This is a genomic window from Auraticoccus cholistanensis (assembly GCF_009742705.1).
GTDB classification, from domain to species: domain Bacteria; phylum Actinomycetota; class Actinomycetes; order Propionibacteriales; family Propionibacteriaceae; genus Auraticoccus; species Auraticoccus cholistanensis.
Window position 1 is genome coordinate 279290 of record NZ_WPCU01000005.1, and the last position, 56671, is coordinate 335960.

Consider the following 56671-nt stretch of genomic DNA (forward strand, 5'->3'; position numbering starts at 1 on the left):
CTGTGGTGGTGGTCGAAGGGTGTGTACGCGCTGCTGGGCCGCGAGCAGGATGCGCTCGCCCCCAGCACCGCGCTGCTGCTCCACCACGTCGACCCCGCGCACCGGGCGGAGGTGCGCGCGATGCTGCAGGAGGCCCCGGAGCGCGGCGTCGCCGCCCGGATCCAGGTCCAGACCGCCAGCCGGCGGCCGAGGACCGTGATCCTGACCCTCGGACCGGACGGCTGCCCCGAGACGGAGCGTCCCAGCTGGCTCAAGCGGTCGGTGGCCGGCTCGTTGCTCGACGTCACCGACTCCGAGCGCCACGCCAGCACCCGCGCGGTGCGTGCTGCGACCAACCACCGGGCCACCATCGAGCAGGCCAAGGGCATCGCGATGACGGTCTACGGCCTGAGCGAGGACGCCGCCTTCCTGCTGCTGAGCTACTTCTCCCAGAGCCGCAACCTGCGCCTGCACCAGGTGGCGCAGCAGCTCGTCGACCAGGCCGCCCGGCTGACCCCGGGGCGGGACTGCCGGCGGCTGGCCGAGGGGATCCTGGCCGGCGACCAGGATGCCGCAGCCCGGGTCCCCCGGAGCTGAGTCGGCCACCGGACGGGCGCGACCGGGCGTCCGCCGGTGGGGCTGATCAGCCGCCGAGCTCCTGCTCGGAGCGGAGGATGCAGAACTCGTTGCCCTCCGGGTCGGCCAGCACCACCCAGCCGGTTCCCGGGCCGTGGATGCCGCGGTGGTCGGCCACCTGGGTGGCGCCGAGGGCGAGCAGCCGGGTCAGCTCCTCGTCGCGGGTGCCGGTGCGTGGCCGCAGGTCCAGGTGCAGCCGGTTCTTCACCCGCTTGCCCTCCGGCACCTCGATGAACAGCAGCCGGTGGCCGCTGGCGGGGTCCTCGATCATGCACTCCTCGTGCCCCGGCTCGTTCGGGTCGTCGGGGAGGTCGCGGTACCCGAGCACCTCCCGCCACCAGGTGGAGAGGGTGTAGGCGTCGCGGCTGTCGATGCTGGTGTGGGAGACGAGGCAGACCATGGGCCCCACCCTCGTGGTGGGCCGCGGCGTCCGCAACGCCCTTTCACCGGTGGCCCCGGCGGTGGCGGCGTGCTCGCTCAGCGGTCCTCGTCGTCGACCCGGGCCGCCAGCCGGTCGCTGCGCTGCTGGGCGGCCTGGGCCGAGCGGAGACCGAGGGCGAAGGCGATCTGGGCCCAGGTCATCCCCCGTCCACGGGCGACGCCGATCAGCGACGCCTCCAGCCCGTCGAGCTGCGCGCGGGCCTCGGGGACCAGGGTCAGCGCCGCGGCCAGGTCGTCGGTGTCGACCGGCGGCTCGCCGCTGCGAGGAGGCGCGGAACCGGCGGCGAGGGCGGTCACCAGGTGCACCGCCTCCTGCGGGTCGACCTGCTCCGGGTGCCGGCTCCGTGCGCGGGCGTCGGGGGTCGCGGCGAACCGCTCGGTGATCCGGAAGAGGGCCGTGTGGGTGCGCCGTGACCGGTCGCGCCCTGGGTCGCTGGGGGAGAAGGGACTGGCCTGGCCGTCACTCATGAGCCCAGCGTTCCGCGTCAACGAGTCACTGTCAACACCATGTTGACGTAACGTCGGGCGAGCGGTCAGGCAGTGGTCGTCCGGCCTCAGGCCACCGGCGGCGCCGTCGGGGTGACGCCCAGGGACCGCAGCAGCTCCTGCACCCGTCGACCGATCTCGTCGCGGATGGGGCGCACGGCATCCACGCCCCGGCCGGCGGGGTCCTCGAGCGCCCAGTCCTCGTACCGCTTGCCCGGGAACCAGGGGCAGGCGTCGCCGCAGCCCATGGTGATGACGACGTCGGAGGCCACCACGGCCTCCTCGGTGAGCACCTTGGGCTGCTCGCCGCGCAGGTCGATGCCGAGCTCGGCCATCGCCTCCACGGCGGCCGGGTTGACGCGCTCGGCCGGCAGGGACCCGGCGGAGCGCACCTCGACCGTGCCGCCGGAGAGAGCGCGGACGAAGCCCGCGGCCATCTGCGACCGCCCGGCGTTGTGGACGCAGACGAACAGCACCGAGGGACGGACGGCGTCGGGGGAGGGGTTGGTGGTCGTCATCGACGGGCCTCTCGATCGGCAGGGGTGTGCTGGGGGCTGAGGCTGGGGCTGGTGGGGGAGGGGTCGACGCCGAACCAGCGGCGGGCCGTCCACAGCGAGACGTAGACCAGACCCACCAGCACCGGCACCTCGATCAGCGGGCCGACCACTCCGGCGAGCGCCTGCCCGGAGGTGGCGCCGAAGGTGCCGATGGCGACCGCGATCGCCAGCTCGAAGTTGTTGCCGGCGGCGGTGAAGGCCAGCGTGGTGGAGCGTGCGTAACCCAGGCCCTGGACCTTGCCCAGGGCGAGACCGAGGCCCCACATGACGGCGAAGTAGACCAGCAGCGGCACCGCGATGCGCGCGACGTCGAGCGGCCGGGACACCAGCTGGTCCCCCTGCAGGGCGAACAGCAGCGCGATGGTGAACAGCAGCCCGTACAGCGCCCAGGGTCCGATCCGGGGCACGAAGCGCTGCTCGTACCAGTCCCGGCCGCGGGTGCGTTCGCCGAGCAGCCGGGAGGCCAGGCCGGCGACCAGCGGGACGCCCAGGAAGACCAGCACGTTGACCGCGATCTGACCGACCGAGACGTCCAGGCCCTGGGTGTCCAGCCCCAGCCAGCCCGGCAGCACCGTCAGGTAGAACCAGCCGAGCACCGAGAAGGCCACCACCTGGAACACCGAGTTGACGGCCACCAGCACCGCGGCGGCCTCCCGGTCCCCGCAGGCGAGGTCGTTCCAGATGACGACCATGGCGATGCAGCGCGCCAGCCCGACCACCACGAGCCCGGTGCGGTACTCCGGCAGGTCGGCCAGGAACAGCCAGGCCAGGGCGAACATCAGCGCCGGGCCGAGCAGCCAGTTGAGCGCGAGCGAGCTGAGCAGCAGCCTCCGGTCGCCGGTGACGGCGGCGACCCGGTCGTAGCGGACCTTGGCCAGCACCGGGTACATCATGACCAGCAGCCCCAGCGCGATGGGCACCGAGACGCCGCCCACCTCAAGCGCTGTCAGCAGAGCCGACAACCCGGGCACGGACCGGCCCAGCAGCAGCCCGGCGACCATGGCCAGCCCGATCCACAGCGGCAGCCACCGGTCGAGCGTGGAGAGCCGGCGGGTGACGGCCGGGGACTCGGTGGTGCCCTGGGCCGTCACGCCGCTCCTCCACGTCGACGTGCCGGCCCGACGAGGACCGGCTGCGGTGCCCCGCAGCACCCGGCTGTCTCGTCCGGCTGGGCCGCGAGGTCGGTGGAGCACACCCCAGTGGCGGGCAGCTGCAGCTCCACGGCGTCGGCGCCCGCCCGGTCACCGGCCAGCGCGGCCGCGACGGAGCGCACCTGCTCGTAGCCGGTGGCCAGCAGGAACGTCGGGGCCCGGCCGTAGGACTTCGTGCCGACCAGGTAGAAGCCGTCGTCGGGGTGGGCGAGCAGCCGCTCGCCGTGGGCGGGGACCGTCCCGCAGGAGTGGACGTTCGGGTCGATCAGCTCTGCCAGCCCGCGAGGGCACTCCACCACCGGGTCCAGGTCGAGGCGGACCTCCCGCAGCATCTCCAGGTCGGGCCGGAACCCGGTGGCGTTGACGACGGTGTCGACCTCCAGCTCGAGCGGCTCGTCGCGGCTGGTGCCGGTCACGCGGACCCCGTCGGCCAGCGGCGTGAGCCGCTCGATGGCCACCCGCGTCATCAGCCGCACCACGCCGATGCCGACGGCCTCGCGCAGCCGCGTCCCGAGCAGACCTCGCGCGGGCAGCTGGTCGTCGCTGCCGCCGCCGTAGAGACGTCGCGCGGTGCCACCGCGGATGGCCCAGCTGATGCGGGTCCCGGGGGCCGTCCCGGCCAGCTCGACGAGGGCGAGCAGCGTGTTCGCCGCGGAGTGGCCCATCCCCACCACGAGGGTGTGCCGGCCGGCGAAGCGCGCGCGGTCCCGGCCGAGCACGTCCGGCAGGGAGCCGGTCAGCCGCTCGCAGGCGTCGTCCTCGCCGACGGCCGGGAGCCCGTCGGGTCCCAGGGGATTGGGTCGCGACCAGGTGCCGGAGGCGTCGAGGACCGCGCGGGCCAGCACGTGGTCCACCCGTCCGGAGGCGTCCACGACCCGCAGCCGGTAGGGACGCCGCTGGCGGCCGAGCGTGCGGGTCCTGTCCGCGCCGGCGCGGGTGACCGCCACGACCCGGGCTCCGGTGCGGATGCGTCCCGACAGCGGCTCGGTGGCCGCTAGCGGTTCAAGGTAGCGCTGCACCAGCTCGCGACCGGTGGGCAGCTCCTCGGGGGAGGGCGACGTCCAGCCCTCCGCCGCCAGCAGCCGCCGGGCGGCGGCGTCCACGTCGTAGCGCCAGGGGGAGAAGAGGCGGACATGGCCCCACTGCGAGACCGCAGCCCCCACCGACGCACCGGCCTCGAGCACCAGGGGCTCCAGGCCGCGCTCGAGCAGGTGGGCGGCCGCCGCCAGCCCCACCGGGCCGGCGCCGATCACGACCACCGGCAGATCCGCTCGCTGCGGTTCGGACATCGTGGCTCCCGTCGATCGACGAACTTCGATGCATAGACCATATCGACGAGCGTCGATGCATGGCAAGATGGAGCCATGACCGCCCCAGCCGCCGACGGCGCCCTCTCCAGGTCCTGCTGCGGCAGCGGGGGAGCGGACGGCGTCGACACCGGCACGGCCCAGGAGCTGGCTCGGCTGTTCCGGGCCCTGGCTGATCCCAGCAGGGTGCAGCTGCTGTCCATCGTGGCCGCTCAGCCGGACGGCGAGGCGTGCGTGTGCGACCTCACGGAGCCCGTGGGGCTGAGTCAGCCGACCGTCAGCCACCACCTCAAGATCCTCGTCGAGGCGGGGCTGCTGGAGCGCGAGAAGCGCGGGGTGTGGGCCTACTTCCGACTCGCCGCCGACGCGGGGGAGAGGCTGGGCCGGGCCCTCGACCGCGCGGTCGGCGACGGCGCCCGCAGCCCGGCAGGGTGAGCGGAGCTCGAGGCCTGGAACCGGTACCGGATCGTTGCCCTCGACCCCGCGCCCCGCACCCCCGTCAGGCGCTAGGTTCCCGGTGTGACCACCACCGTGCGCCGCCTGGCCGCCACCGCGCTCGCTCTCGGCCTGCTCGCGGCCCCGCTGACCAGTGGGCTCGACGCAGCCGACGCCGCCCCCAAGCCCAAGTCGTACAAGAACTGCACCGCGCTGCAGAAGGACTACCCGCACGGGGTGGCCAAGAAGGGCGCCCGTGACAAGGTCACCGGCAAGGCCAAGCCGGTGAAGAACTTCACCGTGTCGACGAAGGTGTACAAGCTCAACGACGGGCCGCGCAACGCCAGGACCGGCGAGTACGACCTCGACCGCGACAACGACGGCGTGGCCTGCGAGAAGCGCTGAGCTGGACCGGTGCGGCCGCCGGCTCCCTGGAGCCGGCGGCCGTGCCGTGCTGGTGAAGATCTGCCGGTCAGCGGCGGAACGTCATCGAGGTGTGCTGCAGCTCCTCGGCGGCGCACGTCACCTCTCCGCGTCGCCCGTCGGTGGTCTCGACGCTGATGTGGGCCTCGAACGGGGTCACGGTCTCGATGACCCGCGACCGGCCGTCGCGCTCGACCGTGGTCACGGGAGCGCCCGCCTGGGTCAGCTCCACCCGCAGGGTGAGGTCGGCCACCGTGTCACCGGTGAAGACCTCCAGCAGCGGGGTCACCAGCCGGCCCCGGGGGCCGCGCATCGCGACGTCGCCCTCGGCCTTGAGCGGGTTGGTGCCGTCGTCGACCACGACCTCCGCGTAGGGAGCCCAGCGGCTCTCGCCGCTCAGCAGCACCTGTGCGTGGGGGATACCCTCCACGGCGCAGATGGCGGAGTTGAAGTCCTTGCTGCGCACCACGTGCACCGGCGGGTTCGTCGTGTAGATGTCGAAGACGATCTTCGACCCGCTGCAGGAGAGCTCGTCGGGGACGGGGGAGTACCCCGGCACGCTCGCGGACACGTTGCTGAAGGTGAACTCGCTGGTGGTGATGGTCCCGGTGGTGCGGATGTTGCCGTCACGGTCGTCGACCTCCTCCACGACCGGCTCGCCCTCGACGACGTCCGCTGAGAAGGTGGCCGTGCCGACGAACTCGCCGGTCGAGGGGACGGTGGCGGTGACCTCGGCGGTGAAGTGGGGGCCGAAGTCCGCGGTGCCCTCCCAGCCCTCCAGCACGGTGCGGGACTGCTGGTCCTCGACGAAGAAGGAGGAGCCGGACTCGCCGGAGGCGCTGCCGCCGCTGGCCTGGAAGAAGACGCTCTCACCGGTGGTGGTCGAGAACGCGCAGGACAGCTCGTGCACGGTGTTCAGCGTGTGGGTGGGACGGCCGGTGGCCGAGGCCGGGACGGCGACGAGGTTGGCGGCGACGACGGCAGCGGCGACGCCACCGAGGATGCGGGCGGTTCTCATGGGACGACTTCCTGATTCGTGGTGGCTCCAGGCGTCGACTCGCCTGCGATCTCGATGGTGCCGGATGCCTGCCACCGTGCGCAGGAGTTTTCTCCTTCTTCCGGGTTCGCCGGCGGTGGATGGCGGACGCGGGGGAGGGTGGCCGGTCGGGCGGGCCGGTCGGCCGCGGTCAGCCCAGGACCAGGTGCTGGTGACCGTCGATCCGCTCGCGGACGACGTCGAGGTGGCCGGCGTGGGTGGCGGTCTCGACGAGCAGCCGCAGCACGCAGTCGCGTGTCTGCGGGAACGGCGGGAACGGGAAGACCTCCGCCGGCGGCCACCACCGGGGCGGTGCGTCGAGGTCGAGGCCCTCGAGGACGTCCTGGTTGCGCCGGCACCAGCGGCGGTACCGGGACACCGCCTCGGCGCCGGTCGTCACCGGCACCTTCCAGCCGTCCTGGACCAGGCTGATGGCTTCCTCGTCCGCAGCCACCACGGCGCCGATCCAGAAGATCTCGTCGTCGTAGGTCAGGTGGTTGAGGAGCTGGGCCGGCGACCAGCCGGACGGAGCGCCGGGCCTGGTCATCGCGTCCTCGCCGAGGCCGTCGACGGCCGCCAGCACGTGGCGGCGTTCGGTGTCGAGGTGCTCGAGGAGCACGGAGCGCTCACGGGTCATGCCAGCAACCTACGGCGCGATCTCGAGACCCGGGGGGAGGCCCGAGCCAGGCTCCCCGACGGAGTCGATCCACCCGTAATGTCATAATGTCACTTATCGGACTACTGTCCAGGAGGCTGGTGGTCGGCCGCATCCGCGTCCAGATCACCGCTCACACGACGCCGCGCGAACTACACCGTTGTCATGACTCGCAGCCGACCCCGTCGCCGTCACGATCCAGATGGCGTCCATATCCCGGGTCGCCGGTCCGCACCGGCGCGGCACCGGCCGCGCGGGCGGCGTCGCAGTTCTCGTAGTAGGTGTCGTCCGCCGCGTCGGGTGCTGAGCCGACCTCGTCGTCGGTGGTATCGGGAGCCGCCGCCCGGTACACCGTCTCGGTGACCGTCGGTGCCGGTTCGGGCTCGGCGGTGACCGTCTTCTCCGTCACCTGGTAGATCGTCTCCGCCGGCTCCGGCGGCGCCGTGACCGTCGCCGTCTCGGTCGCGGTGCTCGTCACCGTGGCCGTCGGTACGGCCGACGGGACCGGCGCAGTCGCCGTCGTCGACCCCGTGCCGCCCAGCACGAGCCCGACGACCAGACCGACCAGCGTGCCGCCTGCACCCACCGCGACACGCCCCAGGCGTCTGGTCGGCCCTGCAGCTGCTCGTGGGGTCGTCGGTGGCGCGGTCGGTCGCCCCTGCTCGTCCACCCACGGCGGCCAGCCCCGCGGCACCTCCCAGTGCGGCGGCACCTGCCACCCCGCGGGCGGTCGCCAGTCCGACGTCGGCAGCCTAGGCGTCCGCGACACGCTGCCACAGGGGCGGACGGCTTCCGTTGCCCGATTGTGACCGCTCACCAGGCGGATCGGTGGCGAGCCAGACGGGGTGATCGACGGGCAGGACCACCGTGCGAGCTCGGACACCTCTCCCCCGGCCCCGAGAACCACTTCGGGCCCGGTACCCCCGACCCTCGCGGGTGGGGGCACCGGGCCCGTGTGAAGTGATCGGGTCAGAGGCTCACAGGGAGCTGGTCTGTCCCTTGCCGAGGCTGATCCGACGACGGCGGGCCACCACGGTGAGCCCGGCGCCGACCATCAGCAGACCGGCCAGCAGCGTTCCCAGCACCGCGGGAGCACCGGTGTTCGGCAGGTTGCCGCCCACTCCGGTACCGCCGCCACCCAGGCCGGGAGCCGGCACGGGCGCGTCCTCGAGCGGGTGCTCGGTCTGGCAGCCGACGGCCTCGTCGCAGGTGCCACGGGGGTCGTCCGTGGTGACCGGGTTGACCAGGTTGTCGCTGCCGTCACCGGTCACCTCGACGGTGTAGGTGAAGGTCACGACCTGCCCGACCTCCAGGTCACCGGTCCAGGTCAGCTTCGAGTCGGCGTACCGAACGGCACCCGAGGAGGCCTCGACGTCGCCGTTGTAGATGGCGTCGTCGATCACGTCGGTGAGGTCGTCCACCACGGTCGCGTCCTCCAGCGGGGCCTTGCCCTGGTGGCTGACGGTCACGGTGTAGGTGATGACGTCACCCTCGGCGACCGTGGCACCCGAACCCGGGTCGGCGGTCTTGGAGTAGGTGAAGTGGCCCTTCAGGTGGGTCGTCTCGCAGCCCACCTCCTCGTCGCAGGTCCCGCGGGGGTCCTCGGAGGTGACGGGGTTGACCAGCTCGTCGCTGCCGTCCTCGACCACCACCACGGTGTAGGTGATGGTGACCACGTCGTCCACGGCCAGGTCACCGGTCCAGGACAGGGTCGATCCGTCGAGGACGGCCTCCCCTGCCGAGGCGCTGATGGTGGCCGGGTCCAGCGTGGCGTCGTCGAGGACGTCGCTCAGGTCGTCCACGACCGAGGCGCCGGGGATGGCCGCCTCGCCCTGCTGGCTGACGGTGATCGTGTAGTCGATCTCCTGCCCCGGAGCGACGGCGGTGCCGGGCTCGGGGTCGGACACCTTGGAGTAGGTGAACTTCCCGATCGGGTTCTCCGGCGGGTTGCAGTCACCCTCCTCGGCGCAGCCTTCGGAGAAGACGACGTTGTCGAGGATCCAGTTGCCGTCGGCCTCGATCTCGTCGTAGCTCTTCACCACGGCCTCGTAGGTGACGGTCGCGACCTCGCCCACCGGCACCGTGCCGGTCCAGACGAGAGCCTCGCCGTCGAGCTCGGCCGTGCCGGTGCTGGCCACGATCGAGTCCGCGTCGACGGTGGCGTCGTCGAGCACGTCGGAGAGGTCGTCGCTGAAGGTCGCCTCAGCGGCCACCGAACCCTCCTGCGTCACCTCGACGGTGTAGGTCACCACGTCGCCGGGGTTGACCGCCGCCCCCGAGGGGTCGGAGGTCTTGACCACCGAGTAGTTGGCCACCTCGACACCGGCCGGGTCGCTGTTGATCTGGACCGGGTCCTCGGCGTCCTCGGGCTGGTCCGCGGTCGCGCTGGCGGTGTTGACGAAGGAGGTCCCGAAGGAGTCCTCGATCGTGACCGTGTACTCGTGGTACTCGACGTCACCGGGAGCGAGCTCCTCGATGAGGAACGCGCCCTGGTCGAACTTGTCGTCGGTGACCTGCACGTTGGTCAGGGTGCCCTGACCGGTGTTGGTGACCCCGATCCGGTAGGTGACCTCGTCGCCGATGCGGAACACCGGGTAGTCCGAGGCGTCCTGGGCGTCGTGCCACTCGCCGTCGCGGTCCTGCACGTACTTCTTCAGCGACGCGGAGTACATGGTGCCCATGGTCAGCGGCTCCGAGGTCCGCATCACCAGACGGGTGTGCTCGGCCCGCGACTGCGCCCGGTTCACCCAGACGTCACCGGGAGCAGCACCCTCGGTGGCGATGTTCACGTCGAACGCGAACGCCTCACCGGGGTTCAGCTGCCCGCCGATCACGCGGATGGCGGTCGGGTTGGCCACCGGCGTGGTCGACCAGATGTCGGACGGGGCGTTGGGCGCACCGTTGATCTCGTCGGCCGGGTCGTCGGAGAGGGTCTCGCGGTCGGCGGTGGTGTAGTACACCGTCGCCCCCGCCGGAGCGTCCACCGAGGTCACCGAGTAGGTGCCCTGGAAGTCGGTCCCGCGACCGTCACCGTTGTAGGGGAGGATGTCGATCGTGTCGGTGTAGGCCTGCGGCAGCGGGTCCGAGGAACGCAGGTTGACCGTCCACGAACCGGTGCTGTTGCCCTCGCCGTCGGGGTTGTTCATGAACCACTGCGCGGTGCTCTTGCCCAGCAGCGTGTAGCCGCTGGAGGCGACCGTCACCTGGGCCGACGCCGGCCGGGAGCTCTGCCCGGCCAGGGACGAGGTGGCGGTGTTGGTCAGCGTCTGGCCCGGGGTCACCGAGTCAGAGGCCACCGCCTGGTACGTCAGCGTGTTCGGGGTGTTGGTCGGCACCTCGTTGAGGGTCCAGGTGAGCACCTGCTGGCCCTCGCCGTTGGTGGTGACCTCCGGCTCCGGCTCCGTCGACTCGGGGACGTAGGTCATCCCCACCGGCAGCGTGTCGACGATCTCGTAGCCGTCGACCGTGTCCGGGATGGCACCGGCGCCGTTGGCGGAGTAGGTCAGGGTGAAGGTCGCGGGCTCACCCGGACGCACCACCTGACGGTCACCGGCCTTGCTGATCGCCGGGGTGGCGTAGATGATCCGCAGGATGTCGCGGCGGCCGTTGGTGGCCGGGTAGCGGGTCCCGGGCGTCGGGGTGATCACGTTGGAGTCCCAGGGCTCTCCGGGGCCCTCCCAGACACCGTTCGCGAACACCGACCCGAACATCCACACGTCCTGCCCGATCTCCAGGTCGTCGTCCAGCTCCGTGTAGGCCAGCAGCTGGATGCCCTGCCAGCCCTCCTCGGCCAGCAGCGAGTGCGGGTAGAGGATGCGCACGGCCTGCACGGTCTCCAGGTCGGCCGGCTCCTCGTCCACCCAGTTGCCCGGGTCGTTGCCGCAGACGAAGGCGTTCGGGTCCGTCACGGTGCCGACGTAGTACTCGAGGGTCGGCGGGTTCTCCAGCTCGGCGGCGCCACCGGCGCCCTCCTGGTCGTAGCCGCGGATCATCGGCACGCGCTCACCCTCGGGCGAGGCGTAGCTGGAGTAGGCGGTGTCGAAGACCAGGCACTGCCCGTGGATCTGCTCGTCGGGGACGTCGCCGAGGCGGGACGCGGTGTTGTTGACGAACTGCGCGACCGTCTGCCCGGCCGACACCCGGTAGGTGTCGTCCCAGTTCGTGCCGCCGGCACCGGTGTGGCCCCGGTACCACGGGGCGGACCAACGACCCGGCAGCGTGTAGCTCTTGGTGGTGGTGTTGTTCTCGGTCAGGTCGGTCGAGAAGAGACCGGTGGTCGACTCGTAGGTCGGGGCGTTGGTCTGCAGCGCGATCGAACCGGCCCGGTTGGTGGTGATGGAGAACCACAGGCTGCCGCTGGCGATGTAGGACCAGTCGGTCGGCAGCGGGTTGCCCGCGGAGTCCTTGGTCGGGACGGTGGCCAGGTCGTAGTTGATGCCGTCCAGCGTCAGGTCGAACAGGCCGGGCTGTCCGGCCACGGGGGTCAGCGTGCAGCTGTCCACGAAGGAGGTCTGCTGGTCGGCCGGGTAGTTCGGCAGCTCCGACCACGGGTGGCCGTTGGCGATGTAGGCGTTGAACGGTCCGCAACCGACATCACCGTAGAGGCCGGTGCCGGGCTCGATGGTGCCGTTGTTGGTCTCCGTCAGCTGGAGCCGGTAGGTCACGCTGTCCGGACCCGGGTCCGACCCGGCGGCGAGCCGCAGGGACCAGTTCAAGTCGACGTCCAGCTGGGTGTAGTCGTCGTTCCAGTAGTAGCTGCCCGTGTTCTGGCCGAACTGGATGTCCATGCCGAACTCGTTGACGATGTTCAGCGGCGGCAGCGGCTGCTCCTGGCCGTTGATCTCGCCGACGGCGGTCAGCTGCTCGCCGGTCAGGCCGTCGACCACGACGGGGGTCTGGATGACCACCGCGCTGCCCTGCTCCACGGTGCCCAGGTTGCAGGTCAGGGTGCGGTTGTCCTCGGACAGGGTGGACTGCGGGTCCACCTCGTCGCCGGTCACGCAGACGTCCGGGAGCTCACGGAAGACACCGTTGTCCAGCGTCACCGAGAACAGCACGTTCTCGACCGGGTCGTTCGCCGGGGCCTCGGCGTCGTCGTTGACGTTGACGCGCCAGATGCCGGTGACCACGTCACCGCGTCCGACGGTGGTGGGGGTGCCCGCCTCCCACTCCCCCTCGATCTCGTAGACCGTCGCGGCGTGCGCGACGCCGGCACTGAACATCGACATGAACAGCGCCGTCACGACGGTCAGGACGACCGCGATCCGTGACGGGCGGCGGCGTGGACCGCCAGATCTTTCTCGTGCTTGCGCAGTCAGCTGCGTACTCACCCAGGCTCCTCAACAGATGTTCCGTGGTCACCACCCACCTGCTGAGGGTTGAGGTCAGCGAAATCAGTGGTAACACCCAACGCACGCCAACCCCCGAAAGACGTCCGCGCTATGTGTATCGGTGCCGAAGTGCGACACGCAAGGCGCAGGAACAGCGTTACCGAATCGTGATGTGACGTCGCGATGAACGCGCGGAAAATGCGTCCTTCGACGGGCCGAGGCCATTAGCACCTCCGGGGAAGAAAAGCCATGTCCGTCTCGCGGGATCGTCTCCGCCGCGCGGGTCAGCCCAGTTCTGCCCGCGGCTCGTGACGACGCCGGGCCACCATCAGCACGTGGGTCTCCGGCCACGCGAGCTGCTCCCCCGTCCCGGGGTCGTGCAGCGAGGCGACCGGGTCGAGGCGGTGCTCGACGATCCACTCGTTGCGCCAGGGCCGGCTGGCCGGGTCGACGTCGAAGCCCGCCGCGGTCACCAGCTCCACCCAGCCGTCCCAGTCGAGGTCGCAGAAGCGCTCGTGGCACTCGCTCAGCCAGTTGTCTGTGTAGTCCTTGGTGGTCAGGAACTCCATCGCCTCGGCCAGGCTGAGCTCCACGTCGGTGCGGCTGCCCGGGACCGGCGCCGGCTCGAAGCGGCCGCCGGACAGCCGCGGGAAGTCGAGGGCGAACTGGTCCAGCCGGGCCCGCGTCGACAGCCCCGCGACGTGGGTGGCCACGTCCGCCGCCGGCAGACCGTCCAGGTCGCGCGGCGCGTCGGGGTTGCTGCCGTCGTCGCAGCGCAGCCGCAGCACGACCCGGCGGGTCCCGTCGCGCGGGCCGAGGACGTCGGAGTTGATCCACACCCCGCCGGGACGGGTGTGGCGGGCCACCCGCTCGGTCAGCCGTCGCAGGTCGACCACCCCCTCGCCGTAGCTCGCGATCTCGTGGGTGACGGCCAGGGTGAGGGTGGTGTCGACCGAGGCGTCCTCGAACACCGGTGCGGTCAGCAGGTTGCGCTGCAGGAACCAGGTGTTGGGGTTGGCGAAGACGCCCTGGGCCTTGCGGTGCTCGGCCTCCGCCACCAGGTGGCGTGAGACCTCGACGCCGAACAGGTCGGACTCGTGCAGCACCGGCTCCCGCGCCGCCCGCTCCAGCAGGCCGCCGGCCGCGCAGCCGAGGTCGACCACGCGGCCGGGCCGCACGAAGTCGCGGACCTGCTCCCACTTGCGGTCCGAGGCGTCGTCGAAGGCCGCGGTGTAGGTCGCGTAGTCGCGGGTCTCGGTGAGCCCGCCCTCGTCCGAGACCACGGGGTCGGTGCAGATCCGCGCCACCTCGGCCGCCAGGTCGTAGCGCTCGTACACGTCGAGGCAGGCCGGGTGCACGAGCTCGCGCCAGCGGTCGTCGCCGGCGACCAGCAGCTCGAGCACGTCCCAGGGGCGTAGGTCGTCGAACCCGGCTGCCTGCAGCCGCGCGCGGGTGGCGGTGTCCGCCTCCACCTCCACCACCCGGTAGCCGAGGGCCTGGTACATGGCGGCCACCGCCGCGGTGGAGCAGGCCACGACGGTCTCGGTCGGCGACGGTCGTCTGCCGAGGGTGCCGGCCACCGTCTCCACCACCGTCGTGGCGAAGCGGTCGGTCGGAGTGGTGTCCACCACCGGCACCACCGAGAACGGCATCCCCTCCAGGGCGCCGACCCGCTCCACCATGGCCTCCCGGCGGTGCGCCGGCACGGGGTTGCGCCGGGTGCCCGAGTGGTTGGCCGAGGTCACCGCCCAGACCACCTCGGCGTCGGGCTCCAGCGCCACCGGCGTCCCGTCACCCGCGCACACCCGGCCGGCGAACAGCTCGGCGAGGTAGGCGATCTGGAAACGGGTCAGCAGGTGGTGGCGTCCGGGCAGCAGGACGGTGCGGTAGCGGGTCGCGTTCACGGGCGCACAGTCTGCCGGGGTCGGGGCCCACCGCTCGCCGCGCGACCGTGGCGGAGGGCGGCGACGGCGGGGTGCCCGGCTCGGCTGTGGCCCCTGTCACAGCCGGTGATCCGACCATTGACGCCCACGCCCGGCCGGGTCTAGCGTCGGCCGACGGCGCCCCACCCCCCCTGCCGCGTCGTGCTGGTCTTCCCCAGCACAGGACTCCTCCAACCGCGCGGCACTGATCCGACCACTGGTGCCGTCCGTGAGGAGTTGTCCGTGCGCAGGTGGTTTCTTGCCGCGACCGCCGTCGTGGCCCTGGCCGTCGCCGTCGCGGTGGCACTGCTCCCCCGGCCGGTGGCCAGCGTGGACGGGTACCACGTCAGCCGCGCCGAGGTGGCCTTCCACATGCAGCGCCTCGACGTCGCGGTGCAGGACGAGGCCCGCCGGACCGGCCGCGACGCCGGCGAGCTGCTCCGGGAGCGGGCGCTCGAGCAGGCCCTGGACGACAAGGTGCTGCTGCTGGTCGCCCAGGAGCAGGGCATCGTCGACGACGTCGACCTCGACGCGCTGATGGCCGCCCGCGAGGACACCAACAGCCGGCGGTCGGCCGCGCTCGCGCGCGGTGACGTCGTCTACGGCCTCACCAGCTTCGGACCGAGCGAGTTCTACGACCACCTGCTGGCCGCCGTCCGCACCGAGCTGGGGCAGCGGCTCAGCGAGGGACCCGCGGCACCCCTGCAGGTCGACGACGCCGCCGTCGAGGCCTACTACGACGCCCACGCCGAGGACTGGGCGACCAACGCCACCACCTACCAGGTGGTGACCCTCCGGGTACCCGTCGCAGCCGCCGAGCTGCCCGGGTGCGCCGACCTGCTGGCACCGACCACCCAGCTCGACGCCGAGACCCTGCAGCGGGCGCCGGGGTGCGCGGACGCCGACGTCCGGCGCAGCGAGGTGGACGGGGGCGTGCGCCACTCCCCCGGCTCGCCGCAGGGCCAGCTGCTGGCCACCGCCAGCACCCTCGAGGTCGGTCAGCTCGCCGCCCCGCACCGCAGCGGCGACATCGTCGAGCGTCACGGTCTGCTCGGCCTCAGCACCGACCGCGAGGCCGCCCTCGCGGAGTACCGGCCCCGGCTCCGTGAGGCGCTCACCGCCGAGCTCCTCGACCAGCACCTGGAGCGGCGCCGGGCCCGCGCCGACATCGACATCCACCCCGAACGCCTCGCCACCACCACCGACCTGGAGGACCGCTCCTCGTGATGAGATCCCACCCCCGCTCCCCCGCCCCGCACCGCTCCCGCGTGCTGGCCACCCTGGCCGCCCTGCTGATGGTGCTCGCCCTGCCCTGGGCCGCCGCCGACCCGGCCGCCGCGGTCGACCAGGCGCCGGCCGACGCGGTCGACCAGGCGCCGGCCGACGACGGCTGGTCGGGCAACGACGCCAACCCCTACGGCGGCACCGACTACTTCGTCGACGCCACGGACGGCGACGACGCCGCCGCCGGCACCTCGCCCGAGCAGGCCTGGCAGAACCTGACCCGGGTCAGCGAGGTCACCTTCGCCCCGGGCGACCGGGTGCTGCTCCAGGCCGGGGAGACCTGGCACGGCCAGCAGCTGTGGCCCAAGGGCTCCGGCGAGGAGGGCCGCCCCATCGTCATCGACGCCTACGGCGACGAGGACGCCGCCAAGCCCTACGTGGCGGTGGACGGCCAGGTGCCCAGCCCCTTCACCACCGGCACCACCAAGAACCCGCAGACGGTCGGCCTGACCGGCGCGGTCGTGCTGCGCAACCAGCAGCACTGGGAGATCCACGACCTGCAGATCTCCAACGACGACGACTTCAGCACCGACATCACCCGCGGCAACGTGGTGCGGGACGGCATCTCGATCACCATCAACGCCGACCTGTTCGCCGACGGCGAGGACAAGATCATGGACCACTTCCGGATCTCGGGGGTGGACGTGCACCACGTCGACGGGCCCAGCACCTGGCAGCAGATCCACTACGGCGGCGTGGTCTTCCAGGTCTTCGGCGCCGACCGCTACGCGAGCTACGAGGAGAGCGCGTACTACTTCTCCGACGTCCGCATCGAGGACAACACCTTCCGCGACGTCGAGCTGCACGCCATCCAGTTCGCCTTCAACTGGTTCTTCGACCGCGACGCCGCCTCCGGCCAGTACGACGAGACCGGCAAGTTCCACGAGGGCTGGGAGCAGCTGTGGGTGCGCGAGCGCGACCTGTACAGCCGCGACGTCTACATCGGCCACAACTACGCCGAGAACATCGGCCAGGGCGCCATCCAGCTGGCCAACACCAAGGACATGGTCGTCGAGTACAACGAGGTCAACGGCTACCTGCAGCGCTACGAGGGCGTCTCGTGCGCCCTCTACCTGTGGGCCGGTGCGGACTCGGTGATGCGCTACAACGAGGTCTACGGCGGACCCTACGACGAGTACGACGGAACTCCGTGGGACCTGGAGTACACGAACTTCAACGTCACCTACGAGTACAACTACTCCCACGACAACGCCGCCGGCTGGATGGCCTACATGGGCAACAGCTCGAACTCCGTGGCCCGCTACAACCTGAGCGTCAACGACAACGGCGTGCTGGTGAAGAACATGCTCTCGACGAACTACTCGCCGACCTACTTCACCAACAACGTCTTCGTCTACGACGGCGCGGCCATGGACCACGTCCACGACGAGACGTTCCTCGACACCGTCTACTTCCTCAACAACGTCTTCTACAACACCTCCGACACCCCGACCCCGTGGTCGCGTCACGAGGACGCGTTCCGGCTCGCCCGGTTCTCCCACAACGCCTTCTACGAGTCCGGCGGCGTGCCCGCGCCCGACCAGCCGGAGGACGACGCGGCGGTGACCGCCGACCCGCAGTTCGTCGGGGACCCCGCCGCCTACGACCGCGACGGCGGCGTGGAGGACGTCGTGGACTCGGCGGCCCCCTTCGCGCTGCGCCCCACCTCGCCGCTGGTCGACGCCGGCCGCTACAACCCCAACGTGGGCGACGCCGACTTCTTCGGCACCCACCTCTACTACGGCGACGGCATCGACATCGGGCTGCACGAGCTGCCGGTCGGTGAGCAGGTGGAGAACCCGGTCGACGAGGACCCGATCGAGGACGAGGACGGCGAGGACCGGCCCAACCTCGCCCTGGGCGCCACGGCGACGGCCAGCTCGACCCACCCGCACAACAACTTCGCGCTGTCGGCGGACAAGCTCGTCGACGGCGACCCCACCACCCGGTGGGCCGCCGCCGACGACGCCAGCTGGCCGATCAGCATCGACCTCGACCTCGGCGCCGAGACCGTCTTCGACGAGGTGCAGCTCGACGAGTACACCGACTCGGGGACCGATCCGCGCGTGCAGTCCTTCGAGCTGCAGCGTCGCGACGCCGCCACCGGCGACTGGGTGACCTTCGCCGAGGGCACCGACGGCATCGGCCACGACCACGTGGTCAGCGGCTTCGGCACCGTGCGCAGCTCGGCGCTGCGGGTGCTGCTCACCGGTCTGGTGGCGGGCCAGCAGTACAGCCCGACGCTGACCGAGATCGAGGTCTACGGCCCCGAGGCCGCCCCCACCGACCCGCAGGTCTTCCCCGGGGCCGCCACCTTCGACCTCGACCCCGACCGGGCCGACGACGACGCCAACCAGGTCGCCTTCACCGTCGACCCCGACGGCGACGAGGTCACCGGGCTGCGCTACATCGGTCCGGAGGGCAACGTGCTGGGGAGCCTCGACGCCGGCGACTACACCGTCGAGGAGGACCGCTACGTCATCGCCCGCAGCTTCCTGACCTCCCGCACGCCGGGTGACTCCGGGCTGCGGTTCGAGTTCGGCTCCGGCGCCCACCGCGACGTGTCGCTGGCGGTGGTGGACTCCCGGCCGCTCGCAGCGGCCGTCGAGCAGGCCCGTCGGTACGCCCCGACCACGACCGGGACCTACCGCCCGGTCGGCGACGCGCTGGAGCGCGCCGAGCAGGTGCTCGCGGCGCTCGACGGCGCGGGGGCGGTCTCCCACGCCGACCTGGTGGCCGCCACCGAGGAGCTGCAGCAGGCGGTCGCCGCCTACACCGGGGCGGTGGGCCCGCTGCTGGAGCCGGTGGCCGGGCCCGTGCTGCGCGGCCGGGCCGCCGTCGGCTCGGTGCTGACCGTCGTGCCCGCCCGCTGGCGGGAGCACGGCGTCGAGGTGCAGCACCAGTGGCTGCGCGACGGCGAGCCCGTCGCGGCGGCCACCGGCCGCCAGCACCGGGTCACCGAGGACGACGCCGGCACCGTGCTCTCGGTGCGGGTGGTGGCCGAGGCAGACGGGTTCGCGCCCACCGTGGTGGTCACCGACGGACGTCGGGTCGGCTGACGGACCACGCACGCGCAGGAGGAGCCCGGGCCCGGCACGGCCCGGGCTCTTCCCGTGCCCGCCCCGCGGGGCTAGGTTCGTCCCACGTCCCGCTCCCACCCACCCCTCCAGGAGACGTGATCGTCGTGACCCTGCCTCCCCTCCCCCGCCGCCGTCCCGGACGTGCCGTCGGACTCGCGGCCGCCCTCGCCGTGGCGCTCTCCGTCGGCGCCGCCGTCCCCGCACACGCCTCCCCCGCCGACCCGGCGCTCGCCGACGCCCTGACCGCCGTCCTGGACGACCCGCGCGTCGAGAACGGCACCACCGGGCTGCGCGTGGTCGACGAGGGCGACGGCACCGTGCTGTTCGACCGGCACGGCAGCACCCCGCTGATCCCCGCCTCCAACACCAAGCTGCTGACCGGGGCCGCCGCGCTGGACACCCTCGGCGGGAGCTACCGGTTCCACACCGACGTCCTGCTCGACGGCGAGGTGAGCGGCCGTGGCGTGCTGCGCGGCGACCTCGTCCTCAAGGGCTACGGCGACCCCACCGCGCTCGCCGAGGACTACGCCGACCTGGCCGAGCAGGTCCGGGCGGCGGGCATCCGCACGGTGACCGGCCGGGTGCTCGCCGACGACACCTACTTCGAGCAGCAGGCCTACCACCCCGGCTGGGACCCGGACGACGCGCCGTACTACTACGCCGCCCAGATCAGCGCGCTCACGCTGGCACCCGACACCGACTACGACTCCGGCACCGTCATCGTGGAGACGTCCCCCGGGACCGACCTCGGTGAGGAGGCCGCGGTGCAGGTCGTCCCCGCCAGCGCCGCGGAGTACGTCGAGGTCGTCAACCGCACCACCACCGTGGCGGCCGGTGAGGACAGCACCCTCGACATCACCCGGAACCCCGACACCAACCAGATCGTGCTGACCGGGCGCGTCCCGGCCGACGACGGCGTCGACGAGACCTGGGTGACCGTGGACCAGCCGGAGCTGCTGGCCGCCACCGTCTTCGCCGAGGCGCTCGCCGACGAGGGCGTGCGGGTGCGCCGGGAGGTCGCCGAGGGCACCGCCGGCGCGGGAGCTCGACGCGTCGCCCGCGACGAGTCCATGCCGCTGTCGGAGCTCATGACCCCCTTCATGAAGCTGTCCAACAACATGCACGCCGAGACGCTGGTCAAGACCATGGCGGCGCAGTCCGGCCAGCCGGGCAGCTGGACGGCCGGGGTCGCGCTGGTGGAGGACTTCGTGGCCGACGACGGCGTCGACGTCACCGGCCTGTCGCTGGCCGACGGCTCCGGGCTCGCGCGGGCGAACCGGATCAGCCCCACCACGCTCACCTCGGCGCTGCGGGCCTTCACCGACGAGCCGTGGTTCGAGGTGTACCGGACGTCGCTGCCCGTGGCGGGCGTCCCGGAGCGCTTCGTCGGCGGGACGCTGCGCTCGCGGATGCGGGACACGCCGGCCGCGGGGAACCTGCGCGGCAAGACGGGGTCGCTGACCGGCGTCACCGCGCTGTCGGGCTACGTCAGCGGCGCCGACGGCCGCGACTACGTCTTCGCCATGATCAGCAACTACCGCGGCAGCAGCCCGAGGGCGGTCGAGGACGAGGTCGGCGTCACGCTGGCCGGCTGGACGGCGCAGACGTCGTGACCGCCGGCCGGGGTGCGAAGGCCCGGAGGCGGGCCGCCCGCGGAAAGCGCGGCGATCTGTAGGCTGTCGGGCCATGGAAAGCATTCCGGCCTCGCAGGTGGGGGCATGACGACCGTGGTTGACAGGACCGAGGAGAAGGTGGAGTCGGTCTTCGACCACGTCACCGCACTCTTCCCCGACGAGGAGGTCCACCGGCTCGGCAAGCAGACCCTGATCGGTCTGTCCTGGGCCATCGAGGACGAGTTCTGCGCCCGCGCCGAGCGCCCGGTCCTGATCGGGTCCTTCCAGGAGACCCGGTTCTGGGAGCCCTCCCGCGCCCGCTGGGTCGAGCTGGCCCGGGTGGCGGAGAAGGCGCTGGTGATGGGCAGCTTCGGCGGTGTCGAGCCGACCCCCGAGGAGGTCGACGCCGGACTGGTCCGGGTGGACTTCCCCGCCGAATCGCCGATCGCGCGCGAGTGGCTCGTCGTGTGCGACTCCTTCGAGCTGCCGGCCGCCCTGCTGGCCCGTGAGCTGCCCGGGCAGACCACGGTCCCCGACCGCGACCGCCTCTTCGAGGCGCTGTGGACGATCGAGGCCGACGTGGTCCGCGAGACCGCCCGGCGCTGCACCCAGGTGGCGGCGACGATGGGTGTGGCCGAGGCCGCGCCGCTGCTGTACCACCTGGCCGAGCAGCCGCGCCCCAGCGTGGTCAGCCCCGAGGCGGCGTCCCGGCTGTTCAACCGCGTCGTGGTGCACCTCGACCTCGCCAGCCGTCCCGTCCCGGACGGGATCTGACTCGTCCACCGTCCACGGGGCCGGCAGCCCACCGGCCGGCCGGTCCCGTGGCAGGGTGGTGGTCGTGAGCACCGCACCCCTGGAGTACCGCACCGAGCTGGCGTGCCCGCCGGCGCGAGCCTTCGACACCTACACCGACCTGGGCTCGTGGTGGGACCCGATGTACACCGCGGACGCGCAGACCTTCACCGGTGTCCGGGTCGAGCGACGCCTGGGGGGCTCCATCGTCGAGGAGCACGCCGACGGGGCCGAGTACGTCTGGGGCACCATCACGCTGTGGCAGCCGGGCATGCTGCTCAGCCACTCCTTCCTGCTGGCCCACGAGACCGGGGTGGCCAGCCAGGTGCTGGTGCGCTTCGCCCCCGCCGCCGGCGGGACCGAGCTGCACCTGCAGCACGGCGGCTGGAACGAGGACAACCTCGCCGACCGCTCCCGGTTCACCGACTGGCCGGTGCTGCTCGAGGGGTTGCGTCGCCGGGTCGGCGCGATCGATTGAGCCGCGTCGGCGCGATCCACTGAGCCGCGTCGGCGCGATCGGCTGAGCCGGGTCGGCGCGATCCGCTGAGCCTCCTCAGCGGTGCAGCCAGCTGCCGGCGAGCTCCTCCGCGATCGGGACGTCGCCCGGCAGCCAGGCCACGTCCAGCACCCCCTCGGCTCCGAGCCAGCGCACGGCGTCGTGGTCGGGCCCAGGCTCGAGGGCCTCGTCGGTGACGGCCCACCAGATGCGCAGCACCGCCCCGTTCGGCAGCGGCCAGCCCTTCCCGGGAGGCCCGAGCTCGCCGCCCAGCCGGACGGCCCCCAGCCCCAGCTCCTCGGCCAGCTCGCGGAGCAGCGCGTCGGTGGGCTCCTCGCCGGGCTCCACCTTGCCGCCGGGGAACTCCCAGCCGCCGGCCAGGTCGCCGTTGCGCCGGCGGGCCGCCAGCACCCGGGTGGGACGGAGGAGGTCGTCCACGAAGGCCGCGCCGACCACCACCAGCGGTGGCGTGCCGGTGCGGGGGCCGTGCTCACTCACCGGCGCCCCCGACCGTCGCCGGAGCCGGCTCGGCGGTGCGGGCCCGCACCACCAGCCACACCACCGCGGCCAGCACGACCGCGGCCACGGTCAGCGCCAGCTCGAGCAGCCAGGTGGTCGCCAGGCCCGGCTCCAGGTGCGGCTGGAGCAGCAGCGGGACCGCGTTGAAGCCGGCGTGCAGCAGGACCGCCAGCACCAGCAGCGGCAGCCGACGGTCCCGGACCGCGCGGAACACCAGCACGCTGAGCACGACGTGCACCCCCATCGCCACCACCCGCTCCCAGAGCGCGGCCAGCTGACCGGCGGCGCCGAGCTGGGCCAGGGCGTCCCGCTGGGTCTGCAGGGCGCTCACCGCCTCGGGCGGCAGCGAGCCGGACGGCAGCTGGCCCGAGCCGAGCACCGCGTAGGTCAGCGCGGTCGTCCCGACCGTGACGCCGACGAGGACCACGGCCTCCAGACCGCCGTGACCGACGCCCGCCCCCACCGGGACGGCACGCCGGTCGGGCTCACCGGGTAGCAGGAAGCGGAACCCGAGCCAGCGGGCGCCCTCCTCGAAGACACCGGCGCTGAGGCACAGCAGGACCAGCCACAGCACGGGGTGGGCCAGCACCCACCCACCCGCACCGGCCTGCACGGCGCTCATCAGCGGCAGCCGGGTGAAGAGCTGGGCGACCGCGAAGGTCAGCACCCCCACCCAGATGGCGCGGGCCGGCACGCTGGTGCGCCGCACCAGCAGCACCGCGAGCAGCACCGGGCCGAGCACCACCGCGACGGTGACGACCACGGCGGAGACGTAGTAGGAGACGGGCAGCGGCTCCACGGGTCAGCCGGCCGGGACGTCGGTGGTGGCCCGGGCCGCCTTCGCCTGCGCCTTGACCATCTTCTTGTGCTCGCGCACCTTCTGCAGCGAGGCCTCGTCGACCACGTCGGCCACCGACCGGTAGCCGTCCTGGCCGTACTCGCCGGCCGCCTGCTGCCAGCCGTCGGCGGCGACCCCGAGCTGCTTGCCCAGCAGCGCCACGAAGATCGACGCCTTCTGGCGCCCGAAGCCCGGCAGCGCCTCGATCCGGCGTCGCAGCTCGGCGCCGTCGGGGGCGGTCTCCACCAGGGTGCGGGCGTCGCCCTCCCAGTCCCGCACCAGGGCCTGGCAGACCTGGTGCACGCGGGCGCCCATCGAGCCGGGGAACCGGTGCACGGCGGGACGCTCCGAGCACAGCGCGACGAAGTCCTCCACCGGCAGCTGGGCGATGGCCGCCACGTCCAGCCGTCCGCCCATCCGCCGGGCGATCACCGCCGGGCCGCTGAACGCCTTCTCCATCGGGATCTGCTGGTCCAGGGTCATCCCGATCAGCAGCGCGTTCAGGTCCCGCGACAGCAGCGCGTCGGCCTCGGGGTCACCGGTCAACCAGAGTTCTCGCTCGGCGTCCATGGCCTCATCCTGCCGCACGACGTCCACGGCGTGGGGCGCTCACTCGTAGAGGACGTACTCCGGCCGCGGCTCGAGGTCCATGACCTCCTCCGGCGTCATCAGCCGCGACGAGCCCTCGGCGTCCTCCTCGTAGAACAGCTTGAAGCCGTGGTGGACGCCGCCGGGCACCGTCCTCGAGATGGCCTCGTAGGTCTTCCGCTTCGCCCCGGGCGGGCCGATGCCGTCGATGGAGACGACCACCGCCAGGTGCTCGTGCTCCTCGGCCTCGAGGTCCTCGGGGTCCTCGACGATGTCGACCCGCAGCTGGTGGTACAGCATGACCTTCTCCGGCAGCCGCTCCCGCTCGGTGAGCTCGTCGAGCCAGCCGGCGATCTCGTCCAGCTCGGCACCGGTGGTGGAGCCGAAGACCCGGCCTGGGACCTCGTCCTCCCCCACCGCCCACTCCGGGTCCAGCGCGACGCCCACGTCGGGCTCGGAGAGCCACCGCTCGTAGTGCTGCACCTCCGCCAGCATGTCGGCGCGACCGGGCTGGATGTTGAGCAGCAGCAGGGCGTCGTGGCGACGGGCGGCCTCGAGGTGGTCGGCGACGACGTCGTCGTCGACGCGGGTGCGGTAGCTGCCGTCGGGCCCGGGCGTGGAGTGGACCATGGTGGCGATCAGCTCCAGCACCGGCAGCGGACGACGCCCGCCGGCGGTGTAGTCCTCGCCGACCTCGATCATCTCCTCGACCCGGTCGTCGAGGCGGCCGACACCCATCCGGCCCAGCGCCGGCGAGCCGGGGTAGCCGGAGAAGCCGACCAGGCGGTGCTCGGGGAAGACCTCGGTGCCGCCGCGGGGCAGCTGCTGACGCTGCGGGGTGGGCGTCGGGGTGGGCGAGCTCGGGCTGGCAGACGTCGGGCCGGGGCTGGGCGCCGGGGTGGCGACGGACGCGCTGCCGGGTGCGACCGACGCGGACGGCGTCCCGGCGGGGTTCTCCCCCGCCGGCCGGTCCGTGGTGGAGCAGGCCACCAGCAGGAGCGCCAGCAGCGGCGGACCCAACCGGGCCGCGGCGGCGCGGACCGGCCACCGCCTCACCGCCGGGTCCTCTCGTCGAAGGAGCTCACACGCACCGCCCTCCCGTCCTGCTCGTCACCGGTCCGGCCGAGGCGCCAGCGTACGCAACCGGACCGGCCGGACGCGGCACGGGTCCGGGACCCGGGCTCGACCCCGGTCCTCCTCCGAGATCCGTCTCCGACCATGTACCACCTGGTACATTCGGGGTCGTCGAGGACGACGGACGGAGGAGCGACGATGGCCACGGTGGCGCTTAGTGCGGGCGAGATCGAGTACACCGACAGCGGCGGGGACGGCCCGGTGCTGGTGATGCTGCACGGCGTCAACATGGACGCCACCCTGTGGAGCCGCGTGGTGGCCGAGCTCGGCCCGGGCTACCGGTGCGTGTGCCCCACGCTGCCGCTGGGCAGCCACCGCCGCCCGGTGCGACGCCCGGAGCTGGTGACGCACCGCGGTGTCGCCGCCATGGTCGGCGAGCTCCTCGAGGCGCTCGACCTGCACGAGGTGACCCTCGTGCTCAACGACTGGGGCGGCGCGCAGTTCCTGCTGGCCGAGGGGCCGACCGAGCGGATCGCGGGCGCGGTGCTGGTCGCCTGCGAGGCCTTCGACAACTTCCCGCCCGGGCTGCCGGGCCGGGCGGTGGCCACCAGCGCCCGGATCCCCGGTCTGCTCTGGCTGGCCATGCAGCTGCAGCGCTACCGGTGGTTCCGTCGGGCGCCCGGCGCCTGGGGCTGGATGAGCAAGCACCCCGTGCCCGACGACGTCATGGACCGGTGGTTCCGTCCGGCGCAGCAGGACGCCGGGGTGCGACGGGACCTGCGGACCTTCGCGCTGTCGACCCCCTCCCGCGCCGAGCTGGCGGCGCTCGCCGACCGGCTGGAGACGTTCCACCGTCCGACGCTCGTGGTGTGGGCGAGCGAGGACCGGCTGATGCCCCGCGAGCACGGGCCCCGGCTGGCCCGGCTGCTGCCCCGCGCCCGTCTCGTGGAGATCGAGGACAGCTACACCCTGGTGCCGCAGGACCAGCCGGGGCGGCTCGCCCGCGAGCTGGCCCGCTTCGTCGCCGAGGACCTGCGCCGCGCGGTGCGCTCCGAGGACGCCGGCTGAGCAACCGGCTCGGACGCCGCTCAGCCGGGTCGCCTGGTCGACTCCAGGAACGCGCGCACCGTCTCGTCCGCCGCCGCCCGGTCCCCGGTCAGCGCGAGCTCGAACAGCGTCCCGCGGGTCACGGCCAGCGCGGTCCGGCCGAGCACGTCGGCGCGCTGCGGAGGGTGTCCGAGACCCCGGAAGAGCCGGGCGAGGGTGTCGTTCCACACCGACATCCAGGTGCGCAGCGACGCCGCCCAGGCGTGGCCCTGCATCGCCGAGGCGGAGAGCTCGAAGAACAGCGGTGCGAAGACGTCGTTGGCGTCGGCGAGCTGGTCCCAGAACGACCAGGCCGCCGCGAGCGGGTCGGCGGCGTCGGCGAGCAGGTCGTCCAGCACGGTCTGCTGCTGGCGCCAGACGTCCTCGACCACCGCCGCCAGCAGCCCCTCCTTGGAGCCGAAGTGGTAGATGAGCATCCGGTGGCTGGTCCCGATGCCGGCCGCCAGCGAGCGCAGGCTCGTCTCCCCGACTCCGTTGCTGGCGAACCAGGCGACCGCCCGCTCCAGCAGCGCGTCGCGGGGGCTCGTGGTCACGGCGCCGAAGCATACGCGCGGTCCGACGGCCGAGCCGTGGCGCCGGGCGGCGTCACGGACGCGACGAGGCCCGGGCCGCAGCGCGGACCCGGGCCCCGCCGGTCGAGCGTGGGTGCTGGCTCAGAGGTTGATCATGTGGCCGGCGACGCCCTCGACGGCCTCCTTGAGCGCCTCCGACAGCGTCGGGTGGGCGTGGATGTTGCGGGCCACCTCTTCCGCGGTGAGGTCCCACAGCTGGGCCAGGGTCAGCTCGGGCAGCAGCTCGGTGACGTCCGGGCCGATCATGTGGGCGCCCAGCAGCTCGCCGTGGGTGGCGTCGGCCACCACCTTGACGAACCCGGTGGCGTCGCCCAGGCCGTGGGCCTTGCCGTTCGCGGTGAAGGGGAACTTCGCCACCTTGACGTCGTAGCCGAGCTCCTTGGCCTTGGCCTCGGTGTAGCCGAAGGAGCCGATCTGCGGCTGGCAGTAGGTGGCCCGGGGCACCATGTCGTAGTTGATGGCCATCGTCTCGGCCCCCGCGATGGTCTCGGCGGCCACGACCCCCTGGGCCTCGGCGGTGTGGGCCAGCATCAGCTTGGCGGTGACGTCGCCGATGGCGTAGACGTTCGGCACGTTGGTGCGCATGTAGTCGTCGACCGCGATCGCGCCCCGCTCGGTGAGCTCGACGCCGGTGTTCTCCAGGCCGTAGCCCTGGGTGCGGGGGGCGAAGCCGATGGCCTGCAGCACCTTGTCGGCCTCGAGCACCTGGGAGTCGCCGCCCGCGGCCGGGGACACGGTCACCTTCACCTTGTCCCCGGAGTCGTCGATGGACTCCACCTTGGTCGAGGTCAGCACCTTCACGCCGAGCCGCTTGTAGGCCTTGGCCAGCTCCTGGGCGACCTCCGGCTCCTCCAGCGGCACCATCCGGTCGAAGTACTCCACGATGGTGACGTCCACGCCGTAGTTGGCCATCACGTAGGCGAACTCGACGCCGATGGCGCCGGCGCCGGCGATCACGATCGAGCCGGGCAGGTCGTCGGTGAGGATCTGCTCCTCGTAGGTCACCACGCGCTCGCTGCGCTGGGTGCCGGGCAGCAGCCGGGTGACCGCGCCGACCGCGATGATGGCGTTGTCGAAGGTGACCGTCTCCTCGCCGCCGTCGGAGGTCTTCACCGAGATGGTGCGGGCGTCGGTGAAGGTGCCCCAGCCGTTGATCTCGGTGATCTTGTTCTTCTTCATCAGGAAGTGCACACCCTTGACCATCCGGTCGGCGACACCGCGGCTGCGCTTGTGGGCGACGCCGAAGTCGAAGCTCACGTCACCGGAGATGCCGAAGGTCTTGGCCTCGGCGGTGAAGATGTGGGCCAGCTCGGCGTTGCGCAGCAGTGCCTTGGTCGGGATGCAGCCGACGTTGAGGCACACCCCGCCCCAGTACTTCTCCTCGATCACTGCGGTCTTCAGGCCCAGCTGCGAGGCGCGGATGGCGGCGACGTACCCTCCGGGACCCCCACCGAGGACTACGACATCAAAGTGTGCGGTCATGGCCCTCACTCTAGCGACGCCGCACCCCTGCCCCGTCCACGCCCGGGACCGCCCCTGGGCCCTGCCGGGACACCTCCTCACAGCCGCTCCGGTCCGCCCTCACAGCCGCTCCGGTCCGCCTTCACCGCCGTCGCCTCACAGCCGTCACCTCGCCCTCACAGCCGCTCCGGTCCGCCTTCACAGCCGTCACCTCGCCCTCACAGCCGCTGCAACGGCTGTGGAGCGCCCCTACCGGCTGTGAAGCGGCGGAGGGGGGCAGCCGGCCAGCGCGGGCGGCGGACGAGCGTCGGGCGAGTCGCCGACGTGTGGGTGCGGGTGCAGCGGGTAGCGTGACGCCGGGCGCGCGACACGAAGTCCCTCGCTTGCGATATATCAGATGTGAGTTATCGTGGCCGGGTGACTGAAACCTCGCTGGACCGGATCGGCGGACTCATCCGCGACGCCCGCAAGCACCGGGGACTCACCCAGAGCCAGCTCGCCGGCGTGCTGGGCACCAGCCAGAGCGCGGTGCACCGCATCGAGGTGGGCAACCAGAACCTCAGCCTGGAGATGATCAACCGGATCGCCACGGCGCTGGACTCGCAGCTGATCAGCGTGGGCGCGCCCGGACCGACGCACCTGCGCGTCCGCGGCGGTCTGCCGCTGTCGGGCTCGATCGCCGTCCGCTCCTCCAAGAACGCCGCCGTCGGCGTGCTCTGCGCCTCCCTGCTCAACCGCGGCACCACCGTGCTGCGCGGGATCGCCCGCATCGAGGAGGTCAACCGCATCCTCGAGGTGCTGACCAGCATCGGGGTCCAGGCCACCTGGTCCGAGGACCGCACCGACCTCACCCTGGTGCGCCCGGACGTCCTCGACCTGGCCGCGATGGACGTCGAGGCCGCCCGCCGGACCCGCAGCGTGATCATGTTCCTCGGCCCGCTGCTGCACTTCTACCCGCACTTCGCGCTGCCCTACGCCGGCGGCTGCGACCTCGGCGCCCGCACCATCGAGCCCCACCTGCAGGTGCTGCGCCGCTTCGGGCTGCACGTCAACGCCACCGAGGGCTTCTACCAGTGCGACGTCGACCGGACCACCGGCGACCGCTCGATCGTGCTCACCGAGCGTGGTGACACCGTCACCGAGAACGCGCTGATGGCCGCGGCGATGACCCCCGGCGTCACCGTGCTGCGCAACGCGTCGCCCAACTACATGGTCCAGGACGTCTGCGCCTTCCTCATCGCGCTCGGTGTGCGGATCGAGGGCGTGGGCACCACCACGCTGACCGTGCACGGGGTGGAGAGCATCCACGCCGACGTCGAGTACTCCCCGTCGGAGGACCCGATCGAGGCGATGAGCCTGCTGACCGCCGCGATCGTCACCGACTCCGAGCTGACCATCACCCGGGTGCCGATCGAGTTCCTCGAGATCGAGCTGGCGATCCTGGCCGAGATGGGGCTGCAGGTCGACCTGGGTCCGGAGTACCTCTCCGACAACGGCCTCACCCGGCTCTGCGACCTGACCGTCCACCCGTCCACGCTGCGGGCGCCGATCGACAAGATCCACCCGATGCCCTTCCCCGGGCTGAACATCGACAACCTGCCGTTCTTCGCCGTCATCGCGGCCTCGGCGCAGGGTGAGTCGATGATCCACGACTGGGTGTACGAGAACCGGGCGATCCACCTGCTCGAGCTGAACAAGCTGGGCGCCAACGTGCAGCTGCTCGACCCGCACCGCCTCATCGTCCGCGGCCCCACCCGCTGGCGCGGCCAGGAGGTCGTCTGCCCGCCGGCGCTGCGGCCCGCGGTCTGCCTGCTGCTCGGCATGCTGGCCGCGCGCGGGGAGTCGGTGCTGCGCAACACCTACATGATCAACCGCGGCTACGAGGACCTGCCGATGCGGCTCAACGCCCTCGGCGCCGACGTCCAGATCTTCACCGACCCCCGCGTCTGACCCGCGTCTGACGCGGAAGTGGTCGGGAACGACCGCCGGAGGCCCCGACCGGGCCCTCTGGCCCTCGTTCCCGACCACTTCCCGCGCGGGATCCGGCCAGGCACCGGCCCGGGCCCAGCCCGGGCCCGTCCCGGGGTCAGCGGAGGCGGGTGGCGGTGAAGGTGTGGGTGGGGCGGACCAGCTCGTCCTGGGCGGCCACCAGCTGCAGCTCGCTCTCACCGGCGGCGGCGGTGACCGACAGCACGCCGTAGACCCGGGCGGCGGTGGTGGCCAGCGCCTCGGCCAGCGGGTCGCCGGCCAGCAGGCAGGCCAGGAACATCGCCGAGGTCAGGTCGCCGGAGCCGGTGAAGCTGCGGTCCAGCAGCGGGGTGGTCACCGACCAGGCACCGGTGCCGTCGACCGCCACCAGCTGCAGCTCCTCGGGCTGCTGGCCCTGCACCACGACGCTGGTGACCAGCACGGTCGCCGGCCCGCTCTCGCGCAGCCGGTCGGCCTTGGCCAGCACCTGCTCCATGGTGGTCGACTGCTCGCCACCGGTCAGGAAGTCCAGCTCGAAGTGGTTCGGGGTGGCCACGTCGGCCTGCGGCACGACGACGTCGCGCATCAGCTCGGGGATGCCCGGACGGACGTACATGCCCCGCCCGACGTCACCCATCACCGGGTCGCAGCAGTAGACCGCGGCCGGGTTGTGCTGCTTCACCTTGCGCACGACGTCGAGGATCGTGTGCCCCATCTCGGCCGCCCCCTGGTAGCCCGACAGCACGGCGTCGCAGCGCTCCAGCACGCCGAGCGTCTCGATCCCCTCCACCACCTCGGCGACGTCGGCCGGGGTCAGCAGCGGCCCGCGCCAGGACGGGTAGCCGGTGTGGTTAGAGAAGTGCACGGTCAGCACCGGCCACACCTCCACCCCCACCCGCATCAGCGGGAAGGTGGCGGCGCTGTTGCCGACGTGGCCGTAGGCGACGGAGGACTGCACGGACATGATCGCGGTCACCCGGCCAGTGTGGCGCATCCGACCGCCGGCCACCTCTGCCACCCCGTCGGTGGACGGCGGTCCACGCCGCTGCGACCGAGGTCGGCAGTCCGTCCGTGCGGGACGGCCGCCTGCGGACCCGCCGCTAGAGTTGGCGCATGCAACCCAGCGTCGAGGACCCGCAGCGCACCGACGCGGACCCCGACGACGAGCTGGTCGACGACGGGCAGCCCAGGCACGACCGCTGGGCCTGGCGCCGGCGGCTCCGCGAGCGGCGCCACACCCGCATCACGCTGCGGGTCGTCGTCGGGCTGCTGGGGACGCTGCTCATCCTGGCCGGTGTGGTGACCGGACCGCTGCCCGGACCGGGCGGCATCCCGCTCGTGCTGCTGGGCCTCGCGGTGTGGGCCAGCGAGTTCTCCTGGGCCCGCCGGCTGATGCGCCGCTTCCGCCGGCTGCTGCAGCGGGTGCGGGGCTGGTCGCGACGGCGGAAGGCGGCGGCGGTCGCGGCTGCGGTCGCCGTCGGCTGGGTGGGTCTGTACACCAGCCTGTGGCTCAACGGCATCCCGGAGTGGCTGCCGGGCTGGGCCGTCGACGGCCTCGACCACGTCCCCGGCCTGACCCCGGCCGGCCACCGGGGCTGAGGGTGGTCCGCCGCCCGGCCAGCCCCTTCGCCGAGGGCCGCTTCGTCGCCCTGGCCCACCGCGGCGGGGCCCGGCTGCCGGCCAACCTGGGCCGCGAGAACACCGTCGCCGCCTTCGCCGAGGCCACCCGGCTGGGCTACCGCCACCTCGAGACCGACGTCCACACGACCGCCGACGGCACGCTGATCGCCTTCCACGACTCCGTCCTCGACCGCGTCACCGACGCCCGCGGCGTCGTCGCCGAGCTGCCCTGGGAGGAGGTGCGCCGGGCCCGGATCGGCGGCGAGCCGATCCCCACGCTGGACGAGCTGCTGGAGACCTTCCCCGACGCCGTCTTCAACATCGACCTCAAGTCCCCCGGCGCCGTCGCCCCGCTGTGGCGGACGCTGCAGCACCACGGCGCCACCGCCCGGGTCTGCGTCGGCTCGTTCTCCACCGCCCGGCTGCAGGCCTTCCGGCGGCTGGCCGGGGACCGCGTGGCCACCTCCGCCAGCCCGCGCGAGGTGGTGCGGACGCGCGCCCTCGGCGTCGCCCCCGGCCCGGCGGTGGCCGTCCAGGTGCCGGTCGAGCACGTGGTGGCCGGGCGCCGGGTCCGCCTGGTCACCCCGCGCCTGGTGCAGCGGGTGCACGCCGCCGGCCGCCAGGTGCACGTGTGGACGATCGACGACCCGGCGGAGATGAACGCCTTGATCGAGCTGGGTGTCGACGGGCTGGTGAGCGACGCCATCGATACGTTGAGGGCAGTGCTCGTCGACCGTGGCTGCTGGGACTGATCCCCGGCCCCTAGCTGCAGGAGTTCCCGATGGACCAGGCCCCGGCGCCCGAGGTCACCGCCCAGCTCGCCGACCGGGTGCCGCGGCGCCGGCTGCTGGCCTGGGGCAGCTACGACTGGGGAGCGGCCTCCTTCCAGGCCGTCATCACCACCTTCGTCTTCGCCACCTACGTCAGCGCGGCGGTGGCCCCCGAGGACGGCGCGGTCAGCGGCGCCAACTGGATCGCCATCACCAACGCCCTCAGCGCCGTCGTGGTCGCCCTGTCGGCGGCGGTGATCGGCCAGCGGGCCGACCGGCTGGGCCGGCGCAAGCGGAACCTGATGGTCTTCTCGGTGCTGGTCTGGGTCGCCATGGCGCTGATGTTCCTGGTGCGTCCCGAGGCGGCGTACCTGCCGCTGGCACTGGTGCTGCTGGGCCTGTCCGGCATCTTCATGGAGCTGGCCAACGTCAGCTACAACGCGATGCTGCAGCAGGTCTCCACCCCGGCCACGCTGGGCCGGGTGTCGGGGTTCGGCTGGTCGCTGGGCTACTTCGGCGGCATCGTGCTGCTGCTGGTCTGCTACGTCGGCTTCATCGCCCCCGAGGTTGGCTGGTTCGGGGTGACGGGTGAGGACGGCCTGGACATCCGCACCGTGGCGCTGCTCTCGGCGGGCTGGTTCGTGGTCTTCGGGCTGCCGCTGTTCTTCCTGATGCCCGAGTCGGCCCCCGACCCGGGACGTCCCCGCCACGGCGTGGTCGCCTCCTACCGGGTGCTGCTGGCCGACCTGCGCCAGCTCTGGCGGGCCGACCGGAACGCCTTCCGGTTCCTGCTGGCCAGCGCCCTCTACCGCGACGGCCTGGCCGCCATCTTCAGCCTCGGCGCCGTGCTGGCCGTCACCGTCTACGGCCTCGGCGCCGACGACGTGCTGGTGTTCGGCATCGCGGCGAACGTCCTCGCCGCCCTCGGCGCCCTCTCCGGCGGGTTCGTGGAGGACCGCATCGGGGCACGCGCGGTGATCCTGATCTCGATCGGCGGCATGGTGCTGGCCGGGGTCGTGCTGCTGTTCGTGTCCGGACCGCAGCCGTTCTGGGTGTTCGGGCTGCTGCTCACCATCTGGGTCGGTCCGGCGCAGGCGTCCTCGCGGGCGCTGCTCACCCGGCTCGCACCTCCCGGCCACGAGGGGCAGATGTTCGGCCTCTACACCAGCACCGGCCGGGCCGTCTCCTTCCTGGCACCCTCGCTGTTCGCGGTCTTCGCCGCCGTCGGCTCGGACCGCACCGGGATCATCGGCATCGTGGTCGTGCTGCTGGCCGGCGGGCTGCTGATGCTGCGGGTCAGCGCGCCCCGGCGACCCGTGGCGGTGCCGGACCCGGCCACCCGCGCCGGCTGACCGGGCGCCACCGGTGTCGGCGTGTCCTGTGTGAGAACGCCGCGACTGGGCACACTGGGAGTGGACGGCTGGGGGCCGTCGTCCAGCCGGGGAACAACCGGCTCCGGTCGTCCGTTGTACCCGTGACCGACGTGGAGGGAGGGCACCATGGCTGATCGAGCACTGCGGGGTTCCGGACTGGGGGCCAAGAGCTTCGAGGACGAGGTGGGCATCGAGTTCGCCGCACGTCAGGACGTCGGCTTCGACTGCGCGAGAGGGCACCACTTCAGCGTGACCTTCGCCGCCGAGGCCGAGCTGCCGACGCTGTGGGAGTGCCCGCGCTGCGGGTCCGAGGCCAAGCGGTCCGACGGTGTCGTGGCCGAGGTCAAGGAGGCCAAGCCGGCCCGCACCCACTGGGACATGCTGCTGGAGCGCCGCTCCATCGCCGAGCTGGAGGAGCTGCTGGCCGAGCGCCTGGACCTCCTGCGCGCTGGCGAGCTGGGCCCCGGTACCCCGGACCGCCGCACCGCCTGATCCGAGCTGCAGCCGAGGGCCCCGTCACCACCGTGGCGGGGCCCTCGTCGCACGTCCGGCCGCCAGCAGCGCCCCCGGCGGGTGGGCCGCGGTCTACTGCTCGATCTCACCCCGGATGACGGTGGGGTCGTCCCGGTCCGGACGCGGCGGCGGCGCCGCATCGGCCACCTCGCCCTCGACGGTGTTGGCCCGGTCCATCCGCGCCCGCAGCACGTCCACGTCCACACCCATCCGGCGCACCCGGGCCTGCGCCCACCGGTGCAGCCCGCGGACCGCGAGCCGCCGGGTCGGCGGCAGCAGCAGCAGCGCCCCCACGACGTCGGTCAGGAGCCCCGGCAGGATCAGCGCCATGCCGCCCAGCAGCACCAGCCCGCCGTGGGCGATCTCGTCCGAGACCTGCCCGCCGGTGCGCAGCGCCGTGGTCAGGCTCGCCCAGGCCCGACGTCCCTCGCGGCGGGCCAGCACCACCCCCAGCACGATCCCGAGCAGCACCACCAGCAGGGTCCACCCCGCCCCGATCCAGCCCGCCAGCTGCACCAGCAGCCAGATCTCGACCACGGGCAGCGCGGCGGCGGCGACCACCAGCAGGCCGCGCCGCCACGAGCCTCGACGGCCGGGAGCTGGTCCGGGGGCGACGGCGGTCATCGGCGGGCGCCCACCTCGGCGGTGGCGCGACGGCGCTGGGACAGCTCGCGGAGCTGGGCGGCGCGGTGGCCCACCCCCCACAGCGTCGTCCGGAGCAGGGCCTCGACGACGATCGCCCGGCTCATCTTGGAGTCGCCGCGCTCGCGCTCGACGAAGGTGATCGGGACCTCCCGGACGTCGAACCCGGACTTGAGCGCCCGCCAGGCCAGGTCGACCTGGAAGCAGTAGCCGGCCGAGGCGACGTCCTCGAGCCCGATGCCGCGCAGCGTCCGGGCGTGGAAGGCGTTGTAGCCGCCGGTGGCGTCCTTGAGCGGCACCCCCAGGCACAGCTGGGTCCACAGGTTGCCGCCGCGGGAGAGGATCTTGCGCGACAGCGGCCAGTTGACCACCGTGCCGCCGCGGATCCACCGCGAGCCCTTCACCATGTCGGCCCCGTCGGCCAGGGCGGCCAGCAGCCGCGGCAGCTGCTCGGGCTGGTGGGAGCCGTCGGCGTCCATCTCGACCAGCACGTCGTAGCCGCGGTCGAGGCCCCAGCCGAAGCCGGCCAGGTAGGCCGCGCCGAGGCCCTCCTTGCCGCGCCGGTGCAGCACGTGGACGTGGTCGTCGGAGGCGGCCAGCGCGTCGGCGACCCGCCCCGTCCCGTCGGGCGAGTTGTCGTCGGCGACCAGCACGTGGGCGTCCGGCACGGCCGCCCGCAGCCGGGTCACGATGATCTCGATGTTGTCGGCCTCGTTGTAGGTGGGGATCACCACCAGCACCCGGGGACCGCTCCCGCCGGGCTCGACCGGCGCGGCGGTCGACGGCTCCTCGGTGTGGTCGGTCACGGGGGTCACGGGCTCGGACAACGGATGATCCTCCTGGAGGTGGCGCTGGGACACCCCCATTCTTCCGTACCGCACCAGCGGAGCCCGGTACCGCACGCTGGAGCGGCTCACCGCCACGCTCGGTAGCATGCCGACCATGTCGACTCCCCCGCTGCCGCCACCCGGCCAGGACGTGCTCGCCGTCACCGTGATCGGAGCCGACCGGCCCGGGATCGTGGCCGAGGTGACGGGGGCGCTGGCGGCGGTGGAGGGCAACCTCGAGGACTCCACCATGACCCTGCTGCGGGGGCAGTTCGCGATGGTCGTGCTGGTCCGCACCGGCTCGCCGGTGGCCGAGGTCGAGCAGGCGCTGGCCCGGGTGTCGAGCCAGGGCGGTCTGGCCGTGGACGTGCGCCCGGTCAGCGCGGCCTCGCCGGCGGCCGGTGCGGTGCAGGGCAGCTCCTACGTGGTGCACGTCAACGGGGCCGACCGCCCCGGCATCGTCGCCACCATCACCGGCGTGCTGGCCCGCCGCGGCGTGAACGTGGTCGACCTGGGCACCCGGCTGGCCGGGGAGCTCTACGTGCTGACCGCCGAGGTGGTGGTGCCGCTCGACGTGGACGTGGACGAGCTGCGGGCCGAGCTCGACGAGGCGGCCGGCGTCGTCGGGGTGCACGTGCGTCTGGTGGCCGTCGAGACGGACGAGATGTGAGCGGCTGGACGATGCCGGAGCTGCCCCCGGGCAGCGTCCGCACGGTCGTCCGCGCGCCGGCGACGGTGCTGGCCACCGCCGGCCGCGACGTCGACCCCACCGACCCCGACGTGGTGGCGCTGGCCGCCGACCTGCTGGCCACCCAGGAGGTCTCCCCCGGCTGCGTCGGCCTGGCTGCCCAGCAGGTCGGCGAGGCGCTGCGGGTGTTCTCCGTGGACGTCTCGGGCCACCCGAAGACCCGCAGCTGCCACGGCCGCTTCGTGCTCTGCAACGCCGAGGTGGTCAGCGCCAGCCGCAAGGGCAGGGGACGCGAGGGCTGCATGTCGGTGCCGGACTTCACCGGCGACGTCCAGCGCGCCCGCCGGCTGGTGGTCCGTGGCCAGCTGCCGGTGACCGGGGAGCAGGTCGAGCTCGAGACCGACGGCTTCGAGGCCGTCTGCCTGCAGCACGAGATCGACCACACCAACGGTCTGCTGTTCCTGGACCGGGTGTCGGACGCGCACGCCATCCACCCCCGCCAGACCTACCTCTGACGGCCCGCCGCCGCCCTCACCAGGCGCTGGCCAGCAGCCTGGCGAACAGCTCGTCGGCGCTGTCGGGCCCGCCGTACCCGCGCCGGACGAACCACGACGCCACGTTGCGGCAGTCCCGGTGCAGCAGGTCCATGCCCTGCGGGTTGGCCACCAGGTCGACCAGCTGGGGCACGTCGATGACCACCAGCCGCTCCCCCGCCAGCAGCAGGTTGTACGGCGACAGGTCGCCGTGGACCAGGCCGGCGCGGGTCATCGCCGTCATGGCCTGCTCCAGCTGCTCCCACAGCTCGGCCAGCAGGTCGGCCGCCGGGCGGGTGGCCGCCAGCCGCGGGGCGACCTCGCCGTCGTGGGCGACGAGCTCCATCAGGATCTCGGTGCCGTCGATCTGCACCGGGTAGGGCACCGGCACACCCAGCTGCCAGAGCCGCACCAGCGCGGCCCACTCGGCGGCCGCCCACTGCACGGCCGAGACCTCGCGGCCGTAGGCGGTCGCCTTGGCGGTGGCGCGGGCGTCGCGGGAGTTCCGGGTGCGACGGCCCTCGGTGTAGGTGGCGTTGCGGTGGAAGAGCCGCTTGTCGGCGGGGCGGTAGCGCTTGCCGATCATCAGCGTGCTGCGGCCGGGGTCGCCGGGGACGGCGCGTTCGAGCAGGAAGCAGTCGGCTTCCTTGCCGCTCTTGACCTCGCCGAGCTCGGTGTCGATGGCGGCGTCGGCCGTCACGACCCAGGCGGGACGGGGTTCGGGACCGCGGCAACCGGCCTGGACGCTGCTCCAGGTCGACCAGCGCTGGTCGGGGCCGGGTTCGGTGGTGGGGGTGAAGGTCAGGTCGTCGAAGGACCAGTCGGGCTGTGGCAAGAAGGGGCTCCAGGGCGTCGAGGAGGAGTACGCAGGTCGAACTCGTTCGAGATCGTCATGGCGACCTCCTCCCTGGGACGCCCGGCCGGCTGCCGGGACTGGTGGCGTCATCCTCGGCGTGCCGCCGTGGGCGCCGCAACCGGTTATCCGCCCGCCGCGGTCTCCCCCGCCGAGGACCCGGTGCCGCGCCGGCGGCGGAGCACCGCGACGGCCAGCGCTGCTGCGGCGACCAGGGCGGCCACCGCGCTCAGCGAGCTGCCGAGCCGCACCGCCGGGGTGATCGCGCTGCGCAGCGGCATCACCGTGCTGTGCGAGTCGGCGGTGAACTCCGCGGTCTGCCAGCGCACCGTCCCGTCGGCGGCGATGAACCCCGACGCGCTGCTGGTGGTGGCGACGGCGATCTCGCGGCGGGTCTCCATGGCCCGCACCCGGGTCATGGCGAACTGCTGCGGCACCTCGACCGTGCCGCCGTAGGTCGCCTGGTTGCTCTGCACCACGAACAGCTGGGTGCCGCCGGCGATGGTCTGGGCCACCGTGGCGTCGTAGGCGACCTCGAAGCAGATGATGTTGCCGACCGCGACCCGGCGGCCGTCGCCGAGGGGGACGTCCAGCACGCCGTCGCCGGTGCCGGGGACGGACTGGGCGCCGACGAGCTCCAGCATCGGCACCACCGGCAGCAGCAGCGACCGCAGCGGGATGTACTCCCCGAAGGGCACGAGGTTGCGTTTCTCCATCTGGTCCACCACGCCCTGGACGGGGTGCCACCACAGCGCGGCGGTCTGCCGCTCCTCCGGCCCGGGGCCCTCCAGCACCGCGCCCACCATGATCGGCACGTCGGCGATCTCCGCCGACAGCTGCACGGTGCGCTGGGTGCGGGCGTCCGCCCGGGGGTCGATGTCGGTGGAGTTCTCCGGCCAGAGCACGAAGTCCGGCACCGGCACCTGGCCGGTGCGGGCCTTGGCCATCAAGGTGATGGTCTCGCTGAGGTGGTTGTTGGTGACGGTGCGCGCCCGGCCGAGGGCGTTGACCCCCACGCCGTCGACGTTGCCCTGCACCAGGCCGACGGTGACCTCACCGGTCGCCGGGTCGGCCGGCTGCCAGCTCCGCAGCAGCTGGGCGGCGGTGCCGGTGCCCAGCAGCGCGGCCAGCACCAGCGCGACCGGGGCGAGTGCGACCGGGCGCCGGCGGTGGTGGGCGGTGCTCCGCGCGCGCAGCAGGCTGCGCACCCGTGGGGCCAGCCAGGCCAGCGCCTGACCGGCCAGGGCGGTGAGCAGGCTGACCCCGGCGACACCCAGCAGCGGGTAGGCCCCGGCCAGCGGGGCGTCGACCATCACGTAGCCCAGCCGGCTCCAGCCGAAGCCGTCGAAGGGCACCGAGGAGTAGGCCCACTCCACCGCCACCCAGGACGCCGCCGCCCACACCGGCCAGCCGGGCAGCCGCACCACGCGACGCAGCACCACGGCGAGCACCCCGAAGAACAGGCTCTCGAAGGCGATCAGCGCGAAGGCCACCGGAACGGCGATCACGTGGACCCAGCCGATCGTGGGCCCCAGCAGCGCGAGCCCGAACAGGTAGCCCAGGCCGAAGGTACGCCGGCTGCCGGTCACCACGAGCGTGAGCAGGGCGACACCGAGCACGGTGAGCGGCCACCAGCCCAGCGGCTCGAACCCGGCGGCCACCAGCAGGCCGGCGACGACCGTGCCGGGGACGCGCCACCCCAGCCGCTCCCGGGGTGCCGGGTCGGGGCCGGGGGTGGCCGGACGGGCGTCCGGGAGGGTCTGGGTCACTCCACCACCACGGTGCCGGTGCCGCGCACCACGACCAGCGGCTCGTCGAGGACGTGGGCGGTGCTGTCGGCCACCGGGCGCCGGCTCTCGATGTGCTCGGCGGAGCGGCAGACCACGCGGGCCTCGAAGGCGAGCTGGCGGCTGGTGTTGCCCACCCGCACCAGGGTGGCCTCGGCCTCGATCACGTCGCCGGTGTGCACCGGCTCGAGGAAGTCCACCTCGGTGAAGCCGACGAACTGGCCCTCGTCGTCGTCGGTGCGGATGCACATCTCGGTGGCCGCGTCGCTGAACAGCCCGAGCACGTAGGCGCCGTCGACCAGCTTGCCGGAGTAGTGGGCGGCGTTGCGGGGGACGTAGCGACGGTGCACCACCGTCATCCCCAGCCGGTGATCGCCCTGCTGCTCGACCTCACCCACGGTTCCTCCTGATCGCTGCGCGCCGTCGCCCGACGTCGTCGCCCGAGACTACCCGGGCGGCCCGCCGGGGAGCAGCACGCGGACCCGCGACCACGTCCGGCTCTCCGACGACGACACCGCCAGACTTCTTGCCGCACGAGGGTACGACCGCAATACTTGCGGTACACAGCCCGTCCGGACGTGAATCGTCGGGCCGAAGCAGGAGGACGCGATGACGACCACCCCGACCGGTCAGCCCTACGCCTACGTCCGGCGCGAGCTGGTGGAGCCGGAGTGGCGGCGCCTGCCCGGCTGGCGCGACGTCACCGTCGAGCAGTGGCGCGACGTGCAGTGGCAGCGGGCGAACTGCGTCAAGACCGTCGCCCAGCTGCAGCGCGTGATGGGCGACCTGCTGTCGGAGTCGTTCTACGCCGACCTGCTCCGCGACCAGCAGGAACGGGCCACCATGTCGATGCTGCTGCCCCCGCAGATGCTCAGCACGATGGTCCCCGACCGGGTGCCGGACACCGACTCCTTCCTGGCCGACCCCGTCCGGCGCTACATGCTGCCCGTGTTCAGCGACCGCCGCACCGATTGGCCCTCCCACCCGCGGGCGAGCCGGGACTCCCTGCACGAGCAGGACATGTGGGCCACCGAGGGGCTGACCCACCGCTACCCCACCAAGGTCCTCGCCGAGATCCTGCCCACCTGTCCCCAGTACTGCGGGCACTGCACCCGGATGGACCTCGTCGGCAACTCCACCGAGCAGGTCACCAAGCTCAAGTTCGCCACCCGGCCCGGCCAGCGGCTGGACGACATGCTCGACTACCTGCGCCGCACCCCGCAGGTGCGCGACGTGGTGGTCTCCGGCGGCGACGTGGCCAACATGCCGTGGCCGCGGCTGGAGGCCTTCCTGATGTCGTTGCTCGAGATCGAGAACATCCGCGACATCCGCCTCGCCACCAAGGCGCTGATGGGGATGCCGCAGCACTGGCTGGGTGCCGACCTGCTCGCCGGGCTGGCCCGGGTCTGCCGGGTGGCCCGCTCCCGCGGCGTCATGGTGGCGGTGCACACCCACGTCAACGCCGCCCAGTCGGTGACCCCGCTGGTCGCCGAGGCGGCCGGGGCGGTGCTCGACGCCGGCGTCCGCGACGTCCGCAACCAGGGCGTCCTGATGGCCGGGGTGAACGACTCCCCCGCCCAGCTGCTCGACCTCTGCTTCGCCCTGCTCGACGGCGCGGCGGTGACGCCCTACTACTTCTACCTCTGCGACATGATCCCCTTCGCCGAGCACTGGCGGGTGCCGGTGGGCCGGGCGCAGGAGCTGCAGCACGCCATCCTCGGCTACCTGCCCGGGTTCGCCACGCCGCGGATCGTCTGCGACGTCCCCTTCGTCGGCAAGCGCTGGGTGCACCAGCTGGCCGAGTACGACACCGAGCGCGGCATCAGCCTGTGGCGCAAGAACTACCGGACCGGCATCGAGACCGACGACCCGGACGCCCTGGACCGCAGCCACGCCTACTACGACCCCATCCACACCCTGCCGGAGTCCGGCCGGCGCTGGTGGGCCGAGAACGCCCGGCTCGACTGGCACGCCGAGCACACCGCCGCGGCCGACTCCCGCCGGCTGGCCCTGGCCCAGGTCCAGGTCCCGTCCGTGACCTCCTGAGCGCCGCCGGTGCTCAGCCCCGGTAGGGGCGCTCCTCGTAGGGGATGGACAGCACCAGCGTGGTGTGGGTGGTGACGTTGCCGGTGGTGCGCAGCCGCAGCAGCAGGTGCTCCAGCTCCAGCGGCGTGCCCACCTGGACCTTGAGCAGGTAGTTGGCGTCACCGGCGATCGAGTAGCAGGAGACGACCTCCTCGATGGGCGCCAGCCGGTCGGGGATGTCGTCGGGCTGGCTCGGGTCCAGCGGGGTCACCTCCACGAAGGCCGTCAGCGCGCGGCCCAGCGCGTGCGGGTCGATGCGGGCGGTGTAGCCGGTGATCACCCCGCGCTGCTCGAGCCGGCGGACCCGCTGCTGCGCCGCCGAGGTGGAGAGCCCGGTCGCCTTGCCGATGTCGGTGTAGGACATCCGCCCGTCCGCGGCGAGGAGGGCCAGGATCTGCTGGTCGGTCTTCTCCATCCGCTTCCCTTCGAGAGGCGGGGCCGGGTGGCGCCCGCGCGCCGTCGGTGGTCACCGCCGGCTGTGGCGACATCGTGCCAGAATCGACCGTGGCCGAACGTCGACTGATGCTGCTGGACACCGCTTCGTTGTACTTCCGTGCCTTCTACGGGGTGCCGACGTCGGTCACCAACGACGCCGGGCAGCCGGTGAACGCCGTCCGCGGGCTGCTCGACTTCATCGCCCGCTTCGTCACCGACTACCGGCCCACCCACCTGGCCTGCTGCTGGGACAACGACTGGCGCCCGCAGTGGCGGGTCGACCTGCTCCCCTCCTACAAGACCCACCGGGTGGCCCAGACGGTGCCCGCCGACCAGGTGGTGGGAGCCGGCGGCCGCGGCGCCCTGTCGCAGGTGGCCGAGGAGTCCCCCGACGAGCTGACCCCGCAGGTGCCGGTGATCCGCGACGTGCTGGCCGCGCTGGGGATCGCCGTGGTGGGCAAGGACGGCTACGAGGCCGACGACGTGATCGGCACCCTGGCCAGCACGGCCGGCGTCCCGGTCGACGTGGTCACCGGCGACCGCGACCTGTTCCAGCTCGTCGACGACCGCACCGGCGTCCGGGTGCTGTACGTGGCCCGCGGCATCAGCCGGCACGAGCGGGTGGACGAGGCGTGGGTGCGCGAGCGCTACGCGATCCCGGCCGCCGCCTACGCCGACTTCGCGGTGATGCGGGGCGACACCTCCGACGGGATCCCGGGCGTGCCCGGCATCGGGGAGAAGACGGCGGCGCAGCTGCTCGCCCGGCACACCAGCCTCCACGGCATCCTGCGGGCCGCCAGCGACGGCGACCCCACCGTCACCGCCGGCGTGCGCTCCAAGCTCGCCGCCGCCATCGACTACCTGGCCGTGGCGCCGGAGGTGGTGGCCGTGGCCCGCGACCTCGACCTCGGGGTCTCGCTGGAGGACCTGGCCCTGCCCACCGCCCCCGTGCAGCCGGAGCGCTGGTCGGAGCTGGTGGCCGCCTGGTCCCTCGGCGGCAGCGCCGAGCGGATCGCCGCGGCCCTCGCCGCGCGGGGCTGAACGACCCGGTCGCCGACACGTCGCCAGGAGTTCGCCGGCGAGTGTGGTGACAACGGTTGAGGCCGTGCTTACTCTTTGTCCAGCACCGGTCGCCGCGCGCATCGCGGCGACACGCCCGGGTACGGGTGAGGAGAGAGGAGGAGCCGCCATGACGTCGACGTCGCCGGCCACCTCCGTCCCCGAGGTGCGCATCCGATGCTGCGACGGCTGTCAGGGCTGACTCCCATGCCCTCCACGTCATGCCGTCCTGCGTCGTCGCGGGGCGGCATGCGTCGTCTCCGGGCACGTTCGTGGTGGACACGATCTGGGCGAAGGAGGAGCCGATGAGCGGGGTGCTCGTGCTGAACACCGACAACACCGCGCTGCACACGGTGTCGGTCAAGCACGCCATCGGCATGCTCGTCCGCGAGGTCGCCGTCGTCGAGGAGGCCCGCGCCGACCACGCCATCGGGCCCTACCCGTGGCCGGTGGTGCTGCGGCTCGTCCGCTACGTCAAGACCGCCTTCATGTACGCCCGCGCCCCCGGCTGGACCAAGCGGGGAGTGCTGCGCCGCGACGGCCACACCTGCGCCTACTGCGGCGGCCGGGCCGACACCGTCGACCACCTGGTGCCGCAGTCCCGCGGCGGACCCAACACCTGGCTCAACACGGTGGCGGCCTGCGGCCGGTGCAACGCCCTCAAGGCCGACCGCACGCCCGCCGAGGCGCGGATGCTGCTCCGGTTCCGCCCCTACGCGCCGTCGCGGGCCGAGCTCACCGGCCTCTGAGAGCCGTCCCCCGCCCGGGGGTCCGCGACCGAGCGACGGTAGCGCTCGCCGACGATGCGGAGGTGCTCGACCAGCTCGGGCGGCCCGTCGACGTGGAAGTCCAGTCCCAGCATGCCGATGTAGACCGCCACCGTCTCGTAGGTGTCGGCGCCGGTGACCAGGACGCAGCGCGTCTCGTCGACCTCCTCCACGACGCCGACGGCGGCGTTGATCCGGGCCAGCACCTCGCCGGCGGGCGCCTCCACCGCGATGCGCGCGTGCACCCGCCACCCGGTCGAGGCCACGTCGCGCAGCACGAAGCCGGCGTAGTCCTCGCCCTCCAGGGGGCGGGGGGTGAAGCGGCCGGCACCAGGGGTGCGCAGCCGCACCCGGTCGACCCGGAAGGCCTGCCAGCTGCCCGTCGGGCGTCGGCGCGCCACCACGTACCAGCGCTGCTGCCACGTCACCAGCCGGTACGGCTCGGCCTCGACCGGCTCCTCGTCGTACCAGAACCGCACCGCCTCGTGGTCGCGGACGGCCGCGGCCAGGTCGGCCAGCCGGGCGGTGTCGACCGGCGGCGCGGCCATGTTGGTCGAGGTGTCGGCCGGCCCGACGTCGGTGCTCTCCAGCACCGCGCGCACCCGGCGGCGCAGCCGGGTCGGGAGCACGTGCTCCAGCTTGCCCAGGGCCAGCGCGCTGGCCTCGGCGACCCCCGGCAGGGAACGGGCCGAGGACAACCCGACGGCGACGGCCACCGCCTCGTCGTCGTCCAGCAGCAGCGGCGGGAGGGTGCCGTGCGGGCCGAGGCGGTACCCGCCCGACGGCCCCCGCACCGACTCGATGGGGTACCCCAGCTCGCGGAGCCGCTCGATGTCCTTGCGCAGCGTGCGCTCCCCGACGTCCACCCGCCGGGCCAGCACGGCGCCGGGCCAGGTGCCGCGCGTCTGCAGCAGCCCCAGCAGCGCCAGCAGCCGCGAGGAGGTCTCGATCACCCGCCCACGATAGGGACGGACGCAGCCGGCGGAGAAGATGTCGCGTGGTCGTGCAGATCAGGAACCGGACGTGCCGGAACTCCTCCTACCGTCCGGACATGACCAGCAGCCAGAGCACCAGCACCCCGCCCACCGCCCTCGTCGTCGAGCCCTTCCGGGTCGACGTGCCCCAGCCCGCCCTCGACGACCTGGCCGAACGCCTCGCCCGCACCCGTTTCCCGGCCGAGGTGCCGGGCGACGACTGGTCGCAGGGCACCCCGGTCCCCTACCTCCGCGAGATGGTCCACCACTGGCGGACCGACTTCGACTGGCGGCAGGTGGAGCGACGGATCAACGCGCTGCCGCACCACCTCACCGAGATCGACGGCCAGCGGATCCACTTCGTGCACGTCCGCTCCGCCGACCCCGATGCGGTCCCGCTCCTGCTGACCCACACCTACCCGGGCTCGTTCCTGGACTTCCTCGACCTCGTCGGCCCGCTCAGCGACCCCGCCGGCCACGGCGCCCCTGACGGGCAGGCCTTCCACCTGGTCGTCCCGAGCCTGCCGGGCTTCGGCTTCAGCACGCCCCTGGCCGACGGCGGCTGGACCGTCAGCCGGGTCGCCCGGGCCTGGGACGCGCTGATGCGCGGGCTGGGCTACGACTCCTACCTCGCCCACGGCTCCGACCTGGGCGCGATGGTCTCCCGCGAGCTCGCGGCGACCGCCCCTCCCGGGTTCCTCGGCGCCCACGTCCTGCAGCTGTTCTCCTTCCCCTCCGGGGACCCCTCGGAGTTCGAGGCCATGTCGCCGGAGGACCACGAGGCGCTGGAGTTCGCCGCCTGGTTCCAGACCGTCAACGGCTACGCCGCCATGAACGCGTCGCGGCCGAGCACCGTCGCCGCCGCGCTGAGCGACTCACCGGTCGGCCAGCTGGCCTACCACGAGCTGTTCGAGAACTTCGGCCGCGGCACCTCGCTGCTGACCCGGGAGCAGGTGCTGGCGCAGGTGAGCCTCTACTGGCTGACCAACACCTCGGCCGGGGCGGTGCGGATCTACCACGCCGAGCGGTCGGTGGAGCCGCGCACGAACCACGGCCCGATCGGCGTCACCGTCTTCGCCGACGACTTCCGGTCGATGCGCCCCTTCGCCGAGCGGGACAACACCGACATCGTGTCCTGGACGACGCGTCCACGCGGCGGGCACTTCGCCTCGCTCGAGGTGCCCAAGGAGCTGGCCGAGGAGATCCGCGACTTCTACGCGGTCGTGCTCGCCCGCCGCTGAGCCTCGTCCCCGCGGGCCAGCAGGTACACGGCCGCCCCGGACATCAGGTTGGCCAGTCGGTCCGGCCAGCTCGCCACGCGCCCGGCGGCGTCGAACAGGATCCGCTGCTCGACCGCGAAACCCTGCTCGGCCAGGAACTCCTCCAGGTCCACCAGCGTGGCGTTGTGGATGTTGGGGGTGTCGTGCCAGTCGTAGGGCATCTGCCGCGACATCGGCATCCGTCCGCGCAGCAGCCGCCAGCGGTGGGTCCACAGCCCGAAGTTCGGCACCGAGACGATACAGCGCGGGGCGATCCGGCTCATCTGGGCCAGCACCTCGGCGGGACGCCGGGTCGCCTGCAGCACCTTCGACAGCACCACGACGTCGTAGGAGTCGTCGCCGAACTCGCCCAGCTGGGCGTCGATGTCGAGCTCGATCACCGACACCCCGGACCTGATCGCCCGCAGCACCGCCTCGGGGTCGATCTCCACCCCGGTGCCGGTGCAGCCGTGGCGACGCTCCAGGTGGCGGACCAGCTGGCCGTCGCCGCAGCCGAGGTCGAGCACCCGGCTGCCGTCGGCGACCAGGTCGGCCACCACGGCGAGGTCGTCGCGCAGGTTCAGGTGCCGGCTGGGCCGGCGTCGCCGGGAGGCGACCGGGGACGGGGTGGTCACGCGGCAGGGCTCCGGTCCAGGGCCCGGTCGAGGAAGGCGCGCACGGTGGCGTGGTAGTCGGGCACCTCGAGCAGGAAGGAGTCGTGGCCCCAGGGCGAGGCCACCTCGCGGAAGCTGACCCGGACCCGGGCCGCCTCGAGCTGTCGGACGATGGCGCGCGAGTGGGCCGTCGAGAAGCGCCAGTCGCTGTCGAAGGAGACCACCAGCACGCGGGTGCCGGCCGCGGCGACCGCGGCCGCGTCGTGCTCGCTGAACGGCTCGAACCAGTCCATCGCCCGGGTGAGGTACAGGTAGGACAGGGCGTCGAAGCGGGTCAGGAAGGTGTCGCCCTGGTGGCGCAGGTAGCTCTCGACGGCGAAGTCCACGCCGAACCCCGGCCCGGACTGCTCGGCGTCCTGGATCCGCCGGCCGAACTTGGTGGCCATCGCCTCCTCGGAGAGGTAGGTGATGTGGGCCAGCATCCGGGCGATGGCGAGCCCCGTGGCGGGGTTGGTGCCGCGGGCCCCGTACTGGCCGTCGGAGAACTCGGGGTCGCGCATGATCGCCTCCCGGCCCACCGCCGAGAAGCCGATGTTCTGCGCGCTCAGCCGGCTGGAGGCCGCCACGATGACGGCGTTCTCCACCTCGTCGGGGTGGCTGAGCGTCCACTCCAGCACCTGCATGCCGCCGAGCGAGCCGCCCACCAGCCCCAGCAGCCGCGGGATCTGCAGGTGGGCCAGCAGCGCCCGGTGGACGGTGACGAAGTCGGCGACCTGCAGCAGCGGGAAGTCCAGCCCGTACGGCTGTCCGGTGGCCGGGTCGGGCGAGGCGGGTCCCGTGGTGCCCTGGCAGCCGCCCAGCAGGTTGGCGCAGACGACGAACAGCCGGTCGGTGTCCAGCGGCTTGCCAGGACCGATGAGGGTGTCCCACCAGCCCGGCCGCCGGTCCCCGGGGTGCCAGCCGGCGGCGTGGGCGTCGCCGGTCAGCGCGTGGCAGATCATCACGGCGTTGTCCTTCTCGGGGCTGAGCTCGCCGTAGGTCTCGTAGGCGACGTCGACCTCGCTCAGCCGCTGGCCGCTGGCCAGCACCAGGGGGGAGTCGTGGTCGAACAGGCGCACCTGCTCGGTGCGCACCTCCCCCAGCTGACCCACTGCCACCCGTGCGAGGCTAGGCACCCCCCGGGCGGCCCCGGCGCGGGTCCATCATCCGGTCAGCGGAGTCCGGGCCGGCCCCGGCGTGCCTGCGAGAATGTGGCGGTGATGACCGAGAACCAACCGCCGCAGGTCAGCGAGCGCGACCGGCGCCGCTGGCGGCAGTACCTGGCCGACGAGCAGGCGGAGGCGCAGGTGTACCGCGCCCTGGCCGGTCGGCGTGCCGGTGAGGAGCGAGAGATCCTGCTCGCGATCGCCGAGGCCGAGGGGCGCCACGAGCAGCACTGGATCGACCTGCTCGGCCAGCACCGCGGACGCCCGGCGCGGGCCAGCCTGCGGACCCGGCTGCTCGGCTGGCTGGCCCAGCACCTGGGCTCGGTCTTCGTGCTGGCCCTGATGCAGCGGGCCGAGCAGCGCTCCCCCTACGAGGACGACGAGCACGCCACCGACCAGATGGCCGCCGACGAGCACATCCACGCCGAGGTGGTGCGCGGGCTCGCGGTGCGCGGCCGGCAGAGCATGTCAGGCACCTTCCGTGCCGCGGTCTTCGGCGCCAACGACGGGCTGGTGTCCAACCTGGCGCTGGTGCTGGGCATCGGCGCCACCGGTGTGTCGACGCCGGTGGTGCTGGCGGCCGGGCTGGCCGGTCTGCTGGCCGGCGCGCTGTCGATGGGCGCCGGGGAGTTCGTCTCGGTCCGCTCCCAGCGCGAGCTGCTGCTGGCCTCCGACCCCAACCCCGACACCCCGAGCTACCTGCCGCAGCTCGACGTGGACGCCAACGAGCTGGCGCTGGTGTACCGGGCCCGGGGTATGTCGCCCGACGAGGCCGCCGCGCACGCCGACGAGGTGCTGGCCGGCCTCCGCGAGCTGGAGGTGGGCGAGGCCCAGCAGCACGAGGAGCTGGGGACGGCCTGGGGCGCCGCGCTGTCCAGCTTCGCCTTCTTCTCCTCCGGGGCGATCATCCCGGTGCTGCCCTACCTGCTCGGCGCCACCGGGATGACGGCCGTGGTGCTCTCGGCCGCGCTGGTCGGGGTCGCCCTGCTGCTGACCGGCTCCGTGGTCGGTCTGCTGTCAGGGGCCTCCCCGCTGAAGCGGGCGCTGCGCCAGCTCGCCATCGGCTGGGGCGCGGCCGCGGCCACGTACCTGCTGGGGCTGCTGTTCGGCACCCACGTGTCCTGAGCCGCGGGGCGCGCCTCAGCCGTCGAGCCGGGCGGCGACGTCGGCGGGGAACCCGCCGGTGGCGATGGGTCCCCAGCGCCGCGGGGTGATGCGCAGCAGCGACTTGTCCTGGACCCGCATCGCCGCGCGGTACTCCTCCCAGTCGGGGTGCTCGCCGCTGATGCAGCGGAAGTACTCCACCAGGCCGTCCTCGGCCTCGGGCATGTGGAGCACCTCGGCCTCGCCGTCGACCTGCACCCAGGCGCCGCCGAAGTCGTCCGACAGCACGCAGACGCTGACCTGGGGGTCGCGCGCGGCGTTGACCACCTTCGCGCGGCTCGGGTAGGAGGAGATGACGATGCGACCCTGCGGGTCGACGCCGCCGGTGACCGGCGAGATCTGCGGGCTGCCGTCGCGCCGCCGGGTGACCACGATCATGTGGTGGCGCGGCCGGACGAAGTCCAGCAACTCCTCGAGGGTGGCGCGGGTGTTGGTGGCGATGGTGCGGCTCATGGCACCGACCCTACGGCGGCTGGGGGTGGGTTGACAGACTGAGCGGGTGCGCCGACCCGAGACCTCCCCCGACGACGACCTCTTCGCGCCGCTCCGCACCGGGGCGCGGGTCCGGGTCGGCTCGCCGGACCTCTGCTGGCGCGGTGGGGACGAGGTCGAGGCGGTGGTCGACGAGCGCGACGCCGACGGCTACCTGGACCTGCGCTCCTACGCCTCGATCGGCGACGGCCGCACCATCGCCCTGGTCGGCCGGGACGGCCGCATCGACTGGATGCCGGCCCCCGACCTCGACTCCCCCGCCCCGTTCGCGGCCCTGCTGGACGCCGGGGACGGCGGCTACCTCGCGCTCAGCCCCGTCGAGCCGTTCACCGTCAGCCGCGCCTACGTGCCCGACACCAACGTCCTCACCACCACCTACCGCACCGCGTCGGGTGTGGTGCGGGTGGTGGACTCGATGAACACCGGGGTGGCCGGCCGGCTGCCCTGGTGCGAGCTCGCCCGCCGCATCGAGGGGGTGGAGGGCAGCGTCGCGGTGCGGGCCGAGGTGCGTCCGGGCACCTGCCTGAACCAGGGGTCGGCCTGGGTCTCGACCACCGTCCACGGGCCGGTGCTGCGGGTGCACGAGCTGACCATGGGCGTCCGCACCCTCGGCCACGAGCGGCTGGACGTCGGCGCCCGCTCGGTCACCGTCGAGTACCGCACCTCCCCCGGCTCGCGGCACCTGCTGGGCCTGGTCGCCACCGAGGACGAGCCGCTCTTCCTGCCCCGCGCCGAGGACGTCGACGCCGCCGTGGACCGCACCGTCGACGGCTGGCAGACCTGGTCGGACACCTTCGGCTGGCACGGGCGGTGGGAGCCGCTGGTGCGACGCAGCGGTCTGCTGCTCAAGCAGCTGATCTACGCCCCCACCGGCGCCCTGGCCGCCGCGGCGACCACCTCGCTGCCGGAGTCGCTGACCCGGCAGAAGAACTGGGACTACCGGTTCAGCTGGACGCGGGACTCCGCCTACGCGCTCACCGCCCTGCTCCGCTTCGGCGTCCGGGAGGAGACCCACGCGGCCATCAGCTGGATGCTGCGGACCCTGGAGCGTCACGGTCGCGAACCGGTGATCCTGAGCCGCCTCGACGGCAGCCAGCCCGACGACCGGGTGAGGGTGCACGACGTGCCGGGATGGCGCGGGGTCGGCCGGGTGGTCACCGGCAACCCGGCGGCCCAGCAGCTGCAGCTGGGTGTCTTCGGCGACGTGTTCAGCATCGTGGCGCTCTACGTCAGCCAGGGCAACGTGCTCGACGCCGGCACCGGCCGGCTGATGGCCATGCTGGCCGACCGGGCCTGCGACGTGTGGCGCCAGCCCGACGCCGGGATGTGGGAGCTGGGCGTGGACCGGCACAACGTCACCTCGAAGCTGGGCTGCTGGCACGCGCTCACGCAGGCGGTGCACCTGGCCGAGATCGGCCAGATCCCCGGTCAGGCGGACCGCTGGCGGGCCGAGGCCCGGCTGATCCGGGCCTGGGTCGAGGAGAACGGCTGGGACGAGGAGCTCGGCGCCTACGTCTGGTACCCGGGCAGCCGCGAGCTCGACGCCTCGATCCTGCTGCACGCGATCAGCGGCTTCGACCGCGGACCCCGGATGTCCTCGACGCTGGACGCACTCCGCCGCGAGCTGGGCTCCGGGCCGCACCTGCACCGCTACAGCGGCGCCCAGCGGAGCGAGGGGGTCTTCCTGGCCTGCTCGTTCTGGATGGTCTCCGCGCTGACCCTGGTGGGCCGGCTCGAGGAGGCCGAGGAGCTGATGGAGCAGCTGCAGGCCACCGCGAACGACGTGGGGCTGCTCGCCGAGATGGTCGACGTCGACAGCGGCGGGTTCCTCGGCAACCTGCCGCAGGCGCTCAGCCACCTGGCCCTGGTGAACGCGGCCATCACGCTCAACGACCACCTCGACCAGGCCGGCGAGGGCGGGCCCGAGCCGGGCGGCCGGGACTGAACGCTCAGTCCAGCAGACCCGCCCGTCGCGCCTTGGCCGCTGCCTCGCCGCGGGAGGAGGCGTCCAGCTTGGCCAGGATGTTGGACACGTGCACGCTCGAGGTCTTGGCGCTGATGAACAGCTCGCGCCCGATCTCGGCGTTGGAGCGGCCCTCGGCCACCAGCCGCAGCACCTCCGCCTCGCGCGGGGTCAGCACGCCGGTGCCGTCCCGCTCCCCCGAGCGGCGCTGGAGCCGTCGCAGCCGCTCGTGCAGCGGAACCAGCCCCAGCCGGCGCGCCTGCTCGCACGCCGCGGCGAGCACGGCCTCGGCCTCGCCCCGCTGCCGCCCGACGAGCAGCGTCGAGGCCAGCCGGAGGCCGGCGTAGGGGCGCAGGTGGGCCGGACCGTGCCCCAGCGCCGCCACGGCGGCCCGCCACGCCGCAGCCGTGTCCGCCAGCTCGGCGGCGACCAGCGGCCGGGCCCAGCTGGCGGCGGTGACCTCGCGGCAGGAGGCCGCGAGCTCGTGGACGCGGGCGGTGGCCGCGGCCGGGTCGTCCACCGCCGCCGCGCTGCGGGCGGCGAGGGTGAGCAGCCGCCAGCGCTCGTCCTCCTTCATCAGCTGCGGACGGTCCAGCAGCGGCTGCAGCTCCTGCCAGGCTCCGGCCGGGTCGCCCTCCAGCCAGGCGAGGTCGGCCCGGGTGATGCACAGCAGGCGGAGGAACTGGGGCAGCCGGCCGGCGGGCGAGCGTCCCGCGCCGGGCAGGTCCAGCACCGCGCGGGCCTGGGCAGAGCGTCCCTGCCAGGTGTCCATCCAGGCGCCGACGAGCTGCAGGTGCAGGGCGTGGTGGCCGATGGCGCTGAGCTCGCGGCCCGTGCGCAGCAGCTCCCCGGCCTCGTCCCAGCGGTCCAGCTCGAGCATCGCCGCCACCGCGTTGCCGATCAGCATCGCGCCGGCGGCCCGCGAGATGCCCTGCCGCCGGGCCACCTCGATGCCCTCGGTGGCGACCGCGATCGACTCCTCGGCCCGCCCCGCGCTGAGCAGCGCGTCGGACATGTTGACGTGGTAGCGCAGCTGCAGCCACTCGCTGCCGTCGGCCAGCGGCAGCGACCGGCGCAGCGTGGCCAGCCCCTCGGCCTCCTCCCCGAGGCCGACCAGGACCGAGCCCTGGGTGTTGAGGGCGCTCGCCCGCAGGTGGTCGGCGCCGATGGCGACCGCCGTCCGCTCGGCCTCGCGCGCGACCTCCAGCGCGTGCTCGCGGTCGCCGGTGAGCATCAGCTGGGTGGCCAGCGCGTCGAGGGCCTGCGCCCGTTCGTGGGTGTCGCCGTGCGGGCGGGTCAGCTCGACCGCGGCGGTGGTGGTGGCGATGGCATCGGCGTAGCTCTGGCCGAGGTCGTCGGTCGAGAGACCGAGCAGGATCCCCTTGACCACCTGGCGGCGGGCCGACACCAGCGGCTCGGCCGCCTCGTCGGTCTCGGCCAGGGACGCCCGGATCAGCGGCAGGCCCCGCCGGGAGTCGCCGAGGCGGCGGGCCAGCCCCGCCGCGCGCTCCAGCACGTCGGCGTGGCTGCCGTGCCCGCCGTGGTCGACCCGGTCCCACAGCTCGAGCGCGACCTCGAGCATCCGCAGCTGCTCGTAGGGGCTCGAGGCGGAGGCCGCGGCGGCCATCGCGGCGTCGAAGGCCCGCTGCGGCTCGTGCGCGGCCGACCAGTGGTGGGCGATCTCGGCGTCCAGGTGCCCCCGGGCCAGGTCCGGGCGGACGGTCAGCACCTCGGCGAAGCGGGCGTGGCTGCGGCTGTGCTCGCCGGGCAGCAGGTCGGCGTGCAGCACCTCCCGCAGCAGCGCGTGGCGGAACCGGTAGCCGGACTCGGTGGTCAGCAGCAGCCCGGAGTCGACCGCCTCGCGCAGCAGCCGGTCCAGCTCGGGCTCGGGCAGGTCGCTGACCTCACGCAGCAGCGCGTGGCTGATGGAGTTCCCGGCGGTGGTCATCAGCCGCACCAGCGCCTGCGCCTCCTCGCTGACCGTGGCCGCGCGCACCAGCAGCGCGTCGCGGAGGTTGTCCGGCATCTCGGGGCAGCCGCGCTCCAGCGCCTGCCCCAGCTCGGCCACGAAGTAGGGCACCCCCTCGCTGCGCTCGTGGACCGACGCGGCGAGATCGGGCCCGACCGGGTGCCCGAGCCGCTGCTCCAGCAGCTGGGCGACCTCGGCCACGGTGAGCAGCGGCAGCTCGACCCGCAGCACCTGCGGCAGCCGCACCAGCTCGGCCAGGAAGGGCCGCAGCGGGTGGCGCCGGTGCACCTCGTCGGTGCGGTAGGAGATCAGCACCATGACGTGCGCGGGGCGCAGCGACTGGGTGACGAAGCGGAGCAGCTGCCGGGTGCTCTCGTCGGCCCAGTGGGCGTCCTCGACGACGACCAGCAGCGGCTGCCGGGCGGCGGCCTGCTCGAGCACGCGGGTTATCGCCTCGAACAGCCGGAGCCGGTCCTCGTCCGCGGGTCGGGCCCGTCCCAGGGCCGGCAGCACCGCGCCCAGCGTGTCCGCGCCGGCGCCGGCCCACTCCAGCACCTGCTCGACCCCGTGCGCCTCGATCAGCCGGCGCAGCAGCTGCGCCACCGGGACCAGGGCCAGCCCCAGCTCACCCAGCGGGACGCACTCCCCGACCACGACCTGCGGGGTCGGGGAGGTCGCCCCCGGTGCGGTCAGCCGGCGGACGAGCTCGCCGATCACCGTGGTCTTGCCGCCACCGGCGTCGGCGGCCAGCAGCACCGTCCGCGGTGAGGCGGCGGCCTCACCCCATTGCTGCAGCAGCGTGGCGAGCTCGGCGTCGCGGCCCACCACGGCCAGCCCCTCTGTCAGCACGGTGCCATCGTGGCACGCGGGACTGACAGGAGCAGCGGTCAACGCCAGACCAGCAGCCGCAGGTGCCGGGGACGCGCGGCGGGCGCCTGCAGCGCCCGCCTCGCCCGTCGCTCCTCGCGGCGCTCGAGGCGTCGGGCGGCGGCGAGCTCCCGGGCCAGCCGGCGCTCCCGGGCGCGTTCCATCTGCTCCGCCAGCTCGTTGCGGTACGTCGTCATCGTCCAGTAGTCGCTCATGGACCCACCGTCGTGCTGAGGCCGGCTCCGCCGCATCGGGCGAACTGCTGCTTCTGCCGCTCCGGACCCGCGGCGGCCGACCCCTGAGGTACCTCAGATGAGGAAGCGGGTGAGCTGCGCGTCCGCTGGCAGGTGGGTGGCGCGGATCGGGCTGCGCTCCATCCGGCCCAGCAGGTCGTCGATGTCCTCCGGACGGCCCAGCTCGATGCCCACCAGCGCCGGCCCGAACTCGCGGTTGCTGCGCTTGGCGTACTCGAAGAGGGTGATGTCGTCGTCGGGCCCCAGCACCTCGTCGAGGAAGCGGCGCAGCGCACCGGCCTCCTGCGGGAAGTCGACCATGAAGTAGTGCTTGCGTCCCTCGTGCACCAGCGAGCGCTCCACCACCTCGGCGTAGCGGCTGAGGTCGTTGTTGCCGCCGGAGAGGACGCACACCACCCGGGACCCGGGCGGCAGGTCCGGACCCGTGCGCAGCGCTGCTCCGGCCAGCGCGCCGGCGGGCTCGGCGATGATCCCCTCCTCCTGGTACAGGTCGATCATCTCGGTGCAGACCAGCCCCTCCGGCACCACCCGCACCTGGTGCAGCCGGCCGGCGACGAGGGCGTGGGTCAGCTCACCGACCCGGGCCACCGAGGCCCCGTCGACGAAGGTGTCGACCCCGCTCAGGGTGACCGGACCACCCGAGGCCAGCGCGGCGGTCAGGCTCGCCGCGCCGGCGGGCTCGGCGCCGACCACCCGCACCTCCGGGTGCCGTTCGGCCAGCCAGGCCACCATCCCCGCCAGCAGACCCGCCCCGCCGACGGGGACCACCACGGCGTCGGGGGCGCCGCCCAGCTGCTGCACCAGCTCCGGCGCCAGGGTGCCCTGCCCGGCGACCACGTCGGGGTGGTCGAAGGGCGGCACGCGCACCGCGCCGGTCCGGGCGGCGTCGGCCTCGGCCGCGGCGGCCGCCTCGTCGTAGTAGTCGCCCTCGATGACCACCTGCACCCGGTCGCCGCCGATGGCCGCGACCCGCTCCCGCTTCTGCCGCGGCGTGGTGCGCGGCAGGTAGATCCGGGCCCGGACGCCGAGCACCGCGCAGGCGTGGGCGACGCCCTGCGCGTGGTTGCCGGCGGAGGCGCAGACCACCCCGCGGGCCCTCTGCTCCGACGACAGCCGCGAGATCAGGTGGTAGGCGCCGCGCGCCTTGTAGGAGCGGGCGTGCTGCAGGTCCTCGCGCTTGAACCACACGTCAAGGCCGGTGAGGCGGGACAGCCGCTCGCTGCGCTGCAGCGGGGTGGTGGCGACGGCCCCGGCCAGCCGGGCCACCGCCCGCTCGACGTCCACCGCCGTCACCGTGGTCTGCTCCTGCGCCATCTCAGGCCACCGTCACCACGAGGTCGGCCCGGTCGCGGGAGCGGGCCACCAGCTCGGCGTTGCGCTGGTCGGTGCCGCGGGCCCAGCCGGCGGCCGCCTCGGGCGCCTTGCCGTGCTGCTCGTGGCGCCGGGTGAGCCGGTCCAGCCGCACCTCGTCGTCGAGCTCGAGGTACCAGCACTCGTCCAGCAGCGCCGCGACACCGCCCCACGATCCCTCGGTGGTGAGCAGGTAGTTGCCCTCGGTGACGACCAGCGGCACCGCCCGGTGGACGGGGATGGCGGAGCCGATGGGCTCCTCCAGCGCGCGGTCGAAGTCGGGGGCGTGCACCACCGGCTCCCGCGCGGCCCGCAGGCGGCGCAGCAGGTGCAGGTAGCCGTCGACGTCGAAGGTGTCCCAGGCCCCCTTCCGCTCCCGGCGGCCCCACGCGAGCAGGGTGCGCTCGGCCAGGTGGAAGCCGTCCATCGGCACCAGCACGGCCAGGTCGGGTCCGAGCGCCTCGACCACCGCGGCGGCCAGGGTCGACTTGCCGGCCCCCGGCGCCCCGGTGATGCCCAGCAGCGTGCGCGGACCCCGCTCGGCGAGCCGGCGGGCGCGGGCCAGCAGGTCCTCCACGCCCAGCGCCACCGGCTGCGGCGCCGTCCGGCTCATCGGGCGGTTCCGGTGGCGGGGTGCAGGCTGGGACGCACGGGGCTCCTCGGTGGTGGTCGGCTGGTGCGATTCTTCGGCCGCGGCGCCGGGGCGTCAAACGCCGGCGCCGCCCCGGGCGCCGAGCAGGTCGAGGTCGCGCTCGGCGAAGAAGCGGTGCCACCACTCCTCGGTCACCAGCACCTCCAGCGCCTCCCGCACGGGGTAGGCCCTGGACTCCGGGAAGCCCGGGGCCGGCACGGGGGTGG

Annotated in this window: 54 protein-coding genes (1 of these 54 only partly in view); 22 read left to right on the forward strand and 32 right to left on the reverse strand. The window is 73.3% G+C overall.

Annotated features, from left to right (window positions below; translation table 11 throughout):
* Nucleotides 1–576: ANTAR domain-containing protein (locus tag GC722_RS07220; protein ID WP_197429886.1), on the forward strand; the 576-nt coding region annotated here is incomplete at its 5' end.
* Nucleotides 577–622: 46 nt separating this feature from the next.
* Here the strand turns inward: GC722_RS07220 and GC722_RS07225 are convergent.
* The 5 genes from GC722_RS07225 to GC722_RS07245 form a co-directional block, all read right to left on the reverse strand.
* Complete coding sequence (locus GC722_RS07225; protein WP_156609338.1) at nucleotides 623–1015, reverse strand: VOC family protein; 393 nt, start codon at nucleotides 1013–1015, stop codon at nucleotides 623–625.
* A gap of 77 nt (nucleotides 1016–1092) precedes the next feature.
* Nucleotides 1093–1524 (reverse strand): DNA-binding protein, encoded by a 432-nt coding sequence (locus GC722_RS07230; RefSeq protein WP_156609339.1) that lies wholly within the window; start codon nucleotides 1522–1524, stop codon nucleotides 1093–1095.
* A gap of 86 nt (nucleotides 1525–1610) precedes the next feature.
* On the reverse strand, nucleotides 1611–2060 hold the full coding sequence (locus tag GC722_RS07235) for an arsenate reductase ArsC (protein WP_156609340.1): 450 nt from the start codon (nucleotides 2058–2060) through the stop codon (nucleotides 1611–1613).
* Nucleotides 2057–3190, reverse strand: coding sequence for an ACR3 family arsenite efflux transporter (gene arsB, locus GC722_RS07240; protein WP_331714491.1), 1134 nt, complete (start codon nucleotides 3188–3190; stop codon nucleotides 2057–2059). The genes GC722_RS07235 and arsB overlap by 4 nt, the downstream gene beginning before the upstream one ends.
* Nucleotides 3187–4539, reverse strand: coding sequence for an FAD-dependent oxidoreductase (locus GC722_RS07245; RefSeq protein ID WP_156609341.1), 1353 nt, complete (start codon nucleotides 4537–4539; stop codon nucleotides 3187–3189). The genes arsB and GC722_RS07245 overlap by 4 nt, the downstream gene beginning before the upstream one ends.
* 75 nt (nucleotides 4540–4614) lie before the next feature.
* Here GC722_RS07245 and GC722_RS07250 point away from each other — a divergent pair, with 75 nt between their 5' ends.
* On the forward strand, nucleotides 4615–4992 hold the full coding sequence (locus tag GC722_RS07250) for an ArsR/SmtB family transcription factor (protein WP_156609342.1): 378 nt from the start codon (nucleotides 4615–4617) through the stop codon (nucleotides 4990–4992).
* A gap of 84 nt (nucleotides 4993–5076) precedes the next feature.
* Nucleotides 5077–5397: an excalibur calcium-binding domain-containing protein gene (locus GC722_RS18230; RefSeq protein ID WP_197429887.1), complete on the forward strand. Its 321-nt coding sequence runs from the start codon at nucleotides 5077–5079 to the stop codon at nucleotides 5395–5397.
* Between the two features lie 67 nt (nucleotides 5398–5464).
* Here GC722_RS18230 and GC722_RS07260 read toward each other — a convergent pair whose 3' ends face one another.
* The 5 genes from GC722_RS07260 to GC722_RS07280 all read right to left on the reverse strand — a co-directional run bounded on the left by GC722_RS07260 (nucleotide 5465) and on the right by GC722_RS07280 (nucleotide 14340).
* A complete protein-coding gene (locus GC722_RS07260) occupies nucleotides 5465–6433 on the reverse strand; it encodes a hypothetical protein (RefSeq protein WP_156609343.1) in 969 nt (322 codons plus the stop codon).
* Nucleotides 6434–6602: 169 nt separating this feature from the next.
* Entirely contained in the window at nucleotides 6603–7088 is a 486-nt protein-coding gene (locus GC722_RS07265) for a mycothiol transferase (protein ID WP_156609344.1), read from the reverse strand.
* Nucleotides 7089–7269: 181 nt separating this feature from the next.
* Nucleotides 7270–7584 (reverse strand): excalibur calcium-binding domain-containing protein, encoded by a 315-nt coding sequence (locus GC722_RS18235; RefSeq protein WP_331714492.1) that lies wholly within the window; start codon nucleotides 7582–7584, stop codon nucleotides 7270–7272.
* Nucleotides 7585–8083: 499 nt separating this feature from the next.
* Nucleotides 8084–12349 carry a DUF7927 domain-containing protein gene (locus GC722_RS07275; RefSeq protein ID WP_156609345.1) on the reverse strand — a complete coding sequence of 1422 codons (4266 nt, stop codon included), beginning with the start codon at nucleotides 12347–12349 and terminating at the stop codon, nucleotides 8084–8086.
* A 371-nt stretch (nucleotides 12350–12720) separates the two neighbouring features.
* Entirely contained in the window at nucleotides 12721–14340 is a 1620-nt protein-coding gene (locus GC722_RS07280) for a class I SAM-dependent methyltransferase (RefSeq protein ID WP_331714493.1), read from the reverse strand.
* A gap of 261 nt (nucleotides 14341–14601) precedes the next feature.
* Here GC722_RS07280 and GC722_RS07285 point away from each other — a divergent pair, with 261 nt between their 5' ends.
* From GC722_RS07285 to GC722_RS07305, 5 genes are all read left to right on the forward strand, one after another.
* The gene (locus tag GC722_RS07285) at nucleotides 14602–15585 is read left to right on the forward strand and encodes a hypothetical protein (RefSeq protein ID WP_156609346.1); all 984 of its coding nucleotides are present in this window, start codon (nucleotides 14602–14604) and stop codon (nucleotides 15583–15585) included.
* Entirely contained in the window at nucleotides 15585–18701 is a 3117-nt protein-coding gene (locus GC722_RS07290; protein WP_231747598.1) for a discoidin domain-containing protein, read from the forward strand. The genes GC722_RS07285 and GC722_RS07290 overlap by 1 nt, the downstream gene beginning before the upstream one ends.
* Before the next feature lie 125 nt (nucleotides 18702–18826).
* The gene (gene dacB / locus GC722_RS07295) at nucleotides 18827–20335 is read left to right on the forward strand and encodes a D-alanyl-D-alanine carboxypeptidase/D-alanyl-D-alanine endopeptidase (RefSeq protein ID WP_197429888.1); all 1509 of its coding nucleotides are present in this window, start codon (nucleotides 18827–18829) and stop codon (nucleotides 20333–20335) included.
* A 105-nt stretch (nucleotides 20336–20440) separates the two neighbouring features.
* Entirely contained in the window at nucleotides 20441–21109 is a 669-nt protein-coding gene (locus GC722_RS07300) for a DICT sensory domain-containing protein (RefSeq protein WP_156609349.1), read from the forward strand.
* Between the two features lie 64 nt (nucleotides 21110–21173).
* A complete protein-coding gene (locus tag GC722_RS07305; protein WP_156609350.1) occupies nucleotides 21174–21605 on the forward strand; it encodes an SRPBCC domain-containing protein in 432 nt (143 codons plus the stop codon).
* Nucleotides 21606–21680: 75 nt separating this feature from the next.
* Here GC722_RS07305 and GC722_RS07310 read toward each other — a convergent pair whose 3' ends face one another.
* From GC722_RS07310 to GC722_RS07325, 4 genes are read right to left on the reverse strand one after another with little or no spacing between them, the layout of a single operon-like run.
* Nucleotides 21681–22121 (reverse strand): NUDIX domain-containing protein, encoded by a 441-nt coding sequence (locus GC722_RS07310; RefSeq protein WP_331714494.1) that lies wholly within the window; start codon nucleotides 22119–22121, stop codon nucleotides 21681–21683.
* Nucleotides 22114–22941: a YhfC family glutamic-type intramembrane protease gene (locus GC722_RS07315; protein ID WP_156609351.1), complete on the reverse strand. Its 828-nt coding sequence runs from the start codon at nucleotides 22939–22941 to the stop codon at nucleotides 22114–22116. The genes GC722_RS07310 and GC722_RS07315 overlap by 8 nt, the downstream gene beginning before the upstream one ends.
* A gap of 3 nt (nucleotides 22942–22944) precedes the next feature.
* Nucleotides 22945–23550 carry an HhH-GPD-type base excision DNA repair protein gene (locus GC722_RS07320; RefSeq protein ID WP_156609352.1) on the reverse strand — a complete coding sequence of 202 codons (606 nt, stop codon included), beginning with the start codon at nucleotides 23548–23550 and terminating at the stop codon, nucleotides 22945–22947.
* A 39-nt stretch (nucleotides 23551–23589) separates the two neighbouring features.
* Nucleotides 23590–24624 (reverse strand): hypothetical protein, encoded by a 1035-nt coding sequence (locus GC722_RS07325; RefSeq protein WP_156609353.1) that lies wholly within the window; start codon nucleotides 24622–24624, stop codon nucleotides 23590–23592.
* A gap of 216 nt (nucleotides 24625–24840) precedes the next feature.
* Here GC722_RS07325 and GC722_RS07330 point away from each other — a divergent pair, with 216 nt between their 5' ends.
* A complete protein-coding gene (locus GC722_RS07330) occupies nucleotides 24841–25710 on the forward strand; it encodes an alpha/beta fold hydrolase (RefSeq protein WP_156609354.1) in 870 nt (289 codons plus the stop codon).
* A 20-nt stretch (nucleotides 25711–25730) separates the two neighbouring features.
* Here GC722_RS07330 and GC722_RS07335 read toward each other — a convergent pair whose 3' ends face one another.
* Together GC722_RS07335 and lpdA are read right to left on the reverse strand one after the other, a co-directional pair.
* Nucleotides 25731–26282, reverse strand: a complete 552-nt coding sequence (locus tag GC722_RS07335; RefSeq protein WP_331714495.1) for a TetR/AcrR family transcriptional regulator — start codon at nucleotides 26280–26282, stop codon at nucleotides 25731–25733.
* Between the two features lie 120 nt (nucleotides 26283–26402).
* The gene (lpdA, locus tag GC722_RS07340) at nucleotides 26403–27803 is read right to left on the reverse strand and encodes a dihydrolipoyl dehydrogenase (protein WP_156609356.1); all 1401 of its coding nucleotides are present in this window, start codon (nucleotides 27801–27803) and stop codon (nucleotides 26403–26405) included.
* A gap of 396 nt (nucleotides 27804–28199) precedes the next feature.
* Here lpdA and GC722_RS07345 point away from each other — a divergent pair, with 396 nt between their 5' ends.
* A complete protein-coding gene (locus GC722_RS07345; protein WP_331714496.1) occupies nucleotides 28200–29732 on the forward strand; it encodes a helix-turn-helix domain-containing protein in 1533 nt (510 codons plus the stop codon).
* Between the two features lie 136 nt (nucleotides 29733–29868).
* On the opposite strand, the gene pdxY is transcribed toward GC722_RS07345, so the two are convergent.
* The gene (gene pdxY / locus GC722_RS07350) at nucleotides 29869–30726 is read right to left on the reverse strand and encodes a pyridoxal kinase PdxY (RefSeq protein ID WP_331714497.1); all 858 of its coding nucleotides are present in this window, start codon (nucleotides 30724–30726) and stop codon (nucleotides 29869–29871) included.
* A gap of 137 nt (nucleotides 30727–30863) precedes the next feature.
* On the opposite strand from pdxY, the gene GC722_RS07355 reads away from it, so the two are divergent.
* From GC722_RS07355 to GC722_RS07370, 4 genes are all read left to right on the forward strand, one after another.
* Nucleotides 30864–31349 carry a PGPGW domain-containing protein gene (locus GC722_RS07355; protein ID WP_156609358.1) on the forward strand — a complete coding sequence of 162 codons (486 nt, stop codon included), beginning with the start codon at nucleotides 30864–30866 and terminating at the stop codon, nucleotides 31347–31349.
* 2 nt (nucleotides 31350–31351) lie between these two features.
* Entirely contained in the window at nucleotides 31352–32122 is a 771-nt protein-coding gene (locus tag GC722_RS07360) for a glycerophosphodiester phosphodiesterase (protein WP_331714498.1), read from the forward strand.
* Nucleotides 32123–32151: 29 nt separating this feature from the next.
* On the forward strand, nucleotides 32152–33492 hold the full coding sequence (locus GC722_RS07365) for an MFS transporter (protein WP_156609359.1): 1341 nt from the start codon (nucleotides 32152–32154) through the stop codon (nucleotides 33490–33492).
* A gap of 147 nt (nucleotides 33493–33639) precedes the next feature.
* Nucleotides 33640–34005 carry an RNA polymerase-binding protein RbpA gene (locus GC722_RS07370; RefSeq protein ID WP_156609360.1) on the forward strand — a complete coding sequence of 122 codons (366 nt, stop codon included), beginning with the start codon at nucleotides 33640–33642 and terminating at the stop codon, nucleotides 34003–34005.
* A 93-nt stretch (nucleotides 34006–34098) separates the two neighbouring features.
* Here the strand turns inward: GC722_RS07370 and GC722_RS07375 are convergent, their stop codons facing one another.
* A complete protein-coding gene (locus tag GC722_RS07375; RefSeq protein WP_156609361.1) occupies nucleotides 34099–34650 on the reverse strand; it encodes an FxsA family protein in 552 nt (183 codons plus the stop codon).
* Nucleotides 34647–35408 (reverse strand): polyprenol monophosphomannose synthase, encoded by a 762-nt coding sequence (locus tag GC722_RS07380; protein ID WP_331714642.1) that lies wholly within the window; start codon nucleotides 35406–35408, stop codon nucleotides 34647–34649. The genes GC722_RS07375 and GC722_RS07380 overlap by 4 nt, the downstream gene beginning before the upstream one ends.
* A gap of 202 nt (nucleotides 35409–35610) precedes the next feature.
* Here GC722_RS07380 and GC722_RS07385 point away from each other — a divergent pair, with 202 nt between their 5' ends.
* Both GC722_RS07385 and GC722_RS07390 read left to right on the forward strand, forming a co-directional pair.
* On the forward strand, nucleotides 35611–36165 hold the full coding sequence (locus GC722_RS07385) for a glycine cleavage system protein R (protein WP_156609363.1): 555 nt from the start codon (nucleotides 35611–35613) through the stop codon (nucleotides 36163–36165).
* Between the two features lie 11 nt (nucleotides 36166–36176).
* Complete coding sequence (locus tag GC722_RS07390) at nucleotides 36177–36698, forward strand: peptide deformylase (protein ID WP_156609364.1); 522 nt, start codon at nucleotides 36177–36179, stop codon at nucleotides 36696–36698.
* A 16-nt stretch (nucleotides 36699–36714) separates the two neighbouring features.
* On the opposite strand, the gene GC722_RS07395 is transcribed toward GC722_RS07390, so the two are convergent.
* The 3 genes from GC722_RS07395 to GC722_RS07405 all read right to left on the reverse strand — a co-directional run bounded on the left by GC722_RS07395 (nucleotide 36715) and on the right by GC722_RS07405 (nucleotide 39754).
* A complete protein-coding gene (locus GC722_RS07395) occupies nucleotides 36715–37551 on the reverse strand; it encodes a serine protein kinase RIO (protein ID WP_231747549.1) in 837 nt (278 codons plus the stop codon).
* Nucleotides 37552–37694: 143 nt separating this feature from the next.
* Nucleotides 37695–39338 carry an apolipoprotein N-acyltransferase gene (lnt, locus tag GC722_RS07400; protein WP_197429889.1) on the reverse strand — a complete coding sequence of 548 codons (1644 nt, stop codon included), beginning with the start codon at nucleotides 39336–39338 and terminating at the stop codon, nucleotides 37695–37697.
* Nucleotides 39335–39754, reverse strand: a complete 420-nt coding sequence (locus GC722_RS07405; protein WP_331714499.1) for a hotdog domain-containing protein — start codon at nucleotides 39752–39754, stop codon at nucleotides 39335–39337. The genes lnt and GC722_RS07405 overlap by 4 nt, the downstream gene beginning before the upstream one ends.
* A 211-nt stretch (nucleotides 39755–39965) precedes the next feature.
* On the opposite strand from GC722_RS07405, the gene GC722_RS07410 reads away from it, so the two are divergent.
* Entirely contained in the window at nucleotides 39966–41402 is a 1437-nt protein-coding gene (locus GC722_RS07410; protein ID WP_156609367.1) for a KamA family radical SAM protein, read from the forward strand.
* Between the two features lie 13 nt (nucleotides 41403–41415).
* Here GC722_RS07410 and GC722_RS07415 read toward each other — a convergent pair whose 3' ends face one another.
* Nucleotides 41416–41856, reverse strand: a complete 441-nt coding sequence (locus GC722_RS07415) for an Lrp/AsnC family transcriptional regulator (RefSeq protein WP_156609368.1) — start codon at nucleotides 41854–41856, stop codon at nucleotides 41416–41418.
* Between the two features lie 89 nt (nucleotides 41857–41945).
* On the opposite strand from GC722_RS07415, the gene GC722_RS07420 reads away from it, so the two are divergent.
* Together GC722_RS07420 and GC722_RS07425 are read left to right on the forward strand one after the other, a co-directional pair.
* Nucleotides 41946–42917: a 5'-3' exonuclease gene (locus GC722_RS07420; RefSeq protein ID WP_331714500.1), complete on the forward strand. Its 972-nt coding sequence runs from the start codon at nucleotides 41946–41948 to the stop codon at nucleotides 42915–42917.
* Between the two features lie 323 nt (nucleotides 42918–43240).
* Entirely contained in the window at nucleotides 43241–43684 is a 444-nt protein-coding gene (locus GC722_RS07425) for an HNH endonuclease (protein WP_156609369.1), read from the forward strand.
* Here the strand turns inward: GC722_RS07425 and GC722_RS07430 are convergent.
* Nucleotides 43648–44655: a helix-turn-helix transcriptional regulator gene (locus GC722_RS07430; protein ID WP_331714501.1), complete on the reverse strand. Its 1008-nt coding sequence runs from the start codon at nucleotides 44653–44655 to the stop codon at nucleotides 43648–43650. The genes GC722_RS07425 and GC722_RS07430 overlap by 37 nt on opposite strands.
* 98 nt (nucleotides 44656–44753) lie before the next feature.
* Here GC722_RS07430 and GC722_RS07435 point away from each other — a divergent pair, with 98 nt between their 5' ends.
* Nucleotides 44754–45917: an epoxide hydrolase family protein gene (locus GC722_RS07435; RefSeq protein WP_156609370.1), complete on the forward strand. Its 1164-nt coding sequence runs from the start codon at nucleotides 44754–44756 to the stop codon at nucleotides 45915–45917.
* Here GC722_RS07435 and metW read toward each other — a convergent pair.
* Together metW and metX are read right to left on the reverse strand one after the other, a co-directional pair.
* Nucleotides 45890–46570, reverse strand: coding sequence for a methionine biosynthesis protein MetW (gene metW / locus GC722_RS07440; RefSeq protein ID WP_331714502.1), 681 nt, complete (start codon nucleotides 46568–46570; stop codon nucleotides 45890–45892). The two genes, GC722_RS07435 and metW, sit on opposite strands and share 28 nt — an antisense overlap.
* Nucleotides 46567–47706 (reverse strand): homoserine O-acetyltransferase MetX, encoded by a 1140-nt coding sequence (metX, locus tag GC722_RS07445; protein ID WP_331714503.1) that lies wholly within the window; start codon nucleotides 47704–47706, stop codon nucleotides 46567–46569. Before metX ends, metW begins: the two co-directional genes overlap by 4 nt.
* 102 nt (nucleotides 47707–47808) lie before the next feature.
* Between metX and GC722_RS07450 the strand changes: the two genes are divergently transcribed.
* The gene (locus tag GC722_RS07450) at nucleotides 47809–48879 is read left to right on the forward strand and encodes a VIT1/CCC1 transporter family protein (RefSeq protein ID WP_156609371.1); all 1071 of its coding nucleotides are present in this window, start codon (nucleotides 47809–47811) and stop codon (nucleotides 48877–48879) included.
* Nucleotides 48880–48894: 15 nt separating this feature from the next.
* Here GC722_RS07450 and GC722_RS07455 read toward each other — a convergent pair whose 3' ends face one another.
* Entirely contained in the window at nucleotides 48895–49371 is a 477-nt protein-coding gene (locus GC722_RS07455) for a PPOX class F420-dependent oxidoreductase (RefSeq protein WP_156609372.1), read from the reverse strand.
* 46 nt (nucleotides 49372–49417) lie between these two features.
* On the opposite strand from GC722_RS07455, the gene GC722_RS07460 reads away from it, so the two are divergent.
* Nucleotides 49418–51355 carry a glycoside hydrolase family 15 protein gene (locus GC722_RS07460; protein WP_197429890.1) on the forward strand — a complete coding sequence of 646 codons (1938 nt, stop codon included), beginning with the start codon at nucleotides 49418–49420 and terminating at the stop codon, nucleotides 51353–51355.
* Between the two features lie 4 nt (nucleotides 51356–51359).
* On the opposite strand, the gene GC722_RS18910 is transcribed toward GC722_RS07460, so the two are convergent.
* The 5 genes from GC722_RS18910 to GC722_RS07480 all read right to left on the reverse strand — a co-directional run.
* On the reverse strand, nucleotides 51360–54191 hold the full coding sequence (locus GC722_RS18910) for a helix-turn-helix transcriptional regulator (RefSeq protein ID WP_197429891.1): 2832 nt from the start codon (nucleotides 54189–54191) through the stop codon (nucleotides 51360–51362).
* Nucleotides 54192–54229: 38 nt separating this feature from the next.
* Nucleotides 54230–54424 (reverse strand): hypothetical protein, encoded by a 195-nt coding sequence (locus GC722_RS17690; protein WP_197429892.1) that lies wholly within the window; start codon nucleotides 54422–54424, stop codon nucleotides 54230–54232.
* A 93-nt stretch (nucleotides 54425–54517) separates the two neighbouring features.
* Nucleotides 54518–55777 carry a threonine ammonia-lyase IlvA gene (ilvA, locus tag GC722_RS07470; protein WP_156609374.1) on the reverse strand — a complete coding sequence of 420 codons (1260 nt, stop codon included), beginning with the start codon at nucleotides 55775–55777 and terminating at the stop codon, nucleotides 54518–54520.
* A gap of 1 nt (nucleotide 55778) precedes the next feature.
* Nucleotides 55779–56426, reverse strand: a complete 648-nt coding sequence (locus GC722_RS07475) for a nucleoside/nucleotide kinase family protein (protein ID WP_156609375.1) — start codon at nucleotides 56424–56426, stop codon at nucleotides 55779–55781.
* 93 nt (nucleotides 56427–56519) lie between these two features.
* Nucleotides 56520–56671, reverse strand: partial view of a DinB family protein gene (locus tag GC722_RS07480; RefSeq protein WP_156609376.1) — the 3' portion only. 637 nt of this gene lie beyond the right edge of the window; 152 of the gene's 789 nt are visible here — the last part of the coding sequence; its start codon lies beyond the right edge, outside the window — the gene reads right to left on this strand; its stop codon occupies nucleotides 56520–56522.

Coding starts and splice junctions, on each gene's coding strand:
- GC722_RS07390 (WP_156609364.1), top strand. CDS start 36,177: ATGCCGGAGCTGCCCCCGGGCAGCGTCCGCACGGTCGTCCGCGCGCCG.
- lpdA (WP_156609356.1), bottom strand. CDS start 27,803: ATGACCGCACACTTTGATGTCGTAGTCCTCGGTGGGGGTCCCGGAGGG.
- GC722_RS17690 (WP_197429892.1), bottom strand. CDS start 54,424: ATGAGCGACTACTGGACGATGACGACGTACCGCAACGAGCTGGCGGAG.
- GC722_RS07425 (WP_156609369.1), top strand. CDS start 43,241: ATGAGCGGGGTGCTCGTGCTGAACACCGACAACACCGCGCTGCACACG.
- GC722_RS07290 (WP_231747598.1), top strand. CDS start 15,585: ATGAGATCCCACCCCCGCTCCCCCGCCCCGCACCGCTCCCGCGTGCTG.
- GC722_RS07365 (WP_156609359.1), top strand. CDS start 32,152: ATGGACCAGGCCCCGGCGCCCGAGGTCACCGCCCAGCTCGCCGACCGG.
- GC722_RS07230 (WP_156609339.1), bottom strand. CDS start 1,524: ATGAGTGACGGCCAGGCCAGTCCCTTCTCCCCCAGCGACCCAGGGCGC.
- GC722_RS07435 (WP_156609370.1), top strand. CDS start 44,754: ATGACCAGCAGCCAGAGCACCAGCACCCCGCCCACCGCCCTCGTCGTC.
- GC722_RS07355 (WP_156609358.1), top strand. CDS start 30,864: ATGCAACCCAGCGTCGAGGACCCGCAGCGCACCGACGCGGACCCCGAC.
- GC722_RS07330 (WP_156609354.1), top strand. CDS start 24,841: ATGGCCACGGTGGCGCTTAGTGCGGGCGAGATCGAGTACACCGACAGC.
- ilvA (WP_156609374.1), bottom strand. CDS start 55,777: ATGGCGCAGGAGCAGACCACGGTGACGGCGGTGGACGTCGAGCGGGCG.
- GC722_RS07235 (WP_156609340.1), bottom strand. CDS start 2,060: ATGACGACCACCAACCCCTCCCCCGACGCCGTCCGTCCCTCGGTGCTG.
- GC722_RS07245 (WP_156609341.1), bottom strand. CDS start 4,539: ATGTCCGAACCGCAGCGAGCGGATCTGCCGGTGGTCGTGATCGGCGCC.
- GC722_RS07225 (WP_156609338.1), bottom strand. CDS start 1,015: ATGGTCTGCCTCGTCTCCCACACCAGCATCGACAGCCGCGACGCCTAC.
- GC722_RS07320 (WP_156609352.1), bottom strand. CDS start 23,550: ATGGACGCCGAGCGAGAACTCTGGTTGACCGGTGACCCCGAGGCCGAC.
- GC722_RS07415 (WP_156609368.1), bottom strand. CDS start 41,856: ATGGAGAAGACCGACCAGCAGATCCTGGCCCTCCTCGCCGCGGACGGG.
- GC722_RS07260 (WP_156609343.1), bottom strand. CDS start 6,433: ATGAGAACCGCCCGCATCCTCGGTGGCGTCGCCGCTGCCGTCGTCGCC.
- GC722_RS07450 (WP_156609371.1), top strand. CDS start 47,809: ATGACCGAGAACCAACCGCCGCAGGTCAGCGAGCGCGACCGGCGCCGC.
- GC722_RS07250 (WP_156609342.1), top strand. CDS start 4,615: ATGACCGCCCCAGCCGCCGACGGCGCCCTCTCCAGGTCCTGCTGCGGC.
- GC722_RS07375 (WP_156609361.1), bottom strand. CDS start 34,650: ATGACCGCCGTCGCCCCCGGACCAGCTCCCGGCCGTCGAGGCTCGTGG.
- GC722_RS07265 (WP_156609344.1), bottom strand. CDS start 7,088: ATGACCCGTGAGCGCTCCGTGCTCCTCGAGCACCTCGACACCGAACGC.
- GC722_RS07475 (WP_156609375.1), bottom strand. CDS start 56,426: ATGAGCCGGACGGCGCCGCAGCCGGTGGCGCTGGGCGTGGAGGACCTG.
- GC722_RS07455 (WP_156609372.1), bottom strand. CDS start 49,371: ATGAGCCGCACCATCGCCACCAACACCCGCGCCACCCTCGAGGAGTTG.
- GC722_RS07370 (WP_156609360.1), top strand. CDS start 33,640: ATGGCTGATCGAGCACTGCGGGGTTCCGGACTGGGGGCCAAGAGCTTC.
- GC722_RS07300 (WP_156609349.1), top strand. CDS start 20,441: ATGACGACCGTGGTTGACAGGACCGAGGAGAAGGTGGAGTCGGTCTTC.
- GC722_RS07385 (WP_156609363.1), top strand. CDS start 35,611: ATGTCGACTCCCCCGCTGCCGCCACCCGGCCAGGACGTGCTCGCCGTC.
- GC722_RS07410 (WP_156609367.1), top strand. CDS start 39,966: ATGACGACCACCCCGACCGGTCAGCCCTACGCCTACGTCCGGCGCGAG.